55 protein-coding genes (1 of these 55 only partly in view) are annotated in these 56,820 nt (G+C 70.8%); 35 read left to right on the top strand and 20 right to left on the bottom strand.

All coding sequences use genetic code 11. From position 1 onward, the window contains the following. The coding region (locus G528_RS0113275; RefSeq protein ID WP_245569777.1) for an MspA family porin at positions 1 to 751 on the bottom strand (751 nt) is incomplete at its 3' end. A 248-nt stretch (positions 752 to 999) separates the two neighbouring features. Between G528_RS0113275 and G528_RS17560 the strand changes: the two genes are divergently transcribed. From G528_RS17560 to G528_RS0113290, 3 genes are read left to right on the top strand one after another with little or no spacing between them, the layout of a single operon-like run. Continuing rightward, positions 1,000 to 4,890, top strand: coding sequence for a type VII secretion protein EccC (locus G528_RS17560; RefSeq protein ID WP_035720083.1), 3,891 nt, complete (start codon positions 1,000 to 1,002; stop codon positions 4,888 to 4,890). Further along, the gene (locus tag G528_RS0113285) at positions 4,887 to 6,092 is read left to right on the top strand and encodes a type VII secretion-associated protein (RefSeq protein WP_026919396.1); all 1,206 of its coding nucleotides are present in this window, start codon (positions 4,887 to 4,889) and stop codon (positions 6,090 to 6,092) included. Before G528_RS17560 ends, G528_RS0113285 begins: the two co-directional genes overlap by 4 nt. Positions 6,093 to 6,136: 44 nt before the next feature. Next, positions 6,137 to 6,700 carry a hypothetical protein gene (locus G528_RS0113290; protein ID WP_156890446.1) on the top strand — a complete coding sequence of 188 codons (564 nt, stop codon included), beginning with the start codon at positions 6,137 to 6,139 and terminating at the stop codon, positions 6,698 to 6,700. 44 nt (positions 6,701 to 6,744) lie between these two features. Here G528_RS0113290 and G528_RS0113295 read toward each other — a convergent pair whose 3' ends face one another. Both G528_RS0113295 and G528_RS0113300 read right to left on the bottom strand, forming a co-directional pair. After that, entirely contained in the window at positions 6,745 to 7,053 is a 309-nt protein-coding gene (locus G528_RS0113295) for a hypothetical protein (protein WP_156890447.1), read from the bottom strand. Between the two features lie 121 nt (positions 7,054 to 7,174). Beyond that, entirely contained in the window at positions 7,175 to 7,768 is a 594-nt protein-coding gene (locus tag G528_RS0113300) for a YceI family protein (RefSeq protein WP_026919399.1), read from the bottom strand. Positions 7,769 to 7,951: 183 nt separating this feature from the next. On the opposite strand from G528_RS0113300, the gene rplM reads away from it, so the two are divergent. The 16 genes from rplM to groES all read left to right on the top strand — a co-directional run bounded on the left by rplM (position 7,952) and on the right by groES (position 21,458). Continuing rightward, complete coding sequence (gene rplM, locus G528_RS0113305) at positions 7,952 to 8,395, top strand: 50S ribosomal protein L13 (protein ID WP_026919400.1); 444 nt, start codon at positions 7,952 to 7,954, stop codon at positions 8,393 to 8,395. Next, positions 8,392 to 8,907: a 30S ribosomal protein S9 gene (gene rpsI, locus G528_RS0113310; protein WP_026919401.1), complete on the top strand. Its 516-nt coding sequence runs from the start codon at positions 8,392 to 8,394 to the stop codon at positions 8,905 to 8,907. Before rplM ends, rpsI begins: the two co-directional genes overlap by 4 nt. Positions 8,908 to 8,921: 14 nt before the next feature. Continuing rightward, a complete protein-coding gene (glmM, locus tag G528_RS0113315) occupies positions 8,922 to 10,253 on the top strand; it encodes a phosphoglucosamine mutase (protein WP_026919402.1) in 1,332 nt (443 codons plus the stop codon). A gap of 83 nt (positions 10,254 to 10,336) precedes the next feature. Beyond that, positions 10,337 to 10,660, top strand: a complete 324-nt coding sequence (locus G528_RS0113320; protein WP_156890448.1) for a hypothetical protein — start codon at positions 10,337 to 10,339, stop codon at positions 10,658 to 10,660. A gap of 8 nt (positions 10,661 to 10,668) precedes the next feature. Then, entirely contained in the window at positions 10,669 to 11,277 is a 609-nt protein-coding gene (locus tag G528_RS0113325) for a hypothetical protein (RefSeq protein ID WP_245569778.1), read from the top strand. Between the two features lie 81 nt (positions 11,278 to 11,358). Next, positions 11,359 to 11,622, top strand: coding sequence for a hypothetical protein (locus tag G528_RS0113330; protein ID WP_026919405.1), 264 nt, complete (start codon positions 11,359 to 11,361; stop codon positions 11,620 to 11,622). Between the two features lie 4 nt (positions 11,623 to 11,626). Beyond that, the gene (locus G528_RS0113335) at positions 11,627 to 12,598 is read left to right on the top strand and encodes an alpha/beta hydrolase (RefSeq protein WP_026919406.1); all 972 of its coding nucleotides are present in this window, start codon (positions 11,627 to 11,629) and stop codon (positions 12,596 to 12,598) included. A 37-nt stretch (positions 12,599 to 12,635) separates the two neighbouring features. Then, positions 12,636 to 14,498, top strand: a complete 1,863-nt coding sequence (glmS, locus tag G528_RS0113340; protein WP_026919407.1) for a glutamine--fructose-6-phosphate transaminase (isomerizing) — start codon at positions 12,636 to 12,638, stop codon at positions 14,496 to 14,498. A gap of 19 nt (positions 14,499 to 14,517) precedes the next feature. Beyond that, positions 14,518 to 15,945 (top strand): bifunctional ADP-dependent NAD(P)H-hydrate dehydratase/NAD(P)H-hydrate epimerase, encoded by a 1,428-nt coding sequence (locus G528_RS0113345; RefSeq protein WP_026919408.1) that lies wholly within the window; start codon positions 14,518 to 14,520, stop codon positions 15,943 to 15,945. A gap of 5 nt (positions 15,946 to 15,950) precedes the next feature. Next, complete coding sequence (alr, locus tag G528_RS0113350) at positions 15,951 to 17,105, top strand: alanine racemase (protein ID WP_026919409.1); 1,155 nt, start codon at positions 15,951 to 15,953, stop codon at positions 17,103 to 17,105. Beyond that, positions 17,102 to 18,262 carry an alpha/beta fold hydrolase gene (locus G528_RS0113355; RefSeq protein WP_245569779.1) on the top strand — a complete coding sequence of 387 codons (1,161 nt, stop codon included), beginning with the start codon at positions 17,102 to 17,104 and terminating at the stop codon, positions 18,260 to 18,262. Before alr ends, G528_RS0113355 begins: the two co-directional genes overlap by 4 nt. A 1-nt stretch (position 18,263) precedes the next feature. Continuing rightward, on the top strand, positions 18,264 to 18,719 hold the full coding sequence (gene tsaE, locus G528_RS0113360; RefSeq protein ID WP_245569780.1) for a tRNA (adenosine(37)-N6)-threonylcarbamoyltransferase complex ATPase subunit type 1 TsaE: 456 nt from the start codon (positions 18,264 to 18,266) through the stop codon (positions 18,717 to 18,719). Further along, positions 18,716 to 19,468: a tRNA (adenosine(37)-N6)-threonylcarbamoyltransferase complex dimerization subunit type 1 TsaB gene (gene tsaB, locus G528_RS0113365; RefSeq protein ID WP_035720086.1), complete on the top strand. Its 753-nt coding sequence runs from the start codon at positions 18,716 to 18,718 to the stop codon at positions 19,466 to 19,468. The genes tsaE and tsaB overlap by 4 nt, the downstream gene beginning before the upstream one ends. An 8-nt stretch (positions 19,469 to 19,476) precedes the next feature. Next, positions 19,477 to 19,971: a ribosomal protein S18-alanine N-acetyltransferase gene (rimI, locus tag G528_RS0113370; protein WP_084638230.1), complete on the top strand. Its 495-nt coding sequence runs from the start codon at positions 19,477 to 19,479 to the stop codon at positions 19,969 to 19,971. Next, positions 19,971 to 20,999 (top strand): tRNA (adenosine(37)-N6)-threonylcarbamoyltransferase complex transferase subunit TsaD, encoded by a 1,029-nt coding sequence (gene tsaD / locus G528_RS0113375; protein WP_026919413.1) that lies wholly within the window; start codon positions 19,971 to 19,973, stop codon positions 20,997 to 20,999. The genes rimI and tsaD overlap by 1 nt, the downstream gene beginning before the upstream one ends. 162 nt (positions 21,000 to 21,161) lie before the next feature. Further along, a complete protein-coding gene (groES, locus tag G528_RS0113380; RefSeq protein ID WP_026919414.1) occupies positions 21,162 to 21,458 on the top strand; it encodes a co-chaperone GroES in 297 nt (98 codons plus the stop codon). 117 nt (positions 21,459 to 21,575) lie between these two features. Here the strand turns inward: groES and G528_RS0113385 are convergent, their stop codons facing one another. Further along, positions 21,576 to 21,815: a WhiB family transcriptional regulator gene (locus G528_RS0113385; protein ID WP_026919415.1), complete on the bottom strand. Its 240-nt coding sequence runs from the start codon at positions 21,813 to 21,815 to the stop codon at positions 21,576 to 21,578. A gap of 462 nt (positions 21,816 to 22,277) precedes the next feature. On the opposite strand from G528_RS0113385, the gene G528_RS0113390 reads away from it, so the two are divergent. The 3 genes from G528_RS0113390 to G528_RS17565 all read left to right on the top strand — a co-directional run bounded on the left by G528_RS0113390 (position 22,278) and on the right by G528_RS17565 (position 24,642). Then, positions 22,278 to 23,114, top strand: a complete 837-nt coding sequence (locus G528_RS0113390) for a hypothetical protein (protein WP_026919416.1) — start codon at positions 22,278 to 22,280, stop codon at positions 23,112 to 23,114. A 155-nt stretch (positions 23,115 to 23,269) separates the two neighbouring features. Beyond that, positions 23,270 to 23,845: a sigma-70 family RNA polymerase sigma factor gene (locus G528_RS0113395; protein WP_026919417.1), complete on the top strand. Its 576-nt coding sequence runs from the start codon at positions 23,270 to 23,272 to the stop codon at positions 23,843 to 23,845. Continuing rightward, positions 23,842 to 24,642 (top strand): anti-sigma-D factor RsdA, encoded by an 801-nt coding sequence (locus G528_RS17565; protein WP_051198844.1) that lies wholly within the window; start codon positions 23,842 to 23,844, stop codon positions 24,640 to 24,642. Before G528_RS0113395 ends, G528_RS17565 begins: the two co-directional genes overlap by 4 nt. A 66-nt stretch (positions 24,643 to 24,708) precedes the next feature. Here G528_RS17565 and G528_RS0113405 read toward each other — a convergent pair whose 3' ends face one another. Next, positions 24,709 to 25,095 (bottom strand): DUF5319 domain-containing protein, encoded by a 387-nt coding sequence (locus G528_RS0113405; RefSeq protein WP_026919418.1) that lies wholly within the window; start codon positions 25,093 to 25,095, stop codon positions 24,709 to 24,711. 66 nt (positions 25,096 to 25,161) lie between these two features. Between G528_RS0113405 and guaB the strand changes: the two genes are divergently transcribed. The 3 genes from guaB (at position 25,162) to G528_RS0113420 (ending at position 29,726) form a co-directional block, all read left to right on the top strand. Continuing rightward, entirely contained in the window at positions 25,162 to 26,673 is a 1,512-nt protein-coding gene (guaB, locus tag G528_RS0113410) for an IMP dehydrogenase (protein WP_026919419.1), read from the top strand. Between the two features lie 59 nt (positions 26,674 to 26,732). Next, the gene (locus tag G528_RS0113415) at positions 26,733 to 27,899 is read left to right on the top strand and encodes a GuaB3 family IMP dehydrogenase-related protein (RefSeq protein ID WP_026919420.1); all 1,167 of its coding nucleotides are present in this window, start codon (positions 26,733 to 26,735) and stop codon (positions 27,897 to 27,899) included. A gap of 84 nt (positions 27,900 to 27,983) precedes the next feature. Continuing rightward, positions 27,984 to 29,726: an FAD-dependent oxidoreductase gene (locus G528_RS0113420; RefSeq protein ID WP_026919421.1), complete on the top strand. Its 1,743-nt coding sequence runs from the start codon at positions 27,984 to 27,986 to the stop codon at positions 29,724 to 29,726. 30 nt (positions 29,727 to 29,756) lie between these two features. Here the strand turns inward: G528_RS0113420 and epsC are convergent, their stop codons facing one another. From epsC to G528_RS18260, 6 genes are all read right to left on the bottom strand, one after another. Next, on the bottom strand, positions 29,757 to 30,371 hold the full coding sequence (epsC, locus tag G528_RS0113425) for a serine O-acetyltransferase EpsC (RefSeq protein WP_051198845.1): 615 nt from the start codon (positions 30,369 to 30,371) through the stop codon (positions 29,757 to 29,759). After that, on the bottom strand, positions 30,371 to 31,309 hold the full coding sequence (gene cysK / locus G528_RS0113430) for a cysteine synthase A (RefSeq protein WP_026919423.1): 939 nt from the start codon (positions 31,307 to 31,309) through the stop codon (positions 30,371 to 30,373). The genes epsC and cysK overlap by 1 nt, the downstream gene beginning before the upstream one ends. Positions 31,310 to 31,702: 393 nt before the next feature. Further along, positions 31,703 to 32,299 carry an energy-coupling factor transporter transmembrane component T family protein gene (locus G528_RS0113440; RefSeq protein ID WP_026919424.1) on the bottom strand — a complete coding sequence of 199 codons (597 nt, stop codon included), beginning with the start codon at positions 32,297 to 32,299 and terminating at the stop codon, positions 31,703 to 31,705. Continuing rightward, positions 32,296 to 32,991, bottom strand: a complete 696-nt coding sequence (locus G528_RS0113445) for an energy-coupling factor ABC transporter ATP-binding protein (protein ID WP_026919425.1) — start codon at positions 32,989 to 32,991, stop codon at positions 32,296 to 32,298. Before G528_RS0113445 ends, G528_RS0113440 begins: the two co-directional genes overlap by 4 nt. Continuing rightward, complete coding sequence (locus tag G528_RS17570) at positions 32,984 to 33,673, bottom strand: biotin transporter BioY (protein WP_084638222.1); 690 nt, start codon at positions 33,671 to 33,673, stop codon at positions 32,984 to 32,986. Before G528_RS17570 ends, G528_RS0113445 begins: the two co-directional genes overlap by 8 nt. Before the next feature lie 55 nt (positions 33,674 to 33,728). Then, positions 33,729 to 34,298, bottom strand: a complete 570-nt coding sequence (locus G528_RS18260; RefSeq protein WP_084638223.1) for a DivIVA domain-containing protein — start codon at positions 34,296 to 34,298, stop codon at positions 33,729 to 33,731. An 83-nt stretch (positions 34,299 to 34,381) separates the two neighbouring features. Here G528_RS18260 and G528_RS0113460 point away from each other — a divergent pair, with 83 nt between their 5' ends. Together G528_RS0113460 and guaA are read left to right on the top strand one after the other, a co-directional pair. Then, a complete protein-coding gene (locus G528_RS0113460; RefSeq protein WP_035720092.1) occupies positions 34,382 to 35,335 on the top strand; it encodes a DMT family transporter in 954 nt (317 codons plus the stop codon). Between the two features lie 1,519 nt (positions 35,336 to 36,854). Beyond that, on the top strand, positions 36,855 to 38,441 hold the full coding sequence (guaA, locus tag G528_RS0113470) for a glutamine-hydrolyzing GMP synthase (RefSeq protein ID WP_026919427.1): 1,587 nt from the start codon (positions 36,855 to 36,857) through the stop codon (positions 38,439 to 38,441). Between the two features lies 1 nt (position 38,442). On the opposite strand, the gene G528_RS0113475 is transcribed toward guaA, so the two are convergent. Further along, positions 38,443 to 38,661, bottom strand: coding sequence for a hypothetical protein (locus G528_RS0113475; RefSeq protein ID WP_026919428.1), 219 nt, complete (start codon positions 38,659 to 38,661; stop codon positions 38,443 to 38,445). Continuing rightward, entirely contained in the window at positions 38,658 to 39,932 is a 1,275-nt protein-coding gene (locus G528_RS0113480; RefSeq protein ID WP_026919429.1) for a PspC domain-containing protein, read from the bottom strand. Before G528_RS0113480 ends, G528_RS0113475 begins: the two co-directional genes overlap by 4 nt. A 99-nt stretch (positions 39,933 to 40,031) precedes the next feature. On the opposite strand from G528_RS0113480, the gene G528_RS17580 reads away from it, so the two are divergent. Together G528_RS17580 and G528_RS0113490 are read left to right on the top strand one after the other, a co-directional pair. Then, positions 40,032 to 41,369, top strand: coding sequence for a PspC domain-containing protein (locus G528_RS17580; RefSeq protein WP_084638224.1), 1,338 nt, complete (start codon positions 40,032 to 40,034; stop codon positions 41,367 to 41,369). Continuing rightward, positions 41,272 to 41,928: a LuxR C-terminal-related transcriptional regulator gene (locus G528_RS0113490; RefSeq protein ID WP_026919430.1), complete on the top strand. Its 657-nt coding sequence runs from the start codon at positions 41,272 to 41,274 to the stop codon at positions 41,926 to 41,928. The genes G528_RS17580 and G528_RS0113490 overlap by 98 nt, the downstream gene beginning before the upstream one ends. Positions 41,929 to 41,994: 66 nt before the next feature. Here G528_RS0113490 and G528_RS0113495 read toward each other — a convergent pair whose 3' ends face one another. Continuing rightward, positions 41,995 to 43,251 carry a serine/threonine-protein kinase gene (locus G528_RS0113495; RefSeq protein WP_026919431.1) on the bottom strand — a complete coding sequence of 419 codons (1,257 nt, stop codon included), beginning with the start codon at positions 43,249 to 43,251 and terminating at the stop codon, positions 41,995 to 41,997. A 70-nt stretch (positions 43,252 to 43,321) separates the two neighbouring features. Here G528_RS0113495 and G528_RS17585 point away from each other — a divergent pair, with 70 nt between their 5' ends. Next, positions 43,322 to 44,305, top strand: a complete 984-nt coding sequence (locus G528_RS17585; RefSeq protein WP_035720095.1) for a radical SAM family protein — start codon at positions 43,322 to 43,324, stop codon at positions 44,303 to 44,305. Between the two features lie 48 nt (positions 44,306 to 44,353). Here G528_RS17585 and G528_RS0113505 read toward each other — a convergent pair whose 3' ends face one another. Beyond that, entirely contained in the window at positions 44,354 to 44,842 is a 489-nt protein-coding gene (locus tag G528_RS0113505) for a hypothetical protein (protein ID WP_026919432.1), read from the bottom strand. A 231-nt stretch (positions 44,843 to 45,073) separates the two neighbouring features. Between G528_RS0113505 and G528_RS17590 the strand changes: the two genes are divergently transcribed. Both G528_RS17590 and G528_RS0113515 read left to right on the top strand, forming a co-directional pair. Then, the gene (locus G528_RS17590) at positions 45,074 to 45,856 is read left to right on the top strand and encodes a hypothetical protein (RefSeq protein ID WP_211220637.1); all 783 of its coding nucleotides are present in this window, start codon (positions 45,074 to 45,076) and stop codon (positions 45,854 to 45,856) included. Then, entirely contained in the window at positions 45,853 to 47,409 is a 1,557-nt protein-coding gene (locus G528_RS0113515) for a DNA polymerase Y family protein (protein WP_026919433.1), read from the top strand. The genes G528_RS17590 and G528_RS0113515 overlap by 4 nt, the downstream gene beginning before the upstream one ends. A gap of 27 nt (positions 47,410 to 47,436) precedes the next feature. On the opposite strand, the gene G528_RS0113520 is transcribed toward G528_RS0113515, so the two are convergent. Both G528_RS0113520 and G528_RS0113525 read right to left on the bottom strand, forming a co-directional pair. Then, entirely contained in the window at positions 47,437 to 48,525 is a 1,089-nt protein-coding gene (locus G528_RS0113520; RefSeq protein WP_026919434.1) for an alanine racemase, read from the bottom strand. Between the two features lie 18 nt (positions 48,526 to 48,543). Continuing rightward, a complete protein-coding gene (locus G528_RS0113525; RefSeq protein ID WP_026919435.1) occupies positions 48,544 to 50,466 on the bottom strand; it encodes an SDR family oxidoreductase in 1,923 nt (640 codons plus the stop codon). A 123-nt stretch (positions 50,467 to 50,589) separates the two neighbouring features. Between G528_RS0113525 and G528_RS0113530 the strand changes: the two genes are divergently transcribed. Next, positions 50,590 to 53,835: an error-prone DNA polymerase gene (locus G528_RS0113530; protein WP_026919436.1), complete on the top strand. Its 3,246-nt coding sequence runs from the start codon at positions 50,590 to 50,592 to the stop codon at positions 53,833 to 53,835. Between the two features lie 7 nt (positions 53,836 to 53,842). Here G528_RS0113530 and G528_RS0113535 read toward each other — a convergent pair whose 3' ends face one another. Together G528_RS0113535 and G528_RS0113540 are read right to left on the bottom strand one after the other, a co-directional pair. After that, positions 53,843 to 54,967, bottom strand: coding sequence for a citrate/2-methylcitrate synthase (locus G528_RS0113535; RefSeq protein WP_026919437.1), 1,125 nt, complete (start codon positions 54,965 to 54,967; stop codon positions 53,843 to 53,845). Positions 54,968 to 55,091: 124 nt separating this feature from the next. Further along, the gene (locus G528_RS0113540) at positions 55,092 to 55,556 is read right to left on the bottom strand and encodes a tRNA (cytidine(34)-2'-O)-methyltransferase (protein ID WP_026919438.1); all 465 of its coding nucleotides are present in this window, start codon (positions 55,554 to 55,556) and stop codon (positions 55,092 to 55,094) included. Between the two features lie 355 nt (positions 55,557 to 55,911). Here G528_RS0113540 and G528_RS18485 point away from each other — a divergent pair, with 355 nt between their 5' ends. Beyond that, positions 55,912 to 56,079 carry a hypothetical protein gene (locus G528_RS18485; RefSeq protein ID WP_156890449.1) on the top strand — a complete coding sequence of 56 codons (168 nt, stop codon included), beginning with the start codon at positions 55,912 to 55,914 and terminating at the stop codon, positions 56,077 to 56,079. A gap of 48 nt (positions 56,080 to 56,127) precedes the next feature. Here the strand turns inward: G528_RS18485 and G528_RS0113550 are convergent, their stop codons facing one another. Next, a complete protein-coding gene (locus tag G528_RS0113550) occupies positions 56,128 to 56,658 on the bottom strand; it encodes a hypothetical protein (protein ID WP_156890450.1) in 531 nt (176 codons plus the stop codon). Positions 56,659 to 56,813: 155 nt separating this feature from the next. Here G528_RS0113550 and G528_RS0113555 point away from each other — a divergent pair, with 155 nt between their 5' ends. After that, a protein-coding gene (locus tag G528_RS0113555; RefSeq protein ID WP_035720099.1) for a bifunctional methylenetetrahydrofolate dehydrogenase/methenyltetrahydrofolate cyclohydrolase crosses the window boundary here: on the top strand, positions 56,814 to 56,820 show its 5' end (the start). It continues 857 nt past the right edge of the window; only the first 7 of its 864 coding nucleotides appear in the window; it begins with the start codon at positions 56,814 to 56,816; its stop codon lies off the right edge, out of view.

A 56,820-nucleotide genomic window follows, 5' to 3' on the forward strand; every position in this document is an offset into this window, starting at 1 on the left:
AGATGCGGCTGGTGGGGCCGTGGTCGTAGTACACGTACACACCGGTAGCAGTGGTCACGCTGATCTTGGCGAACGGGCGGACGCTGATCGGCCCGAGAGCGTTGGACACGTTCAGCTCGATGCCGGACAGGACGATGTCGGCAACCGGTTGTGTCAAGGCGATTTCAGCGAGGGTGACGGTGGTGATCTTGCCGGCGCCGACCTCGAATTCCAGATCCGCAGCGGGGATGACGGTCGCTTCGGCACCGAGTTCGCCGCCGACTTCGCCGATCTTGCCGCCGCCGCCGGATCCGGAGATGGTGACCTCTGGGGCGATCTTGGCGTTCACGCCGCCGGTGAGCTTGAGCTCGGGGGTGTGCGCGGTGACCTTGACGCCATTGGGTGCGATCGAGACTGGGTAGCCGATCTTGTAGCCGACCTCGACGGTGGCACGCACAGACTTGCCGCCGATGCCGCGCAGCGCGGCGTGCACGTCCGAGGACAGCAGTGCCTCACCGGATAGCGGGGAGGAGTCCAGCGCCGGGATCTTCTTGGCACGAAGTTTCGATGCGGTCAGCGTGATGTCCACGCCTTCGCGGGTCTTGTGGGTGCGGGCGTCCGCGGGCGCAGCGACGAGTGTCGCCAGAGCGGTGAAGGCCGCCAGTACGACGGCCAGCCCGACGGTGAGGTGTCGTCTCATTCTGTTGTGTCCCCGATCTTCTGTGGTTGCTGGTTTCTCAGTGGATTCACAGTCCATCAAGGACGTAATCATGACAAGTTCTGAAAGTCGAGCAGCACTCCGGCTGTGACGGTAACTGTTCAGGTAGAAGGCTTGATAATTTTATCCGGTCCGGATAAAACTCCTCGATTGAGGGTGGAATCTGGTGTCGACGAGGTGGTTTTTGTGCCGTCGGCCTTGCATCCGGATGGTGTGAATCGGCCCGCTGCCAGGTGGCTGGCGGGTGTTGCTGTCTGACCACGCTCGCCCGGGGAACCGTGTCATAGAAGGATGGTCCCTTTATGGCGGTTGCCGGGATGGTGGCGATGATGATCGTCACCGGTGGTCGGGGCGCGCTCGCCAACCCGCTGTTCCTGATGTTCCCGCTGATGATGGTGATGTCGATGGTCGGGATGTTCGCCTCGGGCGGACGCGGCGGGCCCGAGCGAGCGGCGGAACTCAACGAGACGCGCAAGGACTACCTGCGGCATCTCGGGCAGCTCCGATCGAAGGTGCGTGCAGCCGCCGATCTGCAGCGCGCCGCCGCCGATTGGGATCATCCCGCACCGTCGACGCTCATCGGGATGATCGGCGGCCGCAGGATGTGGGAACGCCGCCCGTCCGACGACGATTTCGCGCGCATCCGGGTGGGGATCGGCACCCATCGACTCGTGACCGCACTCGTTCCGCCCGAGACGCCGCCGGCCGACGATCTCGAGCCGGTGTCCGCGGTGGCGCTGAGACGGTTCGCTGCGGCCCACGCCGCGGTCGACGACCTGCCGACCGCTCTCGACCTGCGAGGTCTCCCCGCGGTCAGCATCGTCGGCGACCCCGGTCCGGCGATCGCCCTCGTCCGCGCGATGGTGTGCGGGCTGGCGGTGCTGCACGGTCCCGATCAGCTGCGGATCGCGATCGTCACCGACGATCCGATCGCCCCGCGCTGGGACTGGGCGAAGTGGCTTCCGCACACCGGGCATCCGTCGCGCCGCGACGCGCTGGGGGCGGCGCGCATGATCTACCCGACGCCGGCCGCGGCGCAGGCCGACCTGGCGGAGGACCTCGCCGACCGTGCGGGCTTCAGCCGCACGGCGCCGTCGCTCGCGGCGACGCACCTGGTGCTGGTGGTCGACACCGATCGGATCGCCGCCGACGGACTCGACCCGGACCGGGGCGGCGACCTCGTCGACGGAGCGGGCCTCGACGGTGTGACGGTCCTCAGCCTCGGCGCCGCACCGACCCCGTTGGCCGTGACGCGGGGACTGCAGTTGGTGGTCTCGGGGGAGTGGCTGGCCGCCCACACACCGTCCGGCCTCGAAGCCTTCGCGGTGGTCGACGGGCTCGCGCACGCCGAAGCCGAGGCGGTGGCACGGCGCCTGGCACGGTATCGGCCCGCGAGCATGGACGCCCTCCTCGACCTCGACACCCCGGTGACCGCGTCCGATCCCGGTCTGCCCGCGCTGCTGGGGATCGCCGACCCCGGCACGCTGACACCGGGCGACGCGTGGGCGGGCCGCGGCGGACGAGCGCGACTCCGCGTCCCGATCGGGTTCACGTCCGACGGCGCACCGGTCGACCTCGACCTCAAGGAGAGCGCCCACGGCGGGATGGGGCCGCACGGACTGTGCATCGGCGCGACGGGCAGCGGGAAGAGCGAACTGCTGCGCACGCTGGTGACGGCGTTGGTGGCGACCCACTCGCCCGACGAGTTGAACCTCGTCCTCGTCGACTTCAAGGGCGGCGCCACGTTCCTCGGGTTGGAGCGGCTGCATCACACGGCCGCGGTGATCACCAACCTCGAACAGGAGTTGGCGATGGTCGACCGGATGGCCGATGCGCTGTCGGGGGAGTTGACCCGCCGCCAAGAGGTGCTGCGTGCGGCCGGGAATTTCGCGAACGTCACCGATTACGAGAACGCGCGAGCCGCCGGGGCCGATCTGGCTCCCATGCCCGCCCTGTTCATCGTCGTCGACGAGTTCTCCGAACTTCTCGCTCAGAAGCCGGAGTTCGCCGACCTGTTCGTCGCGATCGGGCGGCTCGGTCGGTCGCTGCACATCCATCTGCTGTTGGCTTCGCAACGTCTCGACGAGGGGCGGCTCCGCGGCCTCGACAGTCACCTGTCCTACCGGATCGGGCTGAAGACGTTCTCGGCCAACGAGTCCCGGACCGTGCTCGGAGTCCCCGACGCCTACCACCTGCCGAGTTCGCCGGGCGCCGCGTACCTCAAATGCGATTCGGCGCCGCCGGTCCGGTTCACGACGTCGTTCGTCTCGGCGCAGTACCGCCGTCCGGTGAGGGACGACACGGCCGGCGCGGCGGCATCCGGCGGGTGTGCGCCGATCCCGTTCACCGCCCGCGACGTCCCGCTCCCCGAACCGCCGAGTCTGCGGGCCGACGCGGAATCGGGGGATGCGCCGTCGGCGACGGTGATGGAGACGATCGTCCTCGCGCTCGCCGGGGCGGGGACCCGTCCGCACCAGGTGTGGTTGCCGCCGCTGGGAACGGCGTTACCGCTCGATGCGCTCCTGGGCGGCGACGCGGCGTCGCCGCGCGACGGCGGCGGCCTCCGGATTCCGTACGGGGTGGTGGATCGGCCGTTCGAGCAGCGCCGCGACACCGCGTGGCTCGACCTGTCGGGCGCCGCGGGGCACGCCGCGGTGGTCGGCGGACCGCAGTCGGGGAAGTCGACGGCACTGCGGACCCTGATCTGCGCGGCGGCGTTGACGCACACTCCGCGCGAGGTGCAGTTCTACTGCCTCGATTTCGGCGGCGGGACGCTCGGCGCGCTTCGCGGGCTGCCGCATGTCGGTTCGGTCGCGACCAAGGCGCGGCCCGACGCGATCCGTCGGACGGTCGCCGAGCTGACGGCGGTGCGCGACCGCCGCGAGACGGTGTTCGCCGCGGCGGGCGTCGAGTCGATGCGCGAGTACCGGGCGATGCGCGCAGCGTTCGACGGCGACGCGGACGCGGATGCGGATGCGGATGCGGACAGGCTGGATCCGGACAGGCTGGATCCAGACAGGGACGAGTACGGCGACGTCTTCCTGGTGATCGACGGCGTGGGTGTGCTCCGGTCGGAGTTCGAGGCGCTCGAGGAGAAGGTCGGGGCGCTGGTCGCCGGCGGGCTCGCGTACGGCGTGCACGTGATCGTGACGGCATCGCGGTGGGGTGAGATCCGGCCGGCGATGAAGGACCTGATCACCGGCCGCATCGAACTGCGGTTGGGCGACGCCCTCGACTCGGAGATGGGGCGTCGCGCCGCTGCCGCGGTACCCGAAGGGGCGCCGGGGCGCGGCATCACCGTCGACGAGAGGCATCTGCTGGTGGCGGTGCCGCGGATCGACGGCGCCGCGACCGCGGACGGCGTGTCGACGGCCACGGCGGCGCTGGTCGCCGAGGTGGCGCAGCGCCACCGGGGTGCGGCCGCGCCGCCGGTGCGGACCCTGACCGAGCACGTCGACGCCGCGCAGCTGTCGGTCGGCGCGGGCCCGCTCCCGCCGGGGAGCGTGGCGATCGGAACCGCGGAGTCCGATCTGCGCCCCCGGGTCCTCGACTTCGATGCGCAGCCGCACCTGCTCGTGTTCGCCGATGTGGAGGCGGGGAAGACGCAGACGCTCCGAACGGTGCTGCACGGTCTCGTCGCCGCCGGGTCGCCCGACGACACGAAGATCGTTCTCGTCGACTACCGGCGGGGACTGCTCGGCGAGGTGCCCGAGGCGATGCTGGCCGGATACGCCAGTTCGGAACGCACTGCGGCGCCGATGATGGCGCAGCTCGCGGAGTTCTTCGTGGGCCGGCTCCCCGGTGACGACGTGTCGACCGATGAGCTGCGGACGCGGTCGTGGTGGTCGGGGCCGACGGTGTACCTGGTCGTCGACGACTACGACATGGTCGCGACGGCATCCGGGAACCCGCTCGGTCCGCTGCTGGAGCTGGTGGGGCACGGCCGCGACATCGGCTTCCGGATGATCGTCGCCCGCCGCTCCGGCGGGGTGGGCCGCGCACTGTTCGATCCGATGATCGCGGCACTGCGCGACCTGTCGTGCGATGTGCTGCTGATGAGCGGCGATCCGGACGAGGGATACATCGTCGGCCGTCATCGCATGCAGCGTCTCCCCGTGGGGCGCGGGGAACTCGTCTCCCGGTCGCATGCGCCCGACATGGTGCAGGTGGCTCTCATCGGGGAGGAGTCGTGACCGCGGGCGGCCGGGGGACGGGCCCGGTTCTCGACCTCGGCTTCGGTGTGGTCGACAGTGGGGCGGGGAGCGTCGATGTGGGCCCGCTCGTGGAGGACATCGACGATGTGGCGCGGCGCAGTCGGGTCCGTCCCGTGCTGGCGGAATTGGCGCGGGGGATTCGCGGTCCGCTCGTGGTGCTGCATCCGACGGTGTGGGGCGGGGTGCGGGTGCCGGCCCTGCTGGCCGAGCTGGCCGGCGTCGGGCTGCGGGCGTCTGCGATACCGCGTGCGGTCGCGGTGGCGGCCGCGCACGCCGATGCCGGGGCGGATCGGTGCGCGGTGGTGGAGACCGCGCTGGTCCCCGAGACCGGTGGGCATTGGAGTGTGCACGCTGTCGGTCGGGTCGACGGACGGTGGGTGCTCGGCGACGGGCGGGTGACCGCACCCGGTGCCGTTGCCGGTGATGAGGGGTGGCGTGTGATCGTCACCGATGCGGACGCGGTGGTCGTCGACGGTCCGGATCCGGCTGAGGTGGCCTCGGCGGTCGCGCTGCTCACCGACCGGTTCGGCGTCCGCGCGCAGACGGCCGATCGGGAGCGGATCCGACGGCACGGCGACCTGGTGGCCCCGATCAGCGCCGCGGACCTCCTGTCCGGTCAGGTGCCGGCTCCGCCGTCGGCGGGCCGGCGCAGCGTGCGCGGCCCGATCGCGGCCGCCGTCGTGCTGGCGGTGGTGGCGATCGTCGGCGCGGTGGTCGTGCACTGGCCGCGCGGTGCGGCTTCCGGCGGTCAGAGGGTTGCGGTCGGTCGCGTGTCGGTGGTGGTGCCCGGTGACTGGCCGCGCACCGACATCGACCCGGACGCCGACGACGGGGCCGGCCGCCGCTCGGTGTTCGCCGCGCCCGACGGCGGGGCGCGGTTGATCGTCGTCTCGTCGCGACTGCGTGTCGGGTCGACCGCGGAGACCGTCGCGACCAGCCTGCGGAACCGGATCGCGCAGCGCGGCGACGACGCCGTCGCGGACTTCGCGGCCGACCTCGACTACGCGGGGCGGCGGGTGATCGGGTATCGCGAGACGCCGGCGTCGGGGACTGCGATCTCGTGGTACGTGATCGTCGCCGCCGGGGTGCAGGGGAGTGTGGGCTGTCAACGGGGAACGGGCGACGAGGGAATCGAGGGCCCGTGCCGCGACGCCGTCGCATCGATGCGGGTGCGGTCGTGAAGTCGCGGCCCTCGAAATCGGACCGACGACGGAGAGGATTCTCGATGAGAAGCAGGCTGCCCCGACTGTCCCGGCGCTCCCGCATCGTCGGTGGTGCGGTCCTCGTGCTCGTCTGTGTCTACCTCATGTCGATCACGGTGTTCGGCAGACCGTATGGCATCATCTCGTTCGACACCAGTGCCCACGTGGAGCCCGGCAGGGATGTCGTCAGTCGGACCGCAGGATGGGACCAGCTCTACCTGTCCGACTTGATCGGAAAGACTCTCGCAGAATCGAAGCGGAAGCTCGGTACGCCCGGCGTCGACAACACTCTTGCTCCCGAGGGTCAGGGCGGCCTGATCGTCAGGGTGGACGCTGCGCCAGACCACGCTGAACCCGCACCCGAGATGATCGTCGTCGGATACTGCGTTTTCATGGAGCTCGCCGACCGACACTTCCTCACCTTGGCCGTCGCAGATCCCGCGACGATCGATTCGGCGGCCCGTCGAGCGATCGTCGATGAACCCGAGCAGGTGGCCTATCGGTACATGGCCGAGCATCGGTGCGACAGTGACGCGATCGGCCAGTTCACTCCGTGGCTCGTGGTGCGACCGTTCGCCCAGCGATAGAGCCGCCTGTCTCGTGGCACGCCTGTCTCGTGGCCCGTCGCTCATCAGATGTCACGGATGTGGTGGATGACGAAGACGAGGAGGGCGGCTCCGCCGATGACGGGGTTGAGAAACAGCGAGATGGGGATGCCGGGGTCGGCCCACGGGTAGTACAGCGAGACCTCGAACGTCTGCCACAGCGGCATCGCTGCGATCGCCCACCAGCCGGGCAGGCGGCGTCGACGAGCAAACAGGACCAGTCCTGTCCCGGCCACCGCATTGAGGTACGCCCAGGGGGAGAGTGCGTCGTAGAAGAACCCGGTGACGATCAGGACGAGGACGCCCAGCACCACCAGCCAGCTCGCGGGTCTCATGTCGAAAGGAGTCATGTGACCACCGCACCAGGAACCCGAGCGGTCGGCATCGGTGGTTCGCCGCTGTTCCGGTGCGTAGAACCACGCAGTCCCGGCCGCCGGCGTCGGCGGCGGTTCCGGGCTATTCCGGCACGGTCGCGCGGAACTCGAGGCGCACCTCGTCGGCCACCTTCAACGCGCCCATCATCAGCGAATACGGTTTGATCCCGAAGTCGCGGTGGCTCACGACGGTACCGGTGCTCACGGTGGATCCGGTGGTCACAGTGGATCCGGTGGCTACGGGGGATCCGGTGGCCACGGGCACTCCGGCGGCGCCGTCGACGTCGAGATCTACCGTGTGCGGCCGGGTGGTCCCGCAGATCGTGAGATCACCCGTCACCCGGTAGCCGGCGTCGACGGCGGTGATGTCGCGGGACCGGTAGGTGATCGTCGGGAACCGGTCGGCTTTCAACGACTTGAGCGCATTGGTCCGGGCCACCGCCCGTTCGGGCGCCGTCATCGGGGTGAGACCGCCCTCCCCGGAACGCACCTGCAGCGAGTCGACCTCGGCAGACAGCTCCACCGACTCCGGCACGTCGTCGGCGAGAACCACCGCGGCCGACCACCGCGACACATCGATCGTGAGCCGGTGGCCAGTTCGCGCCGCCCGCCCCGTCACATCGGTGTGCAGGGTCAGTGCCCCGTCGTCGGGGCCGAACGTCCACTCGCGTGCCATGCGTCCACGATACGGGTGCCCCGCCCATGCGCGCGTCCCGCGTTTTGACCGGCGACCCCGCGCCCGCGTAATCTGGTCCGTCGGTGCACTGCATCCACAGAGCTCCCGGGTCCCCACTGGTCGCCGGGAGGGCCCTCTGCAGGCGCGCCCGACCAGCAGCCAACGAAACCAGTGAGGACTACTGTGCCTACCTACACCCCGAAGGCCGGTGACGTGACCCGCGAGTGGTACGTCATCGACGCCACCGATGTGGTGCTCGGCCGCCTCGCCGTTGCGAGCGCAAACCTGCTCCGCGGCAAGAACAAGCCGACTTTCGCCCCGCACATGGACGGCGGCGACTACGTCATCATCATCAACGCCGAGAAGGTCGCCGTCAGCGGCAACAAGCTGAACGACAAGCGCCTCTACCGCCACTCGGGTCACCCGGGCGGCCTGAAGTCCCAGACCATCGGCGAACTCCTGGCCACCAAGCCGGAGCGCGTCGTGGAGAGCGCCGTCAAGGGCATGCTCCCGAAGAACAAGCTGGGCAACGCGATCGCGGGCAAGCTGAAGGTCTACGCCGGCCCGAATCACCCGCACACCGCGCAGAAGCCGGTTCCCTACGAGATCAAGCAGGTGGCCCAGTGAGCAACGAGAACGTGAACGACGTCGAGGTCGTCGCCGACGAGGTCCTCAGCGAGGACGGCAGCTACACCACGGAGTCGGTCGAGGCCGCTCCCACCGAGACCGCCACTCGCGGCCCCGTGGTCCTGGACCGTCCGGTCCAGTCCGTCGGACGCCGCAAGCAGGCCGTGGTCCGTGTCCGCCTCGTGGCCGGCACCGGCGAATTCTCTCTCAACGGCCGCACCCTCGAGGAGTACTTCCCGAACAAGGTGCACCAGCAGCTCGTCAAGTCGCCGCTGGAGGCCGTCGAGCGCACCGACGCCTTCGACATCCAGGCCCGCCTCGTCGGCGGCGGCCCCTCGGGTCAGGCCGGTGCGATGCGTCTCGCCATCGCCCGCGGCCTCATCGAGGTCAGCCCCGAGGACCGTCCGACCCTCAAGAAGGCCGGATTCCTCACGCGTGACGCGCGTGCCGTCGAGCGCAAGAAGTACGGCCTGAAGAAGGCCCGCAAGGCTTCGCAGTACAGCAAGCGCTGATCGCTTCGACGACTGTGGCTCGCCTTTTCGGCACCGACGGCGTCCGAGGCCGGGCCAACGACCAGCTCACCGCAGAGCTGGCGTTGGCCCTGGCTTCGGCCGCCGTTCGCGTTCTCGGTGCAGATGCGCATCCGACCCGACCCCGCGTGGTGGTGGGTCGTGACCCCCGGGCCTCGGGGGAACTCCTCGAGGCCGCCCTGTGCGCCGGACTCGCCGCGGCCGGCGCGGACGCGGTGCGCGTCGGCGTGGTCCCGACGCCCGCGGTCGCATTCCTGACCGCCGACTACGCCGCCGACTTCGGTGTGATGATCTCCGCATCGCACAACCCCATGCCCGACAACGGCATCAAGTTCTTCGCCCGCGGCGGACACAAACTGCCCGATCACGTGGAAGACGCGATCGAGGCCGCGATGGCCGACCCGCAGGAGCGGCCCGTCGGCGCGGCCGTCGGCCGGATCGTCGACGCCACCGACGCCGAGAGCCGCTACCTGGCACACCTCGCCGCCGCGGTCCCGACGTCCCTCGACGGGGTGACGCTCGTCGTCGACTGCGCCAACGGCGCGGCGTCGACCGTGGGACCGCACGCCTACGAGGCGGCGGGCGCCCGCGTGATCCCGATCTTCGCCGAACCCGACGGTCTCAACATCAACGACGGCTGCGGATCGACCCACCTCGGGAAACTTCAGGCCGCCGTCCTCGAACACGGAGCCGACCTGGGTCTCGCCCACGACGGGGACGCCGACCGCTGCCTGGCGGTCGACTCCACCGGCGCGATCGTCGACGGTGACATGATCATGGCGATCCTCGCCCTGGCCATGCACGAGGCGGGCGACCTCACCGACGACGTCCTCGTCGCGACCGTCATGAGCAACCTCGGTCTGCACCTGGCGATGAAGGCCGCGGGCATCGACGTCCGGGTGACCGGCGTCGGCGACCGCTACGTCCTCGAAGAGCTCCGTTCCGGCGGCTACGCCCTCGGCGGCGAACAGTCCGGTCACATCGTGGTCCCGGCCTCGGGAACCACGGGCGACGGGGTGCTGACCGGCCTCATGCTCGCCGCGCGGATGGCGCAGACCGGACGCCGGCTCGCCGATCTGGCCGCGGTGATGACGGTGCTCCCACAAGAACTCATCAACGTGCCCGTCACCGACAAGCACGCGGTGGCGTCCGCGGGATCCGTGCTCGCCGCGGTCGCCGAAGCGGAGAGCGAACTCGACGGCACCGGCCGCATCCTGCTGCGTCCGTCGGGCACCGAGCAGCTGGTGCGCGTGATGGTGGAGGCCCCGACGCCCGAATCGGCGCGCGGTATCGCCGAACGCGTCGCCGCCGTCGTCGCCGACGTCTGACCCCGACCGAACCGGGAACGCCGAACCGGATCCGGCGTGTCGGGGAACCGGATGCGGGCCGCGTGCGTCCAATGGTTATGACGGTGTACTCCACGGAACCGGAGCCGGCGTCGATCAGCATCGACCTCGACGCGGTCGCGACGCTCACCCGCCGCCGCGGTGATCTCGCCGCCGCCCTGGGCCGCAGCGCGCGGCTGTTGGCCGACGTCGACGCCGACCGCTGGGTGCACGACGGACCCGCCGCGAGCGCGGCCGTCCGGACCGGAACCGCACTGGGCGAGCTGGCCTACCGACTGACCGCGTGCGGCGTCCGGGTCGACGCCCTGGTCGCCGACCTGGGGCGCGCGTCCACCGCATTCGCCGCCGCCGACGGCGACGCGGTGTCGCACCTGCGGGGCGTCCCGTGAGGAGCGATGTGCCGAGCGGGTCCTGCGCCGACCCGTTCGTGGCGCTCGTGGCCGCGTGCCGAGACCTCGGCCTCACGACGACGACGGACACCGCCGTCCGCGCTCCGCACGCCGGCGTCGACGCATTCGACCTCGCATTGTTCACCACCGACGCCGACCGGCTGAGTCGGGCCGCCGGCGACCTGACCTCGTGCGAGGACGCCGCCGTCTCGTGCGACGACTGGTCGGGCCGCTCCGGTCGGTCCGCCCGCGACGTCCTCGACGGGGTCGATCGCCGAGCCGACGATCTCATCGCCGCCGTCGCATCCGGTGCCGCAGTGACGGTCGCGGCCGCCCGCGTCCTCGTCGACGTCCTCGACCGGCACCGCGGCGTCGTCGAGACCGTGAGCCGGCCGCGGGTGGGCGGCGTCGACCTGGACGCCCTGCCCGCCGCGCTCGCTGCGGGAGCGGTCGACGTGCACGTCGTGCGAGCCGACGTCCAGGCCCGCCTCGAGTACGCGGCCGCCGCGGGCCGCACCGCGAGCGACGCGATCGCCGATGCACTCGGCGGCGTCGCCGACGCCTGGCGCAGGTCGGGGGAGTCCGACGGGGAACTCGTCCTCGCCGGACTGCAGTGACCGACCGACGATGATCGGCGACGCGAGGACCGGCGACGCGAGGACCGGCGGCGAGAGGACCGGCGACAGGAGGACAGGACCGTGAACATCGGGTGGATCGACGCCGTCCACGACCGCGCCGAGCGTGAATTCGACGCCGCCGAACACAGATTCACCACACGCCTGCGGGAGCTGCGGGAACCGCCGGAAACGGCCGGTCGGCGTTTCGGCCGTCCGCCGCGACGCCGACCGGGCGTCGCGGGTGAGGCCGCTCTGCTCGGCCCCGCCTGGGCCGCCCGCCGCCCCGACGGCGACGCGCACCGCACAGGACCCGAGACGCCGGGCGACCCCCGTGTCATAGGGTGAAGGCGTGATCGGGAACAAGACATCGGGAAAGAAGAAGTCCGGCGGCACCGACGCTCCGGCGCCCGAGAAGCTGTGCAAGGAGCTCGCGCGCCGCGGTCCGTACAAGGTCGACCGCGGGGACCTCGGCATCGTCGGCATGTCCGGTCCCGTCTACGCGCCGCGAACCGGCCGCGACCTCCCCGCCGTCGCCTTCGGTCACGGCTGGATGCTCGGCAGCGCCCGCTACCGCGACCTGCTGTGGCACCTCGCCTCGTGGGGGATCGTCGTGGCGGCGCCCGACGGCAGCCGCGGACCGTTCCCGTCCGACATCGACCTGGGCACCGATCTCAGGGCCGCGTGCACGGTCCTCGGCGGCGTCCGACTCGGCGACGGATCCGTGACCGTCGATCCCGACCGGATCGGCGTGGCCGGACACGCTTTCGGGGCGGCGGCCGCCGTCCGCGCCGCCTCGACCGAGATCCTCCTCGGCCGGCCGCCGGTGACGGTCCGGGCGCTCGCCGCGCTGTTCCCCGCGCCGACCACCGCCGACCTGTACCCGGCGGCGACCACGGTCACCGCGCCCTCCCTGGTGCTCAGCGGCGCCGCCCACCTGGCCTCGTTGACCGGCAACGCCCTCGACCTCGCCGAGAACCTCGCCGCCGGTGCCGACCCCGACGCCGAGAGTGTGGTGTTGCGCACACTCGTCGCGAGCACGGCGGCCGACCTCGTGGAGCGGCCGTCCCTGCGATCGCTCGTCGGGATCAACGGTGCCGACAAGGCCACCCACCGCGCCGTGCGCGCCCAGCTCACCGGTTTCTTCCTGCACCGTCTCGCCGGCGACGAACGGTATGCGGCGTTCTCCGATCTGGACGTGACGGCCGGCGACGCCGTCGCCGTCGACGTCCCGACCGCACAGCGACCGCGGCTCGACGCGATGTCGCAGCTGCTGGGCTCCAAGGAGCCCTCACCCAAGCAGGAGACCGTCACGCCTTCGTGAACCGGCGGCCGCCGACTGGACGGTATTCTTGGTTCCCATGTGTGGAATCGTGGGATACGTGGGCAAGCGCGACGCGCTCGACATCGTCGTCGAGGCCCTCCGCCGGATGGAGTACCGAGGCTACGACTCCGCGGGCGTCGCGATCCTGGACGGTGCCGGCGGGCTCGCGGTCGAGAAGAAGGCCGGACGGCTGGAGAACCTCGACAAGCAGCTCGCCGAAGTCGGCCGCGACGCACTGAGCGGCACCACCGGGATGGGACACACCCGGTGGGCGACCCACGGCCAGCCGACCGACCGGAACGCGCACCCCCAGGTGAGCGCCGACCGTCGGATCGCGGTGGTCCACAACGGCATCATCGAGAACTACGCACCGCTGCGCACCGAGTTGGAGGACGCGGGCGTGGAGTTCGCCTCCGACACCGACACCGAGACCGCGGTGCACCTGCTGGAACGCGAGTACGCGGCCGGTGATCACGCCGGCGACTTCGTGGGCTCCGCGTACGCCGCCCTGCGCCGCCTCGAGGGCGCCTTCACCCTGGTGTTCACCCACGCCGACCATCCGGGCACCATCGTGGCCGCCCGCCGGTCGACGCCGCTGGTGGTCGGTGTCGGCGACGGCGAGATGTTCGTGGCGTCCGACGTCACGGCCTTCATCGAGCACACCCGCAACGCCATCGAACTCGGCCAGGACGAGGTGGTCGTCATCACCGCCGACAGCCATGAGATCACCGATTTCGACGGGAACCCCACCGGCGGGACGGCCTTCCACATCGACTGGGACCTCGCGGCCGCCGAGAAGGGCGGCTACGACTACTTCATGCTCAAGGAGATCGCCGAGCAGCCCGAATCGCTCGCGAACACCCTCCTCGGCCACCTCCAGGACGGCCGCATCGTCCTCGACGAGCAGCGGCTGTCCGATCAGGACCTGCGGGACGTCGACAAGGTGTTCGTGGTGGCGTGCGGGACGGCGTACCACGCGGGGATGATCGCGAAGTACGCCATCGAGCACTGGACGCGACTGCCCGTGGAAGTGGAGTTGGCCAGCGAGTTCCGGTACCGGGACCCGGTGCTCGACCGGTCCACGCTCGTCGTGGCGATCAGCCAGTCGGGCGAGACGGCCGACACCCTCGAGGCGGTGCGTCACGCCAAAGACCAGAAGGCCCGCGTCCTGGCGATCTGCAACACCAACGGCGCGCAGATCCCGCGCGAATCGGACGCCGTCCTCTACACCCATGCGGGCCCCGAGATCGGCGTCGCGTCCACCAAGTGCTTCCTGGCGCAGATCGCGGCCGCGTACATGGTCGGGTTGGCCCTCGCGCAGGCGGTCGGCACCAAGTACGCCGACGAGGTGACCCGCGAGTTCGAGGCGCTCGAACAGATCCCGGCGGCCGTGGAGACCGTTCTGGAGCAGATGGAACCGGTGCGCGACCTGGCCCGCTCCCTCGCCGACTCCGACACCGTCCTGTTCCTGGGGCGGCACGTCGGTTACCCCGTGGCGCTCGAGGGTGCGCTGAAGCTCAAGGAGCTCGCCTACATCCATGCGGAGGGTTTCGCGGCCGGCGAGCTCAAGCACGGTCCCATCGCGCTCATCGAGGACGGCCTGCCGGTGATCGTCGTGATGCCGTCGCCCGACGGCCGCGCACTGCTGCACTCCAAGATGATCAGCAACATCCGGGAGATCCAGGCGCGCGGCGCTCGGACGATCGTGCTCGCCGAGCCGACCGACGCGGCGGCCGCCCAGGTGGCCGACCATCTGATCCCGATTCCGCACACGCCGACGCTCCTGCAGCCGCTGGTGTCGACGGTGCCCCTGCAGGTGTTCGCGGCGACGGTCGCGCAGACCCGCGGATACGACGTCGACAAGCCCCGCAACCTCGCCAAATCCGTCACCGTCGAGTGACGGCGGGAGCAGTACGTCCGTGATCGGGTTCCACACCGCCGCGCAGATCCGGGCCGCCGAGGAGGCGACCGGGGAGCTGTTGACCGGCGGCGTCCTGATGTCGCGGGCCGCGCGAGCCGTCGCGATCACCGTGCTCGGCGAACTGCGAACGCGGTGCGGCGGGACGTACGGTCGGCGGGTGCTGCTGGTGGTCGGCGCCGGAAACAACGGCGGCGACGCCCTGTATGCGGGCGCGGTGCTCCGCCGGCGCGGGGTGGCGGTCGACGCGCTGCTGCTGTCGCCGGAGAGGACCCACACCGGCGGGCTCGCCGCGTTCCGGCGCGCGGGCGGCCGGATCGTCGAGCGGGTGCCCGCAGACCTCGACGTGGCCGTCGACGCGGTCGTCGGGCTCGGCGGCCGCGGACCGCTGCGCCCGCCCGCCGCCGACGTCTTCGACGCCGTCGCCGCCACCGGGGCCGCCGTGATCGCCGTCGACCTGCCGTCGGGCATCGACCCCGACACGGGTGTGGTGCATCGACCGTCGGTGACCGCGGATGTGTCGGTGACCTTCGGGGCGCGTCGCATCGCGCACCTCACGGCCGCCCCGGCGTGCGGTCGCACGGTGGTCGCCGACATCGGGATCAGTCCCGGAGCCCCGGCGGTCACCGCGCCGGACGACGCGGAGGTCGCCGACTGGTGGCCGGTGCCGGGGCCACGGGACGACAAGTACAGCCAGGGCGTGACCGGTGTGGTCGCCGGCTCCGCGACGTATCCGGGGGCGGCGGTGCTGGCGACCTCGGCGTGCGTGGCGGCGACCTCCGGAATGACCCGTTATGTGGGGACGGCGGCGGCCGAGGTGCTGGCCGTCTGCCCCGAAGTGGTCGCCACGGAGCGGCTCGCCGACGCGGGACGGGTGCAGGCGTGGGCGGTGGGCCCGGGAATCGGGACCGGACCGGAGGCCGCCGAGACCGTCGCCGCGGTCCTGGCCTCCGACGTCCCGGTCCTCCTCGACGCCGACGCCCTCACCGTCCTGGCCCGGACCCCGGGCCTGCTGACCGGCCGGACGGCGCCGACCCTCCTGACGCCGCATGCCGGCGAGTTCGCCCGCCTGGCCGGTGCGGCACCCGACGACGACCGGGTCGACGCCGTGCGCTCGCTCGCCGCGCGCCTCGGGGCGACGGTCCTGCTCAAGGGGCGGGTGACGCTGGTCGCCGACCCCGGCGGCGAGGTCAGCGGGAACGATGCGGGCGCATCGTGGGCCGCCACTGCGGGGGCCGGCGACGTGCTCACCGGGATCGCGGGCGCGCTGCTGGCGGCAGGGCTGCCGGCCCGCCGAGCCGGGGTCGCGGCCGCCCGCGTCCACGCCGCGGCGGCCGTCGCGGCGAGCGGTGGGGCGCCGATCGGGGCGAGCGCATTGCGCGACGGGATCGCGCCGGTGCTCCGGACCTTCGCGGGTTTGCGAGAATAGATCCGATGGACTCGCATGCAAACCTCTACGCCACCGTCGATCTCGGCGCCGTCGCCCACAACGTGGGCGTGCTCCGCGAACGATCGGGCGCCGACGTCATCGCGGTGGTGAAGGCCGACGGCTACAGCCACGGCGCCGTCCCGGTGGCCCGCGCGGCCCTGGCCGCGGGGGCGTCGGCGATCGGTACGGCGACGATCGGCGAGGCCCGCGCGCTGCGTGCGGCCGGCATCGACTCCCACATCACGGCGTGGCTGCACACGGGGGCGTCCGACTTCGCGGCGGCGATCGCCGACGACATCGACATCGCCGTCTCCAGTCCCCACCACCTCGACCTGGTGCTCGCCGCCGCCCGTTCGCTGGGGCGCCCCGCGACCGTGACGGTGAAGGTCGACACCGGGCTCGGACGCAGCGGGGTGGGCCCGGACGACTGGGAGGCCGCCGTCGCGACCGTCGCGGCGGGCGTCGCCGAGGGGGCGTTCACCCTGCACGGCGTGATGTGCCATCTGGCGTTCGGCGACGAACCCGACCATCCGATGAACGACCGGCAGGCGCAGCGGCTCGACGAGGCCGTCGCCGACCTGCGGCGGCACGGGGCGCCGCCGCGGATCGTGCACATGGCGAATTCGCCCGCCGCGCTGGCCCGACCGGATCTGGCGCGCGACGCCGTCCGACCCGGGCTCGCGGTGTACGGATACTCGCCGATCCCGTCGATGGGCGATTTCGGGTTGCGGCGCGCGATGACTCTCGAAGCGCGGATCGCACTGGTCAAACGGGTCTCGGCCGGTCAAGGCGTGTCGTACAACCACACCTGGTCGGCTGCGCGCGACACCGTCCTCGGCGTGGTCCCCGCCGGCTACGCGGACGGTGTCCCGCGGCAACTGTCGGGACGCTTCTCGGTGCACGTGAACGGGCGACTGTTCCCCAGCGTCGGACGAGTGTGCATGGATCAGTTCGTGATCGACCTCGGGCCGGACGGCGGCGGCGTCGCCGAGGACGACCGGGTGGTGCTGTTCGGTCCGGAGTCCGCCGGGACCGGCGACCGAGTGCCGACGGCCACCGACTGGGCCGACACCGTCGGGACCATCGACTACGAGATCATCTCGCGCGTCGGCTCCCGGGCCGTCCGCCGCTATGTCAACGACCCGGAGGCCCTGGGATGAGCCCGGGGGACGGGATGAACCCGGACCGGCGTCGTCGGGCGGCGTGGCGGTCGGGACTCTCACAGGCCGGAGCCCTGGGCGCCGAGGCGGCAGGCGGTGCGTTCCGTCGGCGTCGGCGCACCGACCAGCGCGTCGACCCCAACGAGGGCGTCGACTTCACGGCGATCTATCGGGACGAATCGGCCACTGTGACCGCCGACGACGGCGTCGCCCTGGCCGTGCGCTCGGTGGTGACCGGCGGCTCGGGCGATCCGGCCCGCCCGTGGGGGCGTTCGGCGACCCCGGAGCTGACCGTCGTCTTCGTCCACGGCTTCACCTTGCGGATGGCGTCCTGGCACTTCCAGCGTTTCGGGTTGGCCCGCCGCTGGTCCGACCGGGCGATCAAGATGGTGTTCTACGATCAGCGCGGTCACGGCGCCAGTGGTCGTGCGTCGGCCCAGACGTCGACGATGGCCCAGTTGGGCGACGATCTGGCGGCGGTGATCCGCGCGATGGCCCCCACGGGGCCGGTCGTGCTGGTGGGGCACTCGATGGGCGGGATGTCGATCATGTCGCTGGCCCGACGACATCCGGACCTGTTCGCGCACCGCGGCCGCATCGCCGGGGTCGCGTTGATCTCGACGGCGGCCCGCGGCATCACCGAGGCCGGTCTGGGGGAGGGGCTCAACAATCCGATCGTCGACGCCCTCCGCGTCTCGGTGCGCTACATCCCGCGGGCGGTGCAGGCCGGCCGCGGTGTGACGCGTCGCGCGGTGCAGCCGGTGCTGATCGCGGCGAGCTTCGGACACGGCCATTACAGTCCGGTCCTCGGACGGGCGGTGGAGTCGATGATCCAGAACACCCGGATCGACACGATGGTGAACTTCCTGCATGTGCTGGAGAGCCATGACGAGGCGACGGCGCTCCCGTCGATCGCGCAGGTCCCCACCGTCGTCTGCTGCGGGACGCAGGACCGGTTGACGCCGCTGCCGAACTCGCTGAACATGTACGCCCAGCTGGGTGACGATTCGCGTCTGGTGATCGGCGAGGACTGCGGACACATGTTGCAGATGGAGGCCCCCGACCTGGTGAACAATGCGATCGACGATGTGGTGGCGCGTTCGCGACTGGCCCTCGGTCGCCCGGTGATGCCGTGGAGGCGGGCCGACGATGCCTGACGTGCACCGCACACGCGGCGAGGCCGGGTCCCGCGTCCTGCCCGAGGTGGCCGACACCGAGGCCCTCGGCCGGCATCTCGCCGACTGTCTGGGGCCCGGCGACCTGGTGATCCTCGACGGTCCGCTCGGCGCGGGCAAGACGGCGCTCACCCGCGGTATCGCCGACGGTCTCGGCGTCGCGGGCCGGGTGTCGTCACCGACGTTCATCATCGCGCGCCAGCATGCGCCGGGCGGCGACGGACGGCCGGGTCTGGTCCACGTGGACGCCTACCGGCTCGGCGGTCTGGACGACCTCGACGCGCTCGACCTCGACACCGATCTCGACGACAGCGTGGTGGTGGTCGAATGGGGCGAAGGCGTCGTGGAACGGCTCGTCGACGAGTATCTGCTGGTCCGACTGCGCCGCGACGACGAGACCGAGACGAGGCGTGCGACGTGGGAGTGGGTGAGCAGATGAGCGACCGGAGCGGGCGCGTTCTGGCGATCGACACGGCGACCTCGGCGGTGGTGACCGGGGTCGTGGAGTTCGCGGGCGCCGATGTCACGGCGATCGACACGCTCGCGGAGCGGGTCGTGACCGATCAGCGCAGGCACGCCGAGGTCCTGACCACGCTGATGCGCGAGGTGCTCGACGAGTCGGGGACCGCCCCCACCGATCTGCGCGCCGTGGTGGTGGGCTGCGGTCCCGGACCGTTCACCGGACTGCGGGTGGGGATGGCGACCGGCGCCGCGTACGCCGATGCCCTGGGCTTGCCGGCGTACGGCGTCGGGACTCTCGATGCGATCAATGACGCTGCCGACACGGCCGCTGCCGAGACAGCCGAGCGGGCGGGGACCGGAATCCGTCGACTCGTGCTCACCGACGCCCGCCGCCGTGAGGTCTACTGGGCCCTCTACGAGGGGGTCGAGCAGATCATCGGGCCGGAGGTGAGCGCTCCCGACTCGCTGGTCGGCCGACTCGCCGAGCGTCCGCCGGAGACCGTGATCGGCGAATCGCGGTTCGCCGAGCGGTTCGGCGCCCGGGGCGTCGACCTGGTGGCGCCGACGTCGGCGTCGCTCGTGCGGTGCGCCGGCGACCGGATCGTCGCCCGCGCGGACGCGGCCCCGTTGACGCCGCTGTACCTGCGGCGTCCCGACGCCGTCGAACTCAAGGACCAGAAGCGCAAGGCGCTGCTCCCGCCGCCGCCCGAGAGGCCGGCCCCGTGACCGGCCCCGTGACCGACCCCGTGGTCGACGCCCTGACGCGGGCCGACCTGCCGCGCTGCGTCGAGGTGGAACGCGCACTGTTCGCCGACGAGTCACCGTGGTCGATGGACGCCTTCGTCTCCGAGCTGAGCGCACCCCACACCACCTACGTGGCGGTGCGTCCGGCCGCGGGCGCCCCGATCGCCGGATACGCGGGGATCAGCGTGCTCGGTCCGCCCGGGGACCAGGAGTGCGAGGTGCACACGGTCGCCGTGGCGTCCGAGCACCGCGGGGCAGGCTACGGGCGGCTCCTCGTCGACGCGCTCCTCGAGGTCGCCGACGCCGCGGGCGCCCCGGTGTTCCTGGAGGTGCGGACGGGGAACGCCGTCGCGATCGCGTTGTACAAGAGCGTGGGATTCACCGTCGCCGGTCTGCGCCGCAACTACTATCAACCGTCCGGAGCCGATGCGTACACGATGGTGCGCGACGCGCGATCCGGGACGTCGGAAGGGCGTGGGGACTGATGATCGTGATGGGCATCGAGAGCTCGTGCGACGAGACCGGTGTCGGCGTCGTGTCGTGGGACGGTCGGGGGGCCGAACTGCTTGCCGACGAGGTGGCCTCGAGCGTCGACGAGCATGCCCGCTACGGCGGTGTGGTGCCCGAGGTGGCCTCCCGCGCCCACCTGCAGGCGATGGTGCCCACGATGCAGCGGGCACGCGAGGCCGCGGGGATCGACCGACCGGATGCGATCGCGGTGACGATCGGCCCGGGGCTGGCCGGAGCGCTGCTCGTGGGGGTCGCCGCGGCCAAGGCCTATGCGCTGGCCTGGGACGTCCCGCTGTACGCCGTGAATCACCTCGGCGGTCACGTGGCGGTCGACACGCTGGAGCACGGGCCGATGCCGGCGTCGGTGGCCTTGCTGGTGTCCGGCGGACACACGCATCTGTTGGGGGTCGAGGATCTGTCGCGGCCGATCGTGGAGTTGGGGACCACCGTCGACGACGCCGCGGGGGAGGCCTTCGACAAGGTGGCGCGGCTGCTCGGTCTGGGATATCCGGGCGGTCCGGCGCTCGACGCCGCGGCCGGCGAAGGCGATCCGGAGGCCATCGACTTCCCGCGCGGCATGACCGGTCCGCGGGACGCCCCGTACGACTTCTCGTTCAGCGGGCTCAAGACGGCGGTCGCCCGCTATGTGGAGGGACGTGTGCGCAGCGGCGGGTCGGTGTCGATCCCGGACGTGGCCGCATCGTTCCAGGAGGCGGTCGCCGACGTGCTGACGGCCAAGGCGATGCGGGCCTGCCGCGATCGTGGCGTGGAGACGCTGGTGTTGGGCGGCGGTGCGACGGCGAATTCGCGGATCCGGTCGCTGGCGCAGGAGCGGGCGGAGGCGGCGGGCATCGACTTGCGGGTCCCGAAACCGCGGCTGTGCACCGACAACGGTGTCATGGTGGCGGCGCTCGGCGCCCACGTGATCGCCGGCGGAGCGCCGCCGTCGCCGTTGACGGTGGCGACCGATCCGGGGATGAGCGTTCAGATCAGCAAGCTCTGAGCGAACCGGCGCATTTCGCACACCCTCCCCTTGAGTGCTGGCACTCGGATGGGTAGAGTGCTAGTTGGCTCCGATGCACTGCCGCGGCACCCGCGACGACGTGGCATGCGACCGGTGCCGCGAACTTTCAATCAGTGATCATGAAGGAAAAGGACTGACATCGTGGCGAGTGTGAACATCAAGCCGCTTGAGGACAAGATCCTCGTTCAGACCGTCGAGGCTGAGACCACCACTGCCTCCGGCCTGGTCATCCCGGACTCCGCGAAGGAGAAGCCGCAGGAGGGCAAGGTCATCGCCGTGGGCGACGGCCGCGTCACCGACCAGGGCAACCGGATTCCGGTGGAGGTCAAGGAAGGCGACACCGTCATCTACAGCAAGTACGGTGGCACCGAGATCAAGTACGCCGGTGAGGAGTACCTCATCCTGTCGGCGCGCGACATCCTCGCGGTGATCGGCTGATACAGCCGACACGACGACTGACGACGCAGCCCCGGTCATCATGACCGGGGCTGCGTCTCGTTCGGGGCCTGCCGCGCCTTCGGCCCGCAGCCGGTGAGGTGCGGGCCGCGACGGCTGTCAGCCGGCGATGCGATGGGGGGTGCGGCGACGCAGCAGATTGCGCTCCGACTCGGTGAGGCCGCCCCAGATGCCGTACGGTTCGTCGACGCGCAGTGCGTGACTGCGGCACTGCTCCAGAACGGGGCACGCCGCGCACACCTGCTTGGCGCGGCGCTCGCGCCGCATGCGGGCCGCGCCGCGCTCCCCCTCGGGATGGAAGAAGATCGACGACTCCAGACCGCGGCAGTTGCCGTTCATCTGCCAATTCCAGAAATCGGAGTTCGGGCCGGGCAGTTTATCGATTGTGGTCGTCAATCTTCGCTCCTGAATACTTGACGCTTTCGCTGACGAGGCTCACGGTATGCGGGCGCTGAAAAGCGAGTCAAACCCGTGAATTCGGTGGACTGCGCGCAATCGAAGCGGGGTTCGGTGAACTGCGGGTGTCGTGATGTGGACCACGTCGCATCGAGGCGGTGGCCGGAGTTCACCTCAGATATGCGTCCGTGACCTGCGCAAATAGTGGACGGGGCTGCGGATGCGGGGTGGCGAATCCGGTCACCGGCGGCGATGGGATGATGTATTCCGATCCGACGAAGGTTACGGGCATATTGCCGTGCGATGGAGTGCGCGGCAATCATGTCTTACAGCGATCACCATGTGTTAGCCCAAATGCAATCTGCGCACACGCGTTTCACGGTGTGTCGGAAAGGTGTGTCGAGAATGTCGACCGAATGGCAGGAAGCGTTCGGCACGCCCGCACCGACGGGGGCGCCCGCCGGCGCCGACGCGTGGGCTCGCATCGTGGCGCTCGGCGGCTCGGGCCGCGCCGCAGCGGCCCGAACCGCGGTCACGCGACTGGGCGCCGGCGGTGCCGACCCGGCCGTCATCGCGTTGGCGTTGGCCACTCGCGGCTCACTGACCCGACAGGCGGGGCGGCACCGCACGGCGCGCATCGATGACGGCGCGGCACTGGCGAGGGTGTCGCCGGCCGGCGGGGCGGACGACCGGTGGACGCGCGCGGCCCGCGTCGACGCCCTGATCGGTCTCGCCGCCGACGGTCTCGGCATCGGCGACCTCACCGGCACGCGCCGGTTCCTCGAGTGCGCCGAGGAGATCCTCGACGCGCCGGCGGCGGCATCCGTCGGTCGGCCGACCGACCCGGCGGCAGCGTGGATCACCGAGGGGCGTCCGGCGCTGCGCGCCGGCTGGGTCCGCGCCGAACTTGCGCTGTACACCGCCGACCCGGCGGCGCTCGCGCACGCGGACGCCGCCGCGGCGCTCGCGGCCGAGGCCCCGTCGGAGCGACATCGGCTCAAAACCGCGCTGATCGGCGCGGCGGCCCGCGCCGCGGCGGGCGACTTGCCGGCCGCCGAAGCGTGCGCGCGCGACGTCGCCGACCGGTGTCGACAGGCGGGACTGGCACCGCTGGAATGGGCGGCGCGGAGCCTGTTGGCCGGGGTCGCCGAGAACGGCTCGGATGACGCGATCCGGGCAGACGTGCTGCACGGGACCCTCGTCGCAAACGGGATGCCGTTCGCGCCATTGGCGGGTGAGTGAATGTCGACTCGCTACGCTGGATTGATGACTGGCCGCAGGTGGGTCCCGATGGAGCGGGCGTCCGACGTGCTCTCAGCAGTCGTTCCCGGAGGCGTCGATTGCGGCGTTTCCGGCGATATCTTCCGTAGGCGTAACACTTCGACGGCTCGGCAGCGATGAAACTGACAGGTGATGCGTTGGGCCAAGCGGTCCGAGCGGCAGCAGAAGGCGACCGCGCTGCGCTGACCTCAGTTCTCGAGAGTGTGCGCGAGCCAGTCCTGCGCTACTGCCGGGGACGCATGGGTGCCGGAGAACGCCATCTGTTCTCCGCCGACGATGTGGCTCAGGAGGTGTTGATGGCGGTGATGACGGCACTGCCCCGGTACGAAGACCAGGGGCGGCCCTTCATGGCATTCGTCTACGGCATCGCCTCCCACAAGGTGGCCGATGCGATGCGCTCGGCGGCCCGCATCAAAGCGGATCCGGTGGACGAGGTCCCCGACTCCCTCGACTTCTCCGGCGGTCCCGAGCAGGCGGCCCTCGAATCGGACGCCTCCCGCCGGATGCGCGAGCTCCTCGAGCATCTCCCGGAGAAGCAACGCGAGATCCTCGTGCTGCGCCTGGTGGTCGGCCTGTCGGCCGAAGAGACCGCCGAAATGGTCGGCAGCAGCGCGGGGGCCGTTCGCGTGGCTCAACATCGGGCCCTGACGAAGCTGAAGAAGATCATGACCCCAGGAGGTGAGCGTCGATGAGCGACCATCGGGACGAGACCGACCCCATCGACGTTGGCGCCGTGCGCCGCGACGACGCATTCCTCGATGACCTCGCGGCCGGTCGTGCCGCGCGCATCGAGACGGACGCGGAGTACGAGCTCGCGGGCTTGATCGCCGCGTGGCGTGCCGACGCCCAGTCCGGCGGCGTGCCGACGACGCCCACCGCCGACGAGGTGGTGCGCGCCATCGCCGCCGACGACGAGCGCGATCGTCGCGGCGGCCTCGCCCGCCGCCTCCGCATCGTCTCCGGTGCGGCCGCGATCCTGGCGGTCGCCGGAGCGGGCCTCCTGGTCCTCTCGGAGGGCTCGCAGCCGGGCGATCCGCTGTGGTCGGTGAAACAGGTCGTCTTCTCCGAGCAGGCGCAGCAGACGCAGGCTCGGATGAACGCCGAGGACAGCCTCTCGGGTGCGCAGGCGGCGTACGCCTCCGGCGACACCGTGCGCGCACGGGAACTGCTCGAGAAGGCCGAAGCCGACATCACTCCGCTCCGCGACGAGAAGGAGGCGGCGTCCCTGCGTCGACGGATCGATGCGCTCCGCGCCCAGCATCCGACGACCAAGCCGACGTCGCCGACCGTGGACTCGTCGCCGACCGCGCCGAGCGACACCGACACCGTCGATGACCCGGATCCGAGCGACTCGGACTCCTCGGAGCCCTCGACGCCGTCGGAGAGCTCGTCCTCGTCGCGTCCGTCGACATCGAAGACCTCGCCGCGGCCCACCGGATCGACGACCTCGCTGCCGTCGAGCGACGCGCCGACCTCGTCGGTGCGCTGAACCGCGGCCCCGAACGGCGAAAGTCGGCCGGGGTGACCCCGACCGGCCGCCGCGCGTGGAAGCGGCTCAGTACCGCTCGTGAAAGCGCAGGGACGCGTCGGCGTAGCCCCGGCAGTACTCCCACGTGACGTAGTCGTCCGGATGCGGATCGACGGCGGGTTCGTGCGGGCGCACGGAGCCGTCGACGAGCAGCTGGCGCAGGTTCGCGCGCAGCATGTCCCAGTCGTGGTAGTGATCTTCCCGACAGTCCTCGCACATCACGACGAGGCCGCGGATGCCGCGGGGCGACAGGAGTCGCTGATAGACGCTCAGATCGGCCAGATCCTCTTCGACCGCGGCTCGTTCGGCCTCGTCAAGGGGGATTCCCGGATCGATCGCATCGAGTGCCGAGGCAGGATCGTCCGGGTCGTCGGCGAAGGGGTCCGGCGGGAGTCCGGGGAACTGGTCATGCACGCCTTCCACCGTAGCCGATGACCGGGCCCCCAGACCTCCGGCGTCCACAGTCGATACGATGTATGGATGACGCAGGTTCGCACTGGTGGAGATGATCAGAACAAGGTCGCGATGCTCGGCCTCACCTTCGACGACGTACTGCTGCTTCCCGCGGCGTCCGACGTCATTCCGAGCGCGGTGGACACGTCTTCGAGGTTGACGCGCGACATCACCCTGCGCGTCCCGCTGGTGAGTTCGGCGATGGACACCGTCACCGAGGCGCGGATGGCGATCGCGATGGCGCGAGCCGGCGGCATGGGCGTCCTGCACCGCAATCTGTCGATCGAGGCGCAGGCCGCGGCCGTCGAGACCGTGAAGCGCTCCGAAGCCGGCATGGTCACCAACCCGGTGACCTGCCTGCCGACCAACACCCTCGCCGAGGTGGACGCCATGTGCGCCCGCTACCGCATCTCGGGACTGCCCGTGGTCGATCCGGCCGGCGATCTGGTGGGCATCATCACCAACCGCGACATGCGGTTCGAGCACGACACCTCGCGACACGTCTCCGAGGTGATGACGCCCGCGCCGCTCATCACGGCCTCCGAGGGCGTCTCGGCCGAGGCCGCGCTCGGGCTGCTGCGGCGTCACAAGATCGAGAAGCTGCCGATCGTCGACGGGGCGGGCAGACTCACCGGCCTCATCACGGTCAAGGACTTCGTCAAGACCGAACAGCATCCCCTCGCCACCAAGGACGCGGACGGTCGACTGCTCGTCGGTGCGGCCGTCGGTGCGGGTGACGAGGCGTGGACTCGGGCGATGGCGCTCAGCGACGCCGGGGTCGACGTCCTGGTGGTCGACAGCGCCCACGGACATTCGGGCGGTGTGCTCGAGATGATCACGCGGCTCAAGGCGGAGATCGGCGACCGCGTCCAGCTCATCGGCGGCAACGTCGCGACCCGCGAGGGCGCGCGTGCGCTCATCGACGCCGGGGTCGACGCGGTGAAGGTCGGCGTCGGGCCGGGATCGATCTGCACCACCCGCGTGGTGGCGGGCGTGGGCGCTCCGCAGATCACCGCGATCCTCGAGGCCGTCGCCGTGTGCAAGGAGGCCGACATCCCGGTGATGGCCGACGGCGGTCTGCAGTACTCCGGCGACGTCGCCAAGGCGCTCGCGGCCGGCGCGTCGACCGCGATGCTGGGGTCGCTGCTCGCGGGTACCGCGGAGTCGCCGGGCGAACTCATCCTGGTCAACGGCAAACAGTTCAAGAGCTACCGCGGCATGGGCTCGCTGGGGGCGATGCAGGGCCGCGGCCAGGGCAAGTCGTACTCCAAGGATCGCTACTTCCAGGACGATGTCCTCTCGGAGGACAAGCTCGTCCCCGAGGGCATCGAGGGCCGCGTCCCGTTCCGCGGTCCGCTGGCGCAGGTGATCCACCAGCTGACCGGGGGGCTGCGGGCCGCGATGGGGTACACCGGCTCGCACACCATCGCCGAACTGCAGGAGGCGCAGTTCGTGCAGATCACGGCGGCCGGACTCAAGGAGTCGCATCCGCACGACATCACGCTCACCGCTGAGGCGCCCAACTACTATGCACGCTGAGCGGGCGGCGGCCTTCGCCGCGCCGTGCTCACCGACAGTTTGATCAGAAAGGCGCAACAGTGCGTGACCTCGTCGAGTTCGGCATGGGCCGGACGGCCCGTCGGACGTACGAACTGGAAGACATCTCGATCGTCCCGTCCCGTCGGACGCGGTCGTCGAAGAACGTCTCGACGGCCTGGCAGATCGATGCCTACCGGTTCGACTCGCCGATCCTGAACCATCCCACCGACGCCCTCGGGTCCCCGGAGTCGGCGATCGAGATGGGACGGCTCGGGGCGCTCGGCGTGCTCAACGGCGAGGGACTGTGGGCGCGGCACGAGAACGTCGAGGAGAAGATCGCCGAGCTCGTCGAGGTGGCGGAGAAGGATCCGGACCCGTCGGCGGCGATCCGTCGTCTGCAGGAGCTGCATCGGGCGCCGATCGACGTGGACCTGCTGGGTCGTGCGGTGGCGCAGGTCCGCGAGGCCGGTGTCACGACGGCGGTGCGGGTCAGTCCCCAGCACGCCCCCGATCTCACGCCGGCGTTGATCGCGGCCGGCGCCGAGATCCTGGTGGTGCACGGGACGATCATCTCCGCGGAACACGTGGTGCTCGTCGATCGCGGGGCCGACGACGGGTTGGTGGCCGAGCCGCTCAACCTCAAGACGTTCATCTCCGATCTGGACATCCCGGTGATCGCCGGCGGCGTCCACGATCACCGCACCGCGCTGCACCTCATGCGGACGGGGGCGGCCGGAGTGATCGTGGGGTACGGCTCCACCGAGGGCTCCACGACCACCGGCGAGGTGCTGGGAATCGGCGTGCCGATGGCGACGGCCATCGCGGATGCGGCGGCGGCGCGGCGGGACTATCTCGACGAGACCGGCGGCCGGTACGTGCACGTCATCGCCGACGGCGACATCCACGCCTCCGGCGATCTGGCGAAGGCCGTCGCGTGCGGTGCGGACGCCGCGGTGTTGGGTACGCCGCTGGCGGCGGCGGCCGAGGCGCCGGGGCGGGGCTGGTTCTGGCCGTCGGCGGCCGCCCATCCGGACACTCCGCGCGGGGCGCTGCTGCAGGTGGCCCTCGACGAGGGGCGGCCGTCGCTGGAGACGGTGCTCAACGGACCGTCGGACGATCCGGACGGTCTGTTGAATCTGGTGGGCGGGCTGCGTCGGTCGATGGCGAAGGCCGGGTACAGCGATCTCAAGGAGTTCCAGAAGGTGGGGCTCTCGGTCCGCGCCTGACGTGCGTGGCCGCCGGAGACGGTCCGGCGACTTAGCCTGCGCTTACTATCCCTAATGAGACAATAGTCATTAGTATGGTTCGCTATGGCGCAGACTGACTTCGACGTCCTCATCATCGGTTCCGGTTTCGGCGGGAGCGTCAGCGCGCTCCGCCTCGTCGAGAAGGGGTACCGCGTCGGCGTGATCGAAGCCGGCCGCCGCTTCGAGGACGACCAGTTCGCCAAGACCAGTTGGCGTCTGCGCAAATTCGTGTGGGCGCCCAAACTCGGGCTCATGGGCATCCAACGCGTCCACATGCTCAAGGACGTCATGATCCTCGCCGGAGCAGGCGTCGGCGGCGGATCCCTCAACTACGCGAACACCCTCTACAAACCGCCGACCCCGTTCTTCACCGACCCCCAGTGGAACCACATCACCGACTGGGAGGCCGAGCTCACCCCGCACTACGAGCAGGCCCGCCGCATGCTCGGCGTCGTGACCAACCCGACGTTCACCAACTCCGACCGCATCATGAAGGAGGTCGCCGACGAGATGGGGGTCGGTGACACCTTCACCTCGACGCCCGTCGGCGTGTTCTTCGGCGCCAAGACCGGCGGCACGGGCGAACCCGGCCAGAAGGTGCCCGACCCGTACTTCGGCGGTGCCGGACCCGAGCGGACCGCGTGCACCGAATGCGGCGCCTGCATGACGGGCTGCCGGGTGGGCGCCAAGAACACCCTGATGAAGAACTATCTGGGGCTCGCCGAACGCAACGGTGCCACCATCATCGACCGCACCACCGTCGACCGTCTCGACCAGCGCGGCGACGGCACGTGGGAGGTCTCGACGCACCGATCGTCCGCGTGGGGGCCGCTGGGTGCGCGCCGCCGCCGGTACACGGCCGACCAGGTGATCGTGGCGGCGGGCACCTTCAACACCCAGAAGCTCATGCACCGGGCCAAGGAGACGACGCTGCCGCGGGTGTCGGACGCGATGGGCGTGCTCACGCGCACCAACTCCGAGTCGATCCTCGGTGCACAGGCGCGCTCCTACGATCCGGAACGCGACTTCTCCGAGGGCGTCGCGATCACGTCGTCGTTCCATCCGACGTCGAACACCCACATCGAACCGGTCCGGTACGGCAAGGGCAGCAACGCGATGGCCTACCTGCAGACGATGCTGACCGACGGCGGAAGCCGCCTCAACCGGTTCGGTCAACTCCTGGCGCAGATCGCCCGGAACCCGATGATGCTGGTCCGCCTGCTGTTGGTCCGCAAGTGGAGCGAACGCACCGTGATCGCGCTGGTGATGCAGAACAACAACAATTCGTTGACCACCTTCGTGCGCAAGCGGGGACCGTTCAGGTACGTGACGAGCAGGCAGGGGATCGGCGACCCGAACCCCACCTGGATCCCCGAGGGCAACGAAGCGACCCGACGGATCGCCGCGAAGCTCCCCCGGGGACTGGCCGGCGGCACCTGGGGCGACATCGTCAACATGCCGTTGACCGCCCACTACCTGGGCGGCTGCGTGATCTCCGATGATCCCGACCGCGGCGTCATCGACCCCTACCATCGCGTGTGGAACTATCCGACGCTGCACATCACCGACGGCGCGGCCATCACCGCGAACCTCGGCGTCAACCCGTCGCTGTCGATCTCGGCGCAGGCCGAACGGGCCATCGCACTGTGGCCGAACAAGGGGGAGACCGACCCGCGTCCGGCGCAGGGCGAGGCCTATGTCCGTCTCGATCCGGTGGCGCCGAGTGCGCCCGTGGTCCCCGCGGACGCCCCCGGTGCACTGCGGCTCTCGATCACCCCGGTGACCGGGAACGACAGCACCGCATGACCGGTGGGCGCCCCGCCGCCGGAGCTCGGCTCAGATGAAGAGCGCCGGATCGGCGTAGGGGTCGCGGGCCGGCTCGGTCCGCGCCGGTTTGGGCGGCGAGGCGATCCCGACGGCCACGTGGCCGGCCGGGACGTCGCGCACCACGACGGCGTTGGCGCCGACCTTCGCGTCGTCACCGAGTTCGATGGGACCGAGCACCTTGGCGCCCGCGCCGATGAGGACGCGGTCGCCGACCGTCGGATGCCGCTTCCCCTTCGACATGCTGACGCCGCCGAGGGTGGAGCCGTGGAACATCACCACGTCCTCACCGATCTCGGTGGTCTCGCCGATGACCACGCCCATACCGTGATCGATGAACATGCGGCGGCCGATCCGCGCCCCCGGATGGATCTCGATGCCGGTGAGGAACCGGGCGAACTGCGAGAGCAGCCGCGCAGGCAGCCGCGCGGCGCCCCCCGAGTTCCACAGCCGATGCGAGACCCGGTGGAACCAGAGGGCGTGCACGCCGGGGTAGGCCAGGGCGACCTCGATCATCGACCGGGCCGCGGGATCGCGCTCCTGCGCGGCGCGGAGATCCTCGCGCAGAGTGCGCAGGAGGGGAGCGGTGCCCTCCTGCGCCGAGCGCGTCTCACTCCGGGCCGGCATCAGTCGACCAATCCCTCGAAGAGCGGCGTCGACAGGTAGCGCTCGCCGAAGTCGGGGAGGACCACCACGACCGTCTTGCCCGCCATCTCGGGACGCTTGGCGACCGCGACCGCGGCGGCCAGCGCGGCACCGGAGGAGATGCCGACGAGCAGCCCCTCCTCGGTGGCGGCGCGGCGCGACCAGGTGAGCGACTGGTCGATGTCGATGTCGATGACCTCGTCGTAGATCGTCGTGTCGAGGACCTCGGGAACGAAGTTGGCACCCAACCCCTGAATCTTGTGGGGTCCGGGGGCGCCGCCGTTGAGGATGGCGGACTCCTCGGGTTCGACGGCGAAGATCTTGACCTCGGGCTTGCGCTCCTTGAGGACCTGGCCGATACCGGTGATGGTGCCGCCGGTGCCGATGCCCGCCACGACGGCGTCCACGGCGCCGTCGGTGTCGGCCCAGATCTCCTCGGCGGTGGTCCGGCGATGCACTTCGGCGTTCGCCTCGTTGGCGAACTGGCGGGCCAGCACCGAACCGCGACGCTCGTCGGCGATCTTCTCGGCGGCGGCCACCGCGCCGGCCATGCCCTCACCGGCGGGCGTCAGGACGAGTTCGGCGCCGAACGCCCGCAGCAGGGCGCGACGCTCGCGTGACATCGACTCGGGCATCGTCAGGACCACGTTGTATCCGCGGGCGGCACCGACCATCGCCAGCGCGATGCCGGTGTTGCCGCTGGTCGCCTCGATGATGGTCCCGCCCTCGGGGAGGTCGCCGGACGCTTCGGCGGCGTCGACGATCGCGACGCCGATGCGGTCCTTCACCGAATTGGTGGGGTTGTAGTACTCGAGCTTGGCCAGGACGGTCGCCTCGGCGCCGTCGGTGATCCGGTTGAGCCGGACCAGCGGAGTGCGGCCCATCAGGGCGGTGACGTCGGTGAAAACAGTGGCGGACATGGCAGTACCTCGTTTGTCAGATGCGGGGTTTGTCAGATGCGGGGTTTATCAGGTGCGGGGTTTATCAGGTGCGGGATGTTCGGGTGCGGGATGTTCCGATGCGGGGTGCCGCCGATGCGACGACGCCCCGCGGGAAACGCCAGGGGCCGGAGTATGGAGCGTCTCGGACAGCGGCGACCTCACGGCCGCGGGTGCACGGACGCTCTACAGACAGTGATCGGTCAGCAGATACGCGGAATGGGCGAACAGAGCACGCGACAGGTGCGGAAAGATGTCCACCGCGTTCTCCTCATCGTTCGTCGGACCGTCCACCAGAGATTAACAAGTCTGCGCCCCGGGATGTTCCGGCGACCTCCCGGTCGCTGCGTCGGCGCTCGCCGGACGGCCGCGACATCAGTCCATCCCGCGGGCGGCGAGGGTCTCGGCGAAACCGTCGGCGGTACGCAGAGCAGCCAGGACGGTCGGTGCGAGCAGGACACGGGGACCGGGCCGCAGGCCGCGGGCGCGGCGGGCCTGGTCGACCTGCCGGAGGATCGCGGCGATCAGCGGGATGCTGCGGATGGTCAACGCGAACGTCATCGCGATGAGGTCGGTCCGCACCCCGAACCGGCGCAGCGGGCGCAGGGCGCCGACGACGGCGTCGAGCATGTCGGTCGTCCGAGTGGTGAGGGTGACGACGGCGGCGAGCACCACCGACGCCAGGAGGATGCCGCACACCACGGTGGCGGCGGCGAGGTCGGCGAGCGCGAACTGGATGACGAACAGCGCCGCCAACACCCAGAGGACACCGCGGATCTGCGACCACGCGGCGCGCGGCGGAATCCAGGCGACCACGAACGTGGCGAGGCTCGCGCCGACGGCGACGCCGGCGCCGACGGGCGTCCCGACGACGACGGCGACGGAGATGATCGAGACCAGGAGGGCCACGATCTTGACGCCCGCCGGAAGGCGGTGCAGCACCGACCGGCCGGGAACGTAGACGCCGATCATCGACGCATCAACGCCCGGTAGTGGGTGATCGCCGGTTCGGGGGCGTCGTCGGCGACCACCCGGCACCGGTCGAGGACGATGACCCGGTCGAAGTCGGCCAGCATGTCGAGATCGTGGGTGAGGACCACGAGCTGCTCGTCGAGCCGGGCGAACGTCTCGTGCAGCATGAGGGAGTTCCGCAGGTCGAGCATGGTGGTCGGCTCGTCGGCGACGAGGATCGACGGACCGATGACCATCACGGCCGCCAGGGCGAGGAGCTGCTTCTGGCCCCCCGACAACAGGTGGGAGGGCTGGTCGGCGTGGTCGTCGAGCCCGAAGTCGGCGAGGACGGCGCGGGTGCGGCGGCGTCGCTCGTCGCGGTCGGCGACCGTCCTCGACAGGGACAGCTCGATGTCTTCGGCGACCGTCGGCATGATGATCTGCCGGTCGGGGTCCGAGAAGATGAAGCCGACGTCGCGGCGGACGCGCCGCTTGTTCTTGCGGACGTCGAGGCCGTTGACGGTCACGGTGCCGGCGTCGGGGGTCACCAGGCCGTTGATCATCCGTGCGAGGGTCGACTTCCCGCTGCCGTTGGCGCCGATGATCCCGACCCGGTGTTCGGTGATCGTCAGGTCGATCCCGTCGAGGACCGTCCGGTCGCCGAAGGCGTGGACGACGCCGGAGAACTCGATCGTCGGGGCGGCGTCAGCCATCCGAGCCCGACTCCGACCCGCCGGCTTTCGTTCCGTCGGCCTTCGTTCCGTCGGCCCTCGATCCACCGGCCTCCGTTCGGGGCGCCGACCGCAGCGGTGCGATGAGTCCGGGGCGTCCTCGGTGGACGGGGACGGCGACGAGTGCGGCGACGACGGCCTTGGCGATGTCGCCGAGCACGAACGGACCGTTGACCGCGAGGGCGGCGCCGAACGAGGTCCCGCGGATCATGAGGCCGGCGACGCCGAAGGCGTAGAGCAGCAGCATGCCGCCGATGAGGTTGATGACGATCCCGCCGGCGACGCGGTACTTCGGCATCATCGCGGCCGTGAGGACGCCGATCACGATGACCGCGGGGAGGAACCCGACGAAGAACCCGGCGGTCGGCGAGTTCAGGGACACCCATCCGGTGCGGCCGCCGGCCAGGATGGGCAGACCCGCCAACGCCAGCACCATGAAGATCACCACGGCCAGGGTGCCCTTCTTGGGGCCGAGGACGGCGCCGGCGAGCATCACGCCGAGCGTCTGCAGGGTGATGGGCACACCGGCCGTCAGGTTGAACTGTCCGACGAGGCCGAGGACGGCGATCAGAGCGGCGAAGACCGCGGCCTGCGTCAGGTCCGAGAGGTCGAGCGTCCACCAGCGGGGACGGGGCGCGGTGGCGTCGGGGGAAGTGTTCGTCACAGTGGACAGGGTATTTCGCCCGGCTCTCACCGCGGTAACCGAGGTGGCGGGGCTGTCAGCCGTTCAGACGGGCGGCGAGTTCGGTGGCGCACCGACCCAGCAGGGCGATGACGTCCTCGGCACGGTAGCCGGGCGTGCCGAACGGGACGTCGGCGAAGCGAGCCTCGCGGATCGCGGCGGGCGTCACCCAGGCCACCGAATGGTCGTCGGGGTCGCGGAATCGGGCCGCGACGGTGTCGAGGAAGGCGTCGACCTGCCGCATGTCGAGGCGGTGCGCGCCGAACCGCGCGGTGCGCACCGGTGCGGAGAGCACGTCCTGCGGCCCGAACGACGGTGGCGTCGGACGGGGGCGTCCGTCGGCGGCGGCGAGCCCGTCGGCGCACAGCCCGAGAAATGCGTCGACCTCGTCGGTGTTGTAGCCGCGCTGTCCGACGGGTGGCCGCCCGAAGCGTTTGGCGGACACGGCGTTCGCGTCGATCCCGGCGAGCCGAGGGTCGTCGGGGGTGCGGAATCGTGCTTCGAGCAGGTCGAGGAAGGCGTCGACCTCGTCCTCGTCGTACCCGCGCCGACCGAGGGGCGGTTTGGAGAAGGCGACGTGGTGCACGTCGTCGGCGGAGATCGGCATACACCCAGTATCGCCTGTCGGTTGCGAGGTCCGCGACCGCGCCGCAGAATCGGTGTGCAGGGGAGTGACAGGGGGGAACATCGATGTCGGAGTCACGCACGGCGACGGTGCGGGCCTATGCGCCGCACCTGAACCTGATGGTCACGATGGTGATGTTCGGCAGCGCCTTCGCCAGCTCGAAGGTGGTGGTCGGCGCGATGCCGCACGAGGTGGCGGCCGCGTTCCGGTTCGGCGGCGGCGCCCTCGTCCTGGCCGCGGTGGTCGCGGTGATGCCGCGCCGCGGACAGCGGCTCGGGCGACGGAACGCGATCCGTGCCGCCGCGGTCGGTGTGATCGGCGTCTTCGCGTACAACGTGCTGTTCTTCTGGGGACTGTCGTTGGCTCCGTCCGTCGACGGAACCATCATCGTTCCCGTCTTGAGTCCGATCCTCACGGTGGTCGCGCTGTTCGCCTTCCGCGGTGAACGGGTGAGTCGCCGCCAGGCGGTCGGACTCGCGACGGGCGCGGTCGGCGCCGTGGTCTTCCTCGTGGCCGTCGGCGGGAGCGGAGATGCGGACCGTCTCGTCGGCGACGCGATCTTCGTGGCCGCCGCCGCGGCGTGGGCGGGGTACAGCATCGTGTCGAAGTCGGTCCTCACCGGAATCGAACCGCTGCGCGCGACCACGTGGGGGGTGTCGACGGGGGCCGTCCTGCTCGCGCTCTATGCGGCACCGCATGTCGGGGCGACGGCGTGGAGTGACGTCGGGGCCACGGCGTGGCTCAACGTGGTGTTCCTGGCGATCGGGCCGACGGCTGTGGCCTATCTCTTCTACTACCGCGGGCTTCGGCACGTGAGTCCCACGGTCGCGACGGTGATGATGTTCACGGTCCCGGTGGTGGGCATCGCCTGCTCGTACATCTTCCTCGGTGAACGCATCAACGCCGGTCAGATCGGCGGAGCCGTCGTGCTGCTCGTCGGGGCGCTCCTGGCCGTCGTGGGGCCGACGGCCGGCGGAGCCCCGGAATCTCGAGTGCGGTCATCGGTGCGGGACGATTAGCGGTGCCGGACGATCAGCGGTGTGCGGCCGCCGCCGGGGTCGGACGGCGCGGATTGATCGGCGCTCGCGTTGATCCGGCTCGCGCGGGAAACACTCAGGTGGGGAGCGACTGCAGCCAATCGTTGAACGCATTCATGCTGCGAGGCCCTGAGGTCCAAGTACATCCTGAAGCCGAAGGCTGAACTGCGCGCGTGGATCGAGCATGATCCACCTTCCTGCCACGGGTCAGAAGATGAACGGGCGGATTGCGTCAAGGAACGCGCGGAACTCCGGCGACCCCAGACCGAGCATCATCGCGAGTTGAGCAAAAGGGTCCTGCATGTTGGTCCTCCCTGGTGTGGCGATCAGTGCCTTGCGGGGCTTATGTCGCGATCAACCCGCCGACCGTTACGCGGCGATGCCGATGCCCGCGGCCCGGGAACGCGCGTCGTCGGGGAACGGCGTGCAGACCTACGTCGTGACCACGCCGGCCTGGCATGCCCGTGCGGTACCTGCATCGTACGGATGTCTCGATCGGCACGGGTATGCCGCGAAGCCGCGACCACTCCAGGGGTTATCGGCAGGGTTGGGGGCATCACATCGGGGGTCGTGGTCCTTCGGTGTCCGCATGGGCTGCAAGGGGGCTCGTCTCGATGAGGCGTATCACCACACTTCTACTGCTCACCTTTCTCACTGCGTTCACGTTGGCGGGATCATTGCTCGCCGGACCGGCGGACCTCGCCGTCCTCGGACGTTCACGCAGCGCTCAAGTGCGACCGTCCGTGCAACGGTCGAGATCGGCTACAAGACCGGTTTCCCGGTTAGCGATAAGCTCACTGGTGTAAACCCTCAGTTTTCTATGGAGGTGCGGGCTCTGGTCGAAAGATTGAGGAAAGCGAAAGGTGAAGGTAAGGACATTCCGCAGATGAGAGAGTCCAAAGGCCTACGATGAACCGAAGCTTGATGAGAATCCTGTTTCTTCCCTGCGTGTTCTTTATTCTCGTTGAGGCGGTATACTACGGGTTGGTTTCGTCCCAGGCTCGCACTTGTGGAACTTTTGATGGGGGCGAGGCGGCTGTATTTGTGTATGCTTACGCCCCCGTCAGTCTGTTCGTGTCTGCAGTAGTTATCGGCGCAGCGGCGATGCTGTCGTGGGCTTGGGCAACGCGATTTCAGTTCCTGCTTATCCTGACTGCGGTTTCATGCATCCTCGTGTGGGCTTTCGTGAGTGCCACTTTCTCGGAGCCGCCTCCTGACCATGCGATTAGAGGCGTGTGTCCGGGTGGTGTGCCGTCGTGGTGGCCAGGATTTATCCCATTGTTCTGAAGTAGAACGGGCTTTGTGGGCTCTTCACGGTCAACCAGGCGATTCACTTGACATCCAGTCAGGTGCCGATCCGCGATCCCCGACGCACGGCGAACACTGACCTTCGGACGAGTGGGCGCACGGTGCCTACGGGTCGTCCCCAATGGGAACAGAGGGGAGGACACAGGTTGACCAGCGGCGACCACCCCGGCGGCCAACCGATACACTGACGCCCGTGACGGATACCTCCACCGACCACCCCCGCCCAGTCCTCGTCATCGACTTCGGTGCCCAGTACGCGCAGCTGATCGCCCGCCGCGTCCGAGAGGCCCGCGTCTACTCCGAGGTGATCGCCCACGACGCGAGCATCGAGGAGATCCGCGCCAAGAATCCGGCCGCCGTGATCCTCTCCGGCGGACCGGCGTCGGTGTACGCCGCCGACGCGCCGCAGATCGACGACGCACTGTTCGAGCTCGGTGTGCCCGTCTTCGGCATCTGCTACGGATTCCAGAAGATGACCGCGTCACTCGGCGGCGTCGTCGCCAACACCGGCGGACGCGAGTTCGGTCGCACCACGCTGACCGTCGCCGACGACGCCGGCAGGCTCCACCGCGACCTGCCCGACACGCAACCGGTGTGGATGAGCCACAACGACGCCGTGCAGCAGGCGCCCGACGGCTTCACCGTCACCGCGTCGACGCCGGGCGCGCCGGTCGCCGCCTTCGAATGCGTCGAGCGGCAGATGGCCGGCGTCCAGTACCACCCCGAGGTGCTGCACAGCCCGCACGGCCAGGAGGTACTGACCCGATTCCTCTACGACGTCGCCGGACTGGCGCCGACGTGGACGGCCGCGAACATCGCCGAATCCCTCATCGCCGACGTCCGCGCCCAGGTCGGCGACGACGGACTGGCGATCTGCGCGCTCTCCGGCGGCGTCGACTCCGCCGTCGCGGCAGCCCTCGTCCAACGCGCCATCGGCGACCGGCTGACCTGCGTCTTCGTCGACCACGGACTGCTGCGGGCCGGTGAACGCGAGCAGGTGCAGACCGACTTCGTCGCCGCCACCGGCGCCCGCCTGGTGACCGTCGACGCGAAGGACGTCTTCCTCGGCCACCTCGACGGCGTCTCCGACCCCGAGACCAAGCGGAAGATCATCGGCCGCGAGTTCATCCGGTCGTTCGAGGGCGCCGTCAGCGAAGTCCTCGGCGACCAGGCCGCGGCCGGCAAGAACGTCGACTTCCTCGTGCAGGGCACCCTGTACCCCGACGTCGTCGAATCCGGAGGCGGCAGCGGCACCGCCAACATCAAAAGCCACCACAACGTCGGCGGACTGCCCGACGACGTCGAGTTCAGCCTCGTCGAACCGCTGCGCCTGCTGTTCAAAGACGAGGTGCGGGCCGTCGGCCGCGAACTCGGACTCCCCGAAGAGATCGTCGCCCGCCAACCCTTCCCCGGGCCCGGCCTCGCGATCCGCATCGTCGGCGCCGTCACCGAAGAACGCCTCAACCTGCTGCGCAAGGCCGACCTCATCGCCCGCGAAGAACTCACCGCCGCCGGCCTCGACGGCCAGATCTGGCAGTGCCCGGTGGTTCTGCTCGCCGATGTGCGCAGCGTGGGCGTCCAAGGCGACGGCCGCACCTACGGTCACCCGATCGTGCTGCGCCCGGTGTCGAGCGAGGACGCCATGACCGCCGACTGGACCCGCGTGCCCTACGAGGTCCTCGAGACGATCTCCACGCGGATCACCAACGAGGTCCCCGATGTGAACCGGGTGGTCCTCGACGTCACTAGCAAGCCGCCGGGCACCATCGAGTGGGAGTGAGTCACCGGCGGCGGAAGCCGCTGGCGACCAGCCCCGCGCCGACGACGAGCCCGCCGGCGATCAGCACCCACGTCACCCCTCGGACGTCGAAGAGGAACGGTCCGTCGGCGAGGCACCACGCCGCCACCAGCAGTGTGACCAGCGCCGACAGCGCCATCATCACCGACCGCTGACGGTCCGGCTCGCCGGTGGTGGATCGGACATCGGTGTTGTCGGTCATCGCTTCATCTCCACGCTTCCGAGGGACAGGTCTGCCTCGACGGTCAACGTCGGGGTCTTCGCGTCGGGATTGACGACGCCGTCCGGGCACGTCTGATCGCCGATCGTCGTCGAGCACCGCGTCCGCACGCGGATGTCGGCCGGCAGCAGGACGGTCACATCGCCGATGCCCTGCCGGATGTGCACGGTGCGGTCGCGGTCCAGATCGCGCAGGTCGCGCAGATCCAGCACGCTGGTCCCCACCGTCAACGTGTACCGCTCGCTGAGCTGCTGCGCGCTCTGCGGATGCCACGCGCGGTCGCCGACGCCGCCCGCCGGAAGCGTCGGCCGACCGTCGGCGAACAGCGTTGCGACGACAGCGATCGCGCCGACCACGATCGCCAGGGGGACCAGACCGGCCGCCCGGGCGTTGGCGGGACGCCGCTGCACGGCGTCGACGAGCATGCCGACGCCGAGGACGGCGAGAGCGAGGGCGGCGATCCGGCCGACCGAGAACCACGCGACGTCACCGGCGACGTGGGCCGCCGTGGCCGCGGTCGCGACGATCAGCGCCAACCCGGCGAACACCGGGGTCACCGGCGACCGGCGCGGCTTCGGCGGCGGCTGCCGGTCGGGTGCGCTCGGGTCGGGCAGATCCCAGGCGAAGGGTGCCGCGCCCAACGGATCCCAGGCGGGCGGGGTGTCGTCGTCGACCGCCGGCCCGGAGTACGGCATCGCCGGATCATCGGCGCCCGGCGCCCCACCGGCGCCGGCGGCCGCGGGATGGGGCGCCGTCGGTGCGTCCGCGGCGGCGTCCGCAGCGGCCGGGGACCGCGCATCCCGGAGTTGATCGGCACTGGTCCCGGCCGGCGCCTGCGGCGTCCGCTGATACAGCAGCCACCACCCGGCGAGCATCAACACGATGCCGAGCATCGCACTGCTGCCCCAGAACGGCGACGATGAGCCCATGTTGCCGAGTGCGACCGCCGCGACGACCGCCGCGGCGATCCAATACCAGGCGATCTCGTGGGGCCCGGTGACGTGCGGTCGAGGTCGCGGGGCGCGACGTCGCGGGGCCGCCTCGTCGTCGGCGGGCATCACCACCAGCCCCGCGATGTAGAGGATGACGCCGCTGCCGCCGAAGATCGCGGCGACGACGAACGCGACCTTCACCAGGGTGGCGTCGACGCGGTATCGCCGCGCGATACCGGCGCAGACGCCGCCGATCGAGTTGCCGTGCCGTCGGCGGACGGGTCTGGTGTTCCAGAGATCGGTCAGCGCTGTGGTGTCCATGCCATCGATCATGGCGCGCCGTCGGCGCCGAGAGATCGGGTATGACCCTGAGTTCCTCCCTGATGTGCCGGCCACCGGTTTCGTGCCACTATCGAAGCGATGACAACCGCGCCCGAACTCCACAGCCCCGACCGCCTGCACCGACGCAGCGGCGGCAAGGTCATCGCGGGCGTCTGCGGCGGGGTCGCCGACCATCTCGGCGTCGACGTCTTCCGCGTGCGGGTGGTCTTCGTCGTCCTGGCCGCCCTCGCCGGAGCGGGCGTCGCCGCCTACGGAATGCTGTGGTTCTTCTGCCCGACCGGCGACGACGCGCAGCGGCCGTCGCCGCGCGAGCGGCGGCAGGCCCAGGGGCTGATCGTGCTGGGCGTGATCGCCCTGCTGGCCAACGGACTCGTCGCCTCGAGTGCTCCGGGATCGTCGCTGCTGGCCCTGATCGTGGTGCTCGGCGGCGCCGCGCTGGTGTGGCGCGAGGTCGACGTGACCGGCGCGGCGGGCGGCGGCCTGGTCACCTGGTTGCGGCTGGCGGCCGGCGCGACCCTCGTCGTCGGCGGACTGATCGTCCTCGTCGCCGCGCCCGACGCCGCACTCGCCGGGATGAACCCGACCCTGTTGGCGGTGTTCGGCACCCTCGCCGGTGTGGTCCTGCTGACCGTGCCCCTGTGGATGCGGATGTGGCGGACCCTCAACGCCGAGCGCGCCGCCCGCATCCGCAACGAGGAACGCGAGGAGATCGCCTCGCACCTGCACGACTCGGTCCTCCAGACCCTGGCGCTCATCCAGAAGCGGTCGGCGCAGCCCGACGTCGTCGCCCGGTTGGCCCGGCGCCAGGAGCGTGAACTGCGCCAATGGCTCTTCGGGGAGGGGGCGGGTCGCCGCGAGTCGCTGGCCTCCGCCGTCGCCGCCGTCGCCGCCGAAGTCGAGGATGCCTACGGTGTGGAGGTCGAGACCGTCACCGTCGGCGACGTGAGTCCCGACGAGGTGCGCGACGAGCAGATCGCGCGCGGACTCCAAGCCCTGATCGCAGCCGTCCGCGAGGCGATCGTCAACGCAGTCAAACATTCCGAGGCCGACCGGGTCGACGTCTACTGCGAGGTGGACGCCGAGCGGATCGAGGCGTTCGTCCGCGACCGCGGCATCGGCTTCCGCCTCGACGACGTCGCCGACGACCGTCAGGGCATCGCGAAGTCGATCACGGCCCGGATGGAACGGGTCGGCGGCGCGGCGCGCATCGACTCGACGCCGGGGCGGGGCACCAACGTGGCGGTGACGCTGCCGCGTGCCCGGACCGAGCAGACGGTGCCGGAGACCGATCACCAAGAGGAACAGGAGTGCAGCAGGGATGACGTACCGCGTTTTCCTCGTCGACGATCACGGGGTGTTTCGTTCGGGCGTGCGGGCCGAACTCGCGTCCGAGGGCGATCTGGACGTGGTGGGTGACGCCGGCACCGTGGCCGAGGCGACGGCGCAGATCGCGGACCTGCGCCCCGACGTGGTGCTGCTCGACGTCCACATGCCCGGCGGCGGCGGGGTCGCGGTCTTGCGCGGGGTCACCGACGCCCTCGGATCGGATGCGCCGGTGTTCCTCGCGTTGAGCGTGTCGGATGCGGCCACCGACGTGATCGCGACCATCCGGGCGGGGGCGCGCGGATACGTCACCAAGACGATCGACGGCGCCGACCTCGCCGACGCCGTCCGCCGGGTGGCCGAGGGCGACGCCGTGTTCAGTCCGCGGCTGGCGGGTTTCGTGCTCGACTCGTTCACCGGGAAGTCGCCGGCACCCGAACCGCAGCTCGATCCCGAACTCGACTCGCTGACGCGCCGCGAGATGGAGGTGCTGCGACTGCTGGCCCGCGGCTACACCTATCGGGAGATCGCCGAGGAGCTGTTCATCTCGGTGAAGACGGTCGAGACGCACGCATCGAATGTGCTGCGCAAGACCCAGCAGTCCAACCGGAACGCACTGACCCGCTGGGCCGTCAACCGGCAGATCGGCTGACCGGGAGCCTCCGGTCGCGAAGGTCGGCGTCCCGACGGGTCCGCGCGCCGGTCGGCCGGACGGCGGTCAGCCGAGCAGCACGATGAAGATCGCCACCACGGCGGTCAGCAGGACGAAGACGGCGAAGATCGCCGCGGCCAAGGCGCCGTTCCCGGCGGATCGCTGCGGGGGAGGCGCCGCCGGGTACGCGCCGGGGTACGTCCCGGGCTGTGACGGATAGCCGCTCGGCGGGGACGGATAGCCGCTCGGCTGCGACGGGTAGGGGGCCTGCTCCGGGTAGGGGGCCTGCTCCGGCGGAGCGAAGTACCCGCTGTGGGCGACCCGCGTCGCCGGACGCGGCGGGGGCGTGGCGTGCGCGGTCGGCGAGTACGACGCACTCGAGCCGACGGCGCCGGCGTCCGCGGGCGGAACCGTGCGTGCGCTCAGCCCGGTGGGGACGAGTCCGGTCAGGACGTTCTCGGCGCCGCCGAGCGTGCCCGCGGCGAACTGGGTCAGCAGATCGCGGGCATGCGCCATGGTCGGACGATTCTGCGGGCTGGGCTCGAGCAGCTGCAGGAGGACGGGGGCGAGTGCGCCGGCACGGGTGGGCGGAGCGATCTGGGCGAGCGCCACCCGATGCATCGTCGCGATGTAGTTGTCGTCGCCGCCGAACGGCGGCCGCCCCTCGATCATCGTGTAGAGGGTGGAGCCGAGGGAGAAGACGTCGGACGCCTCGGTCGGCTCCTCGCCGCGAGCCACCTCGGGCGCGAAGTAGGCGGGGGTCCCGGTGACGATGCCGGTCTGGGTGATCGAGACGTCGCCCTTGGCGCGGGAGATCCCGAAGTCGGTGATCTTCACCAGGCCCGCGTTGCGGGCACCGGTGGTGATGAGGATGTTCGCGGGTTTGATGTCGCGGTGGATGATCCCGGCGCCGTGCGCCTCGCTGATGGCGTCGGCCACCTGCGCGCAGATCTGCGCGGCCTCCACCGGAGCGACGACCCCCTCGTCGGTGAGGACGTCGGCCACGCTGCGGCTGGGCACGTACTCCATGACCAGCCACGGCTCGTCACGATCGAGAGCGACATCGTGCATGGCGACGGCGTTCCGGTGCGAGAGTCGCGCGGCGAGGCGCCCCTCGCGCAGGGCGCGGGCGCGGGAGGTCTCGGCGGTGCTCTCATCCATGCCACTGGTGGTGAGGACCTGCTTGACGGCCACCTCGCGGTCGAGCAGCTGGTCGTGGGAGAGCCAGACCGCCCCCATGCCGCCGCGACCGATGCGACGGATCAGACGGTAGCGCCCGGCGACCAGGTAGGACGGTCCGGGCGCGGCGGGGGAGGAACTCATGCCCCGATGATATAGGCGCCGCTGATGCGGGCGGGGGCACCCTTGACGCAATGGTCGCACATGTGTTCGGATGAAGCGCATGACGGCGATGCCCGAACTGGTGTACGGGGACACGATGAGATCCGTCATCCTCGATGAGGCGCCGGGGGTGCGGATCCACGAGGTGCTGGCCTCCGGTGTGGTGGAGTCGGTGACGAGCGACCGGCGGCACCCGCATTCGTTCGCGGCGGCGGCCATTCGCCGCGCGGGCGACGTGGTCCAGGTGCGGCTCAATGCGCCGGCGGTGCTGCGCCGGGAGGTCCGGCGGCGGTCATGGCGTCGGGAGACCGTGGTGTTCGGTGCGGACGACGACCCCTACCAGGGCGCCGAAGAGCACTATCGACTGATGCCGCAGATGCTGTCGGTGCTGGCCGAGGCGCACACCCCGGTCGCGATCTACACGTCGTCGCACCTGGTGACCAGGGACGTCGCGCTGCTGCGGCTCATCAGCCACGTGGTCCCGGTGACGATCACGGTCGTGATCGGGGCGCTCGATGCGGAGATCTCCCGACGGATCGACCCCGGGGCGGCGACGCCGTCGGCCCGGCTGGACGCGATCGGGCGACTCGCGTCCGCGGGGTTGGCGCCGCGGGCGCAGATCGCACCGCTGGCGCCGTTCCTCGCCGACGACACCGATCGGCTCGACGAACTGCTCGCCGCGCTCGCGGCGGCCGGCGCGACGGGCGTGTCGGTGGCGCCGCTGCGACTCGACGGTGCCGCGGGGGCGGAGTTCCTGTCGTGGGTGGCCGATGCGCACCCGGCCCTCCTGCGGCGCTACCGGTCGCTGTACGGGCGACGCGACTTCGTCTCCGCCGAATACTCGGCGGCATTGCGGGCGCGGATGGCCCCGCTGGTGGAACGGCACGGTCTGGGCAGCCGCTCGCCGGCCGGGGAGCCCAGAACCGGGGAGTCCAGAACCGGGGAGCCCAGAACCGGGGATGCTCGGGGCGTCGCGAAGCCGAACGCGGGGGATTGTGAACGGCAGTCTGCGGAGGCGACGCTGACGCTGTTCTGAGCGCCGGGAGCTGCTGTGTCGGGAGCTTCTGTGTCGGGAGCTGCTGTGTCAGGAGCTTCCGGGCCCCGAGAGTTCCCGGTAGAGCCCGACGCAGAGGGCGCCGAGGAGGAGCAGGATCACGATCAGGCCTCCCAGGATCGGCTTGCTGACGGCCACGTCGTCGGGGAGCTGGTAGGCGGTGACGAAATCACCGAGATACCAGGAGGGGTGAATCCAGATCGCGAGCGGGACGGCGACGGCCGCAATCGATGCCGCGGCACCCGTCCCGACGAGCGCGCCGGCGAAGGGCCGCACCGCCGGGGACGGGGCGAGTGCGGCGAGGGCGCCGAGGATCGCGACCGCCGCGACGGCGACGATGAGCCAACCGCGCCCCGCCGGGGCGGCGTCCACGGCGCCGCCCGCGCCCTGGCTCATGCCCAGACCGTTCCAGGAGACGTCGAAACCCAGGGTGCGGAGGCTGATCCACGGCAGCGCCGTGACCGCGATCGCGGTGGCGGCGCTGATGATGACGGCGAACGGGAGTACGCGAGTCTGCATGACTCGAATGTAGTGCCCCGACTGTTGTCTTCCCGACTGTTGTCTTCCCGCCCGTTGTCTTCCCGCTCGCTGTTTCCCTTCTCGCTGTTTCCCTTCTCGCTGTTTCATTGACTCCTGTCGGTGGCGACTCCTATCATCGAACATGAGTTCGACTACCGGTATCTTCCCTGCCGGGTCGGGCGCGATTGATCCATCCCGGGCGAGACGTCCGGTTCGACGAGGGGAAGCGTCATGAGTGCAGAGTCGGGTGATCGGACGCCCGAGATCGAGGAGCTTCGTCGCCGTCTGCATCGGATGTCGGGCGGTCCGGTGCAGATGGAACAGGGACGACCCGCACCGCACCGCACCGGAAGGGATGAATCCGGACGGGATCGGGTGTCGACCGTGCCGGTCCCGAGGGCGCTGGCCGATCTGTTCCCCCGCGGAGGTCTGCCGCGGGGGTCGGTGACGGCGATGTCGGGGGCGTCGGTGATCCCGATGTCGATCATCGCCGAGGCGAGCGCACGCGGTGCGACGGTGGCGCTGGTGGGACTGCCCCGACTGAATCTGGCCGCAGCCGCCGAACTGGGTGCCGACCTGACGCGGATCGCGGTGGTCGCCGATCCGGGAGCCGATCGATTCGAGACGGCCGCGGTGCTCCTCGACGGCATCGACCTGGTGGTGCTGGGGTTCGAGGGGCGGTCGGGCCCGGTGACGGCGTCGGTTCCGCCGTCGCGCGCCAGAGTGCTGGCCGGCCGTGCGCGGAAGCAGGCGTCGACGCTGATGGTGCTCGGCGACTGGCCGGGCGGCGCGGCGCGAGTGCGCGGCGACGTCGTGACCTACCGGCACCTGCCGGTGCGTCGGAGCGGATACGGGCGCATCGGCGGATTCCAGGTGGCCGTGGAGGTGCGGGCGCCGGGGGCGCGCCCGGTGCTGGGGACCGTCGACCTGGTCACTCCCGGATGGGGGGAGGCGGAGACGATGCGTCTGGACCGGATCGAACCGGTCCGGACCACTCTGGAGGTGGCGAATTGACCGGTACCGACACGCGGCGCGTACTGGCCCTGTGGTGCCCGGACTGGCCGGCGGTGGCGGCCGCGGCGGCGACCGGCACCGGTGCGGAGACACCGGTCGCCGTGCTCCACGCGGGACGGGTGCGGGCGTGCTCGCGATCCGCGCGAACCCAGGGCGTCCGCCGCGGGATGCGGAAGCGGCAGGCGCAGTCGCTGTGCCCCGACCTCGCGGTGCACGACGCCGACGAGGCGCGGGACGGCCGACTGTTCGACCCCCTGGTGGCGGCGGTGACCGACATGGTGCCGACCACGGAGGTACTGCGTCCGGGCCTCCTGGCGTCCGCCGCGAACCGTGCGGCGAAGGCGGTCGGCGGTGAAACCGCTCTCGCCGAACGGCTCGTGGACGCCGTGGCCGCCGAAGGGGTCGCGGCGCGGGTCGGGGTGGCCGACGAATTGTTCACCGCGGTGCTGGCCGCCCGGTCCGGGCACGCGGTCGCGCCCGGCGGAGACGCCGAGTACCTGGCGGGCAGGCCGATCACCGATCTCGTCGTGGAGCCCGCGCTCACCGGACCGGGACGTGACGACCTGGTCGACCTGCTGTGGCGGTTGGGGATCCGGACGCTGGGAGCATTCGCCCGACTGGATTCGGCAGATGTGGCGTCCCGATTCTCCGCCGACGCCGTCACCGCGCATCGACTGTCCCGCGGGATGGCGGGGAGACGGCCCAGCCGGGCGCCCGTCCCCGACGCGTTGGCGGTGGAACACCGCTGCGATCCCCCGATCGACCGAATCGACGCCGCGGCCTTCCTGGGCAGGAGACTGGCGCAGGATCTGCACGAACGACTCGCAGCCGCCTCGCTGGCCTGCACGCGACTGACGATCCGAGCCGTCACCGAACGGGGACAGGAGCACGCGCGGACCTGGCGATGCGCCGAACCCCTCACCCCGGAGGCCACCGCCGACCGAATCCGCTGGCAGTTGGAGGGCTGGCTCAGCGGGACGGGGGCGACGCAGGGCCCCGACTCGCCGGTGACACGGCTGATCCTGGAACCGGTGGAAGTGGTGGATCCCGGTGCGCTGACGTACGCCCTCTCGGGGGCGGGCCTCCCCGCGGTGCGAGGAGACGGTCTCGACGGTCGGGCGCGCCGCGCCCTGGTGCGGGTGCAGGGACTGCTCGGCGGCGAGGCCGTGCGGGTGCCGATCCCCAGCGGCGGCCGCGGCCCCGCGGAACGAGTGGCCCTGGTGGCCTTCGGCGACGAACCGGTCGCTCCCCGCGACCCCGCGGCGGCGTGGCCCGACCGCGTGGCCCGCCCCGTCCCGTCGCTGCTGACCCAGGTGGGGGCCGAGCTGACCGACGTCGACGGCATCGCGGTCACGGTCGACGACCGGGGGGCGTTCAGCTCGCCCCCGGCGCACGTGCGGGTGGGATCTCGGACGCACCGGCTCCGCTGGTGGGCGGGCCCCTGGCCGTCCGCTCCGGGAAGCGCCAGAGCCCAAGTCCTGGTGGACGACTCGCGGGCGCTGCTGCTGTGCTGCCGAGACGGCGTCTGGACGGTGGAGGGGATCTATGAGTGAGAGCCCGGGCGCGCGAGCCGGATGCGCTCAGGAGTTGGCGCCGCGTGCGATCACCGGCCACGCCTCCACGGAGCCGTCCGCACGCACGACGGTCAGGTCGTCGACCAGATTCACCGCGGTGCAGACGTGGTTCGGGATCACGCGCACGCGGTCGCCGAGATCGGGAATCACCTCCGCGTCGTCGGGGAACTCGACGACGCCGTGATGTTCGGACAGCGAGACGATCCGCGCGTCCGGGTGGTCGGCGAGCCGGCCGAAGCCGGTCGTCCACGCCGGCCGGTCGGCCCCGAGGACCTTGCTGCCCGAGTCGAGGACGACTCGATTCACGTGCCGACTCACCACCGTCGCGATCACCGTCAACGCCACGTCGTCGACGTCGGCGCTGCCCAACTCCACCTGCTGAGCGTCGTTGAAGGGGTACACGCCGGGACGGACCTCGGTGACGACTCCCGGCGTGAGGAGACCGACCGTCGGTGTGGATCCGCCGCTGACCACCGCCACGTCGATCCCCGCCGCGCGCAGGCCGTCGGCCGCCGCGGTGAGCGCCGCGAGCTCGTCACGCGCGGCGGCGTGACGCGAGTCGCCGGGCCCATAACCGTGTCCGGGAAAGGTGAACACCCCCGCCACGTCGAGTCCCGCGTCGCGGGCGGCCCGCGCCACGTCGGCCGCGCCGTCGGCGGAGACACCCGTGCGGTGCATGCCGGAGTCGACCTCCACGATCACCCGGACCCGAGCGCCGGCCAGCCCGTCGGCCAGGTGGCGGGCGCCCGCGGGCGAGTCGACACCGACGCTCACCGCGACGCGGGCGGCCAACGCGCGCAGTCGAGCGGCCCCCGCGGCCGTCGGCCACAGCGGATAGGCGATGAACAGGTCCGTCACCCCGGCGTCGGCGAAGGCCTCGGCCTCGCCGATGGTCGCCACCGACAGGCCCGTCGCGCCGGCGTCGAGCTGTCGCCGCGCGATCTGCGCGCACTTGTGGGTCTTCGCGTGCGGTCGCAGTCGGACCCCGCAGCGTTCGGCCAATCGCGCCATGGCCGCGATGTTGCGGTCGAGACGCGCCGCGTCGACGACGAGCACCGGGGTGTCGAGGCGGGTCGGGACGTCGGGGACGGTCATGGCACCGATGGTGACACGTCAGACCAGGCGGCCGAGAGAGGCGTCGGACTCCTCGTTGATCAGGAACTCCTGGTGCAGGAGACGGTTGGTCAGTCGCGGCGCCGTGTGATGGCCGAGATCGATCAGGTCGCCGAGCAGCGTGTTCACCCGTTTGGGGCGTCCGACTATCGCGTGCAGGACGCGATGCGCGGCCTTGTCGACGCTCCAGATGCCGCGCATCGTCTCGTACGCGTTGGTCGGCACGATCATCCGCGTCCGGGTGAGGGGGATGCGCACATTGGTGAAGGTCACGTGGTCTGAGAGCGTCTCGGCGCCGGTGGCGTCGCTGAACGCCTCCAGTGCGGCCTTCGAGGCGGCGTACGCGCCGAACCTCGGCGCCCGGCTCTGGACCTCGATCGACGAGACGTTCACGATGTGTCCGGCCTGCCGATCGATCATGTGGGGGAGCAGCGCGAGGGTCAGGTAGACGGCGCCGAAGTAGTTCACCGCCATCATCCGGTGATAGTCGTGCGACCGGTCGACGGCGTTGACGGTGGCCCGCCGGATCGACCGGCCGGCGTTGTTGACCAGGACGTCCACGTGACCGTGTTCGGTGATCACCGACTTCACGAGGGTCTCGACGGCCGACTCGTCGGTGATGTCGGCGGGGTAGGCGAAAGCGCGACCGAGGGGCAGATCCTCCTTGGGGACCTCGGCCTCCAGTTCGGCGGCGGTCTCCGCGAGCCGCTCGGGTTCGTGGGCCACGAGGAACACGGTGGCACCGCGACGGATGCACATTCGTGCGGTGGCCCGACCGATCCCCGAAGAGGCGCCGGTGACGAGGATGTGCTTGCCGACCAGCGGGCCGCGGGGGTCGACGTGCCGGTGGCGCGCCGGGTCGAGGTGCGTGCGCCAGAACTCCCACAGTCGCGGTCCGTACTCGGTCAGATCCGGCAGGTCGACGCCGAGGGTCGCCAGCCGGCGGAGGGTGTCGTCGCTGCGGAAGACGACCGGCTGCGCGGCGGTGTCGATCACGGCGGGCGGGAGCCCCGCCTGGGCGGCGAGCAGGTCGCGGCCGGGTCGCAGGGGGCCGCGACCGGTGGCGGCCAGGACCGGTCGCAGCACCGCCGCCGGGACGGCGTTGACGCCGCGCGGGGCGTCCCGGTCGGGCATCACCGCGTTGAACAGGTCGGTGATGGAGCGTTGGCGGCGGTCGCCGAGGTGGAACACCCGGCGGCCCGCACCGGGGTCGACCGTCATCAGCGCGGTCAGCGCACGGGCGACGAAGTCGACCGGGACCACGTTGACGTGGCGGAGGTTCGGCATCGGGACGGGCAGAAACGAGGGCAGGGCCCGGATCGCGGCCAGATGCGCGAAGAAGTAGTAGGGGCCGGTGACGGCTGCGGTCTCGCCGGTGACCGAGTCGCCGACCACCGCCGCCGACCGGTAGATCCGCCACTGCAGGTCGTCGGTCTCGCGGACGGTGCGTTCGGCGTCGTAGGCGGCGCGGTGGAACGCCGTGGGGAACCCCTGGTCGACGTCGAAGTCGGATTCGGCGAAGTCGCCGTCGTGGTCGCCGGCCACGGCCATGGACGAGAGCTGGTGGAGGATCGCCTGGCGGTCGGCGGCGAGGCGGGCGACGGCGGCGGTCCCCTCGACGGTGACGCGCCGCAGGTCCTCGTCGTCGGCGGTGAGATCGGTGACGCGAGCGAGATGGACCACGTGGTCGATCTCGTCGGGAAGGTCGCCGCGACGCAGTCCCAGACCGGGTTCGGTCAGGTCGCCGGGCACGGAGATCACGCGGTCGCCGCCGTCGAGGCTCTGCATCGCGGTGGCGAACCGGGCCAGGGAGGAGGGGCGGACCAGCGCGTACACGGCGGCCTGCGGGTGCTCGTGCAGCAGCCGTGCGATCACCCGGCGGCCGAGGAAGCCGCTGCCGCCGGTCACGAAGTAGCTCGTCACGGCCGCCAGCGTCTCATACAACACTTCAGTTCTGAACGATTTCGACGAGGAGGTCGATCGATCGATCCGCTTCGAGGGACCGCACCCCTGGACTGAATCGAACGTACGTCCTATTCTCGGGTGGTGGGTTGGAACAACGGTCCGCCGACCTGGTCGGAGATGGAACGGGTGCTCTCGGGACGTGCGCCGTCCGCCGGGGATCGTCGTGGGGAGACGTTCCCGCCGGGAGAGGCGCCCCGAGAGGAGATACGGCGAGAGGAGACGCGGCGAGCCGGCGGCTCCCGGGTCCCGTACGCGGAGCTGCACGCGCACAGCGCATACAGCTTCCTCGACGGGGCCTCGATGCCCGAGGACATGGTGCGCGAGGCCGCCGGACTCGGCTTGCGGGGACTGGCGCTGACCGACCACGACGGCTTCTACGGCGTGGTGCGTTTCGCGGAGGCCGCCGCCGAGGCCGGCATGCCGACGGTGTTCGGCGCGGAACTCTCCCTGCAGCGCGACACCGCACGGGCCGGTGCGGTGGACCCGCCGGGAGAGCATCTGCTGATCCTGGCCAGGGGCGGCGAGGGATACCGCCGACTGTCGCGGGTGATCGCCGACGCCCACATGAGGGGCGGCGAGAAGGGGCTGCTGCGGTACAGCGCGGACACGATCACCGACTACGCGGCGGACGGGCACTGGCTGGTCCTCACCGGTTGCCGCAAGGGCGCCGTCCGGCGGGCCCTCGACCGCGGCGGCCGGTCGGCGGCCGACACCGTGCTGGGAGAGCAGATCGAGCGTTTCGGCGCCGGTGGGCTGGCCGTCGAACTCAGTCCCGGGCCGGGCCCCGACGGCGACGAGCGCAATGCGATCCTCGCGTCCCTGGCGGCCGAGCACGGGGTGCCGACGGTCGCGACCACGGGGGCGCACTTCGCCGGCCCGTCCACCGGTCGGCTCGCGACGGCGATGGCAGCCATCCGCGCCCGGACCGACATCGCGACGATCTCCGGCTGGCTGCCGGGTGTCGGCGGCGCACACCTGCGCAACGGTGACGAGATGCTCCGGCTGATGCCCACCCACCGCGACGCGATCGACAATGCGGTGGCCTTCGCGAGCGAGTGCGCATTCGAACTGGGACTGATCGCCCCGAAGCTGCCGCCGTTCGACGTCCCCGCGGGGCACACGGAGGCGAGTTGGCTGCGCGAGCTCACCGAGCGGGGTGCGCGAGAGCGGTACGGCACCCGGTCCGACCGACCGGACGCCTACCGGCAGATCGACCACGAGTTGACGATCATCGAGATGCTCACGTTTCCCGGATACTTTCTGATCGTCCACGACATCGTCGCGTTCTGCCGTGACAACGACATCCTGTGTCAGGGGCGGGGCAGTGCGGCGAACTCGGCGGTCTGCTTCGCCCTCGGCGTCACCAACGTCGACCCGGTCGCGAGCGGACTGCTGTTCGAACGGTTCCTGTCTCCGGAACGCGACGGTCCCCCCGACATCGATGTCGACATCGAGTCCGACCGCCGCGAGGAGGTGATCCAGTACGTCTACTCCCGGCACGGGCGCGACCGCAGCGCACAGGTCGCGAACGTCATCACCTACCGTCGGCGCTCGGCGGTCCGCGACACCGCCCGTGCGCTCGGCTACGCACCGGGGCAGCAGGACGCCTGGAGCAAGGATCCCGACGCGGCGCCGGCCGACGTCCGCGAACTGGCCGCGCAGATCGCCTCGCTGCCGCGGCACCTGGGCATCCATTCGGGAGGCATGGTGATCTGCGACCGCCCGATCGCCGACGTCTGCCCCACCGAGTGGGCGCGGATGGAGGGACGCAGCGTCCTGCAGTGGGACAAGGACGACTGCGCCGCCGTCGGACTGGTGAAGTTCGACCTGCTGGGGCTCGGCATGCTCTCGGCACTGCACTATGCGATCGACCTCGTGGCCGAGCACACGGGGATGCGGGTCGACCTCGCGACCCTCGACCTCGGGGAGGAGGCGGTCTACGACATGCTGTGCCGCGCCGACTCGGTGGGCGTCTTCCAGGTGGAGTCCCGCGCCCAGATGGCGACGCTGCCGCGGTTGAAGCCGCGAACCTTCTACGACCTGGTCGTCGAGGTGGCGTTGATCCGGCCCGGACCCATCCAGGGCGGATCGGTGCACCCGTACATCCGGCGCCGCAACGGGCTGGAGGAGCCGACGGTGGAGCACCCGTCGATGGAGCGGGCACTCGGCCGCACCCTGGGGATCCCGCTGTTTCAGGAGCAGCTGATGCAGGTCGCGGTCGACGTCGCCGGATTCGACGCCGCCGGCGCGGATCAGCTGCGGCGGGCGATGGGGTCCAAGCGCTCCCCGGAACGGATGGAGCGACTCAAGGCGAGGTTCTACGCGGGCATGCGGGAGAAGCACGGCATCACCGGGCCGACGGCCGACCGGATCTACGAGAAGATGGCGGCCTTCGCCAATTTCGGTTTCCCCGAGAGTCACTCGCAGAGCTTCGCGTCGCTGGTGTTCTACTCGGCGTGGTTCAAACTGCACCATCCGGCGGCGTTCTGCGCGGCGCTGCTGCGTGCCCAGCCGATGGGGTTCTACTCGCCGCAGTCGCTGGTGGCCGACGCCCGCAGGCACGGAGTGACGGTGCACCGGCCCGACGTGAACCATTCGCTCGCCCACGCGGATCTGGAGAACGGCGGGCTCGACGTGCGGATCGGGTTGGGGGCGGTCCGCGGGCTGGGGGACGATGCGGCCGACCGGGTGGTCGACGTGCGCCGCACCGGTGGCCGGTACCGGTCGGCGGCGGATCTGGTGCGCCGGGCCGAACTGTCGCGCACACAGGTGGAGGCGTTGGCGACCGCGGGGGCGCTCGAGAGTCTGGGACTCGACCGTCGTACGGCCCTGTGGGAGGCGGGGGCGGCGGCCGGTCTCCGCGACGACCAGCTGGCGGTGGTCTCACCGCGGGCGGCACCGACGCTCCCGGGCATGTCGGACGTCGAACTGGCGGCGGTCGACGCGGTGGCGACCGGGGTGACGCCGCACTCCTATCCGACGCAGTATCTGCGACCTCGGCTCGACGCGATGGGGGTGACTCCGGCCGACGCCCTGCTGTCGGTGGCCGACGGCACCCGGGTCCTCGTCGGTGGTGCGGTGACGCATCGGCAGCGTCCGGCGACGGCGTCGGGTGTCACGTTCGTGAACCTGGAGGACGAGACGGGCATGGTCAACGTGGTGTGCTCGGTGGGCCTGTGGGCGCGCTACCGGACGGTGGCGCGAACCGCGCCCGCACTGCTCATCCGCGGTCGAGTGCAGAACGCGGAGGGGGCGGTGACGGTGGTCGCCGACCGTCTCCAGCGGCTCGATCTGCGCGTCGGGACCACCTCGCGTGACTGGTGTTGATCCGGGCTCAGCTCCCTCGTCGGGGTTCGGGGCCGACGTAGCGGGCGATCGGCCGGATGATCTTGCCCTCGGCGGCCTGTTCGAGGATGTTGGCCGCCCAGCCGACGATCCGCGCGACCCCGAACGTGGGGGTGAACATCTCGGGCGGCAGCCCGACCTCGCTCATGAGCACGCCGGCGTAGTACTCGACGTTGGCGTAGAGCTTGCGGCCGGGTTTGAGGTCGTTGATCGCGGTCTCGATCTCCGATTCGACGGCGGTCGCGCGCCGCACGAGCGGTGAGTCGTATCGCTGCGTGACGACCTCTTTGAGCAGTTCCGCCCGGGGGTCGTGTGTGCGGTACACGGCGTGCCCGAAACCCATGATGACCTCGCCGGCGGCGATCTTGTCGCGCACCCAGTCTCGGGTGTTCGCCGGCTCGCCGATCTCGTCGAGTGCGGCCAGTGCCCGCCCCGGGGCCCCGCCGTGCAGCGGTCCGAGGAAGGCGCCGAGCGCACCGAGCAGCGATGAGGTGATGTCCGATCCGGACGAGGCGACCACCCGGCCGGCGAAGGTCGATGCGTTGAAGCCGTGGTCGATGGTCGTCACGAGGTAGGTCTGCAGGGCTTCGACGGCTGCCGGGTCGGCGGAGCCGGTGGCCATCCGGAGGTAGTCGGCGGTGTGGGAGCTGTCCGGGTCGGCGTCGATGACGTCGAGTCCGCGCGCCAACCGGTGCGCGGCGGCCACGACGGTCGGCGCGAGTGCGGCGTATCGCAGTGCGGCCTCGCCGCGCTGCTCGGGTGTGAGGTCGAACAGCGGCCGTTCGGTGATGCCTTCGGTCGCCAGCGCCACGCGCAGGGCGGCGAGGGGCTCCACGTCGGCGGTCACCACGTTCCGCAGCAGGTCGACGGTGGTGCCGGAGAGCACCCTCAGTGCGCCGACGCGTTCGGCGAAGGCGGCGGATTCTGCGGCGTCGGGCAGGTGCCCGTGAACCATGAGGTGCCAGACGTCCTCGAAGGTCCGGGTGCGCGCGAGTTGCGTCGCGTCGTATTCGCGGTAGTGGTAGAACCCTTCGTCGCCGCGTACGTCGCCGATGGTGGTGTCGGTGACGATCACGTTCTTCAGGCCCCGGGGAACGGTGATCGGTGAGTTCATGGTGATGAGTCTGCGCTCGGGCGCCCACCGCCGCAATGCTTCGGGGTCGATCGTCGCCGCAGGTCGGTGAGCGGTATCGGGGGTGCGATGAGTGTGGGCGCAGGGTTGTCAGACGGCAGGGGTGTCAGACGGCGCCGCGGAAGTCGTGCTGCCGCCAGGCCTCGTAGAGTGCGACGCTCGTCGCGTTGGCGAGGTTCATCGACCGGCGGTCGGGGAGCATGGGGATTCGCAGTCGGTCGGTGACGTGCGGGTCGTCGAGGACCTCGTCGGGAAGCCCGGTCGGCTCGGGGCCGAACAGCAGGACGTCGCCCGGTTGGTAGGAGACGTCGGTGTGGAAGCGGGAGGCGTGCGCGGTGAAGGCGAACACGCGTGTCGGCCGCAGCGTCTCCCACGCCGCATCCAGGTCCGGGTGGACCGTGACGTGCGCCATCTCGTGATAGTCCAGGCCCGCGCGGCGCACCTGGGCGTCGGTCATGGTGAAGCCGAGGGGTTCGACGAGGTGCAGCTCGCAGCCGGTGTTGGCGGCGATCCGAATCGCATTGCCGGTGTTCGGCGGGATGCAGGGCGCGAAGAAGACGATCCGGAACACGGGGCGATCCTATGCCCGCCGCGCAGGGGCGTCGACCACCGGGGGAGCGAGCGGGCGCTGGAGAATCGGGCGCTGGAGAATCGGGCGCTGGGATCGAACGTTGACACGGTTCGAACGATCGTGCGAGAATGGGTTCATTCCGTCATCGATTAGGCGTTGATCCTCTCACGATCCGCCGACGCAGTGACGAATCTCCCGAGGAGTTCCAGGGTCGTGAATCGCGCGCCGTCCGGCGCAGGCGAGTCATCGAGAGAACCTCATGCAGACCGTCGACACGGCTGCCACCGGAGTACCGAAGACCCGTGACCTTTTTCCGCAGGGGACGATCCCTGCCGTTCGAACCGTGCCAGGAGGCATGACCATGCGTACCACCACCATCTCACCGACCATCGCCGACGACCTGACCGCACTGGATCCCAAGCAGACCGTGTGGTTTCAGATCGACGACGCGACCGGCTTCTACGTGACCGTCGAGGAATTCCTCGCCGTCGCACGCTCGCAGACGGCTGCCGCCGCTGCCTGACTCCGGGCGAACCTGAAGCCGGGCGAACCTGAAGCCCGGCAGCGGCGGCTACCGAGTTTCCCCGCCGCCGCTCGGTGTCTTCCGACTCGCCTTCGCCGCGCCCCAGTGGACCACGCTCGAGAAGAGTTGAAAGATGCCGACGACGAGCGAGACCGCGGCGAGCGCACTCGCGCCGCCTTGGATGTCAACGGACACGTCGAAGACGTCGTCGGTCAGCAACGCCGAACCGGCGGCGACGATCAGACACACCCAGGTGCGCCGCAGCGCCGCGGTGGCCTTGCTGTAGCACTGGGCGTTCGCCGCGGCGTCCAATGCGATCCGCGACCGCAGCTCCACTTCCGCGGCCATCTTCTCGCGACCGGCGACCGACTCGTCGAGTGCGGCGAGGATCTGGATGTCGTCGCGCAGCATGCGATGCGCGCGTGCCGCCCCGAGCCCGGCGAGGGCGTGGGGGATGGCCGCGACGATCGCGGTGCCGATCGCCACCGCCGCGACCGCCGTGACGGTCGACAGGATCTGCGCGGTCGGGACGGAAACCAGGGAGTGTTCGATCGGCGCCGTGAGCATCGTTGCTGTCATGGTGCGAGTGTGGTCCACGGATCGGCACGGCGGGGGACTCCCACGCCGAGACCGGACTATTCGGTCATCGGATGCGGTGGCGCGGACGCCGTCGGCCACGCCCGATCGGCGGTCCGGGTGGGATCGGCGGGACGCCAGTGGAAGAATGGAGCCCCGTGACGG

Origin of the sequence: Gordonia shandongensis DSM 45094 (assembly GCF_000423025.1) — a bacterium.
GTDB lineage: Bacteria > Actinomycetota > Actinomycetes > Mycobacteriales > Mycobacteriaceae > Gordonia > Gordonia shandongensis.

Excerpts from the sequence above, each read along its gene's own strand:
- G528_RS17560 (WP_035720083.1), top strand. The coding sequence starts at position 1,000 with ATGGCGGTTGCCGGGATGGTGGCGATGATGATCGTCACCGGTGGTCGG.
- G528_RS0113290 (WP_156890446.1), top strand. The coding sequence starts at position 6,137 with ATGAGAAGCAGGCTGCCCCGACTGTCCCGGCGCTCCCGCATCGTCGGT.
- G528_RS0113295 (WP_156890447.1), bottom strand. The coding sequence starts at position 7,053 with ATGAGACCCGCGAGCTGGCTGGTGGTGCTGGGCGTCCTCGTCCTGATC.
- G528_RS0113300 (WP_026919399.1), bottom strand. The coding sequence starts at position 7,768 with ATGGCACGCGAGTGGACGTTCGGCCCCGACGACGGGGCACTGACCCTG.
- glmS (WP_026919407.1), top strand. The coding sequence starts at position 12,636 with ATGTGTGGAATCGTGGGATACGTGGGCAAGCGCGACGCGCTCGACATC.
- alr (WP_026919409.1), top strand. The coding sequence starts at position 15,951 with ATGGACTCGCATGCAAACCTCTACGCCACCGTCGATCTCGGCGCCGTC.
- G528_RS0113355 (WP_245569779.1), top strand. The coding sequence starts at position 17,102 with ATGAGCCCGGGGGACGGGATGAACCCGGACCGGCGTCGTCGGGCGGCG.
- tsaB (WP_035720086.1), top strand. The coding sequence starts at position 18,716 with ATGAGCGACCGGAGCGGGCGCGTTCTGGCGATCGACACGGCGACCTCG.
- tsaD (WP_026919413.1), top strand. The coding sequence starts at position 19,971 with ATGATCGTGATGGGCATCGAGAGCTCGTGCGACGAGACCGGTGTCGGC.
- G528_RS0113385 (WP_026919415.1), bottom strand. The coding sequence starts at position 21,815 with ATGAACGGCAACTGCCGCGGTCTGGAGTCGTCGATCTTCTTCCATCCC.
- G528_RS0113390 (WP_026919416.1), top strand. The coding sequence starts at position 22,278 with ATGTCGACCGAATGGCAGGAAGCGTTCGGCACGCCCGCACCGACGGGG.
- G528_RS0113395 (WP_026919417.1), top strand. The coding sequence starts at position 23,270 with ATGAAACTGACAGGTGATGCGTTGGGCCAAGCGGTCCGAGCGGCAGCA.
- G528_RS17565 (WP_051198844.1), top strand. The coding sequence starts at position 23,842 with ATGAGCGACCATCGGGACGAGACCGACCCCATCGACGTTGGCGCCGTG.
- guaB (WP_026919419.1), top strand. The coding sequence starts at position 25,162 with ATGACGCAGGTTCGCACTGGTGGAGATGATCAGAACAAGGTCGCGATG.
- G528_RS0113420 (WP_026919421.1), top strand. The coding sequence starts at position 27,984 with ATGGCGCAGACTGACTTCGACGTCCTCATCATCGGTTCCGGTTTCGGC.
- epsC (WP_051198845.1), bottom strand. The coding sequence starts at position 30,371 with ATGCCGGCCCGGAGTGAGACGCGCTCGGCGCAGGAGGGCACCGCTCCC.
- cysK (WP_026919423.1), bottom strand. The coding sequence starts at position 31,309 with ATGTCCGCCACTGTTTTCACCGACGTCACCGCCCTGATGGGCCGCACT.
- G528_RS0113440 (WP_026919424.1), bottom strand. The coding sequence starts at position 32,299 with ATGATCGGCGTCTACGTTCCCGGCCGGTCGGTGCTGCACCGCCTTCCG.
- G528_RS0113445 (WP_026919425.1), bottom strand. The coding sequence starts at position 32,991 with ATGGCTGACGCCGCCCCGACGATCGAGTTCTCCGGCGTCGTCCACGCC.
- G528_RS18260 (WP_084638223.1), bottom strand. The coding sequence starts at position 34,298 with ATGCCGATCTCCGCCGACGACGTGCACCACGTCGCCTTCTCCAAACCG.
- G528_RS0113460 (WP_035720092.1), top strand. The coding sequence starts at position 34,382 with ATGTCGGAGTCACGCACGGCGACGGTGCGGGCCTATGCGCCGCACCTG.
- G528_RS0113475 (WP_026919428.1), bottom strand. The coding sequence starts at position 38,661 with ATGACCGACAACACCGATGTCCGATCCACCACCGGCGAGCCGGACCGT.
- G528_RS0113480 (WP_026919429.1), bottom strand. The coding sequence starts at position 39,932 with ATGGACACCACAGCGCTGACCGATCTCTGGAACACCAGACCCGTCCGC.
- G528_RS17580 (WP_084638224.1), top strand. The coding sequence starts at position 40,032 with ATGACAACCGCGCCCGAACTCCACAGCCCCGACCGCCTGCACCGACGC.
- G528_RS0113490 (WP_026919430.1), top strand. The coding sequence starts at position 41,272 with ATGACGTACCGCGTTTTCCTCGTCGACGATCACGGGGTGTTTCGTTCG.
- G528_RS0113495 (WP_026919431.1), bottom strand. The coding sequence starts at position 43,251 with ATGAGTTCCTCCCCCGCCGCGCCCGGACCGTCCTACCTGGTCGCCGGG.
- G528_RS17585 (WP_035720095.1), top strand. The coding sequence starts at position 43,322 with ATGAAGCGCATGACGGCGATGCCCGAACTGGTGTACGGGGACACGATG.
- G528_RS0113505 (WP_026919432.1), bottom strand. The coding sequence starts at position 44,842 with ATGCAGACTCGCGTACTCCCGTTCGCCGTCATCATCAGCGCCGCCACC.
- G528_RS17590 (WP_211220637.1), top strand. The coding sequence starts at position 45,074 with ATGAGTGCAGAGTCGGGTGATCGGACGCCCGAGATCGAGGAGCTTCGT.
- G528_RS0113520 (WP_026919434.1), bottom strand. The coding sequence starts at position 48,525 with ATGACCGTCCCCGACGTCCCGACCCGCCTCGACACCCCGGTGCTCGTC.
- G528_RS0113535 (WP_026919437.1), bottom strand. The coding sequence starts at position 54,967 with ATGAACTCACCGATCACCGTTCCCCGGGGCCTGAAGAACGTGATCGTC.
- G528_RS18485 (WP_156890449.1), top strand. The coding sequence starts at position 55,912 with ATGACCATGCGTACCACCACCATCTCACCGACCATCGCCGACGACCTG.
- G528_RS0113550 (WP_156890450.1), bottom strand. The coding sequence starts at position 56,658 with ATGACAGCAACGATGCTCACGGCGCCGATCGAACACTCCCTGGTTTCC.